Source organism: Vogesella facilis (genome assembly GCF_042648525.1).
Lineage (GTDB): Bacteria > Pseudomonadota > Gammaproteobacteria > Burkholderiales > Chromobacteriaceae > Vogesella > Vogesella facilis.
Window position 1 is genome coordinate 1 of record NZ_JBHRXN010000010.1, and the last position, 55,295, is coordinate 55,295.

57 protein-coding genes (1 of these 57 running past the window's edge) are annotated in these 55,295 nt (G+C 66.5%); 21 read left to right on the forward strand and 36 right to left on the reverse strand.

Annotated features, from left to right (window positions below):
- Positions 1-206 precede the first annotated feature (206 nt).
- Together ACFOLG_RS04075 and ACFOLG_RS04080 are read right to left on the reverse strand one after the other, a co-directional pair.
- Positions 207-1,148, reverse strand: coding sequence for a carbonic anhydrase (locus ACFOLG_RS04075; RefSeq protein ID WP_386088676.1), 942 nt, complete (start codon positions 1,146-1,148; stop codon positions 207-209).
- 62 nt (positions 1,149-1,210) lie between these two features.
- Positions 1,211-2,098 carry a DMT family transporter gene (locus ACFOLG_RS04080; protein WP_386088678.1) on the reverse strand — a complete coding sequence of 296 codons (888 nt, stop codon included), beginning with the start codon at positions 2,096-2,098 and terminating at the stop codon, positions 1,211-1,213.
- A 49-nt stretch (positions 2,099-2,147) separates the two neighbouring features.
- On the opposite strand from ACFOLG_RS04080, the gene ACFOLG_RS04085 reads away from it, so the two are divergent.
- Positions 2,148-3,302: an NAD(P)/FAD-dependent oxidoreductase gene (locus ACFOLG_RS04085; RefSeq protein WP_386089314.1), complete on the forward strand. Its 1,155-nt coding sequence runs from the start codon at positions 2,148-2,150 to the stop codon at positions 3,300-3,302.
- Here the strand turns inward: ACFOLG_RS04085 and ACFOLG_RS04090 are convergent.
- From ACFOLG_RS04090 to ACFOLG_RS04100, 3 genes are read right to left on the reverse strand one after another with little or no spacing between them, the layout of a single operon-like run.
- Positions 3,291-3,839, reverse strand: a complete 549-nt coding sequence (locus tag ACFOLG_RS04090) for a hypothetical protein (protein ID WP_386088680.1) — start codon at positions 3,837-3,839, stop codon at positions 3,291-3,293. The two genes, ACFOLG_RS04085 and ACFOLG_RS04090, sit on opposite strands and share 12 nt — an antisense overlap.
- Positions 3,836-4,597: a substrate-binding periplasmic protein gene (locus ACFOLG_RS04095; protein ID WP_386088682.1), complete on the reverse strand. Its 762-nt coding sequence runs from the start codon at positions 4,595-4,597 to the stop codon at positions 3,836-3,838. The genes ACFOLG_RS04090 and ACFOLG_RS04095 overlap by 4 nt, the downstream gene beginning before the upstream one ends.
- Positions 4,594-5,394, reverse strand: coding sequence for an MOSC domain-containing protein (locus tag ACFOLG_RS04100; protein ID WP_386088684.1), 801 nt, complete (start codon positions 5,392-5,394; stop codon positions 4,594-4,596). The genes ACFOLG_RS04095 and ACFOLG_RS04100 overlap by 4 nt, the downstream gene beginning before the upstream one ends.
- A 225-nt stretch (positions 5,395-5,619) precedes the next feature.
- Here ACFOLG_RS04100 and ACFOLG_RS04105 point away from each other — a divergent pair, with 225 nt between their 5' ends.
- Positions 5,620-6,900, forward strand: a complete 1,281-nt coding sequence (locus ACFOLG_RS04105) for a methyl-accepting chemotaxis protein (RefSeq protein ID WP_386088686.1) — start codon at positions 5,620-5,622, stop codon at positions 6,898-6,900.
- A gap of 76 nt (positions 6,901-6,976) precedes the next feature.
- Here ACFOLG_RS04105 and ACFOLG_RS04110 read toward each other — a convergent pair whose 3' ends face one another.
- A complete protein-coding gene (locus ACFOLG_RS04110; RefSeq protein WP_386088688.1) occupies positions 6,977-7,942 on the reverse strand; it encodes a bile acid:sodium symporter family protein in 966 nt (321 codons plus the stop codon).
- Between ACFOLG_RS04110 and ACFOLG_RS04115 the strand changes: the two genes are divergently transcribed.
- The 3 genes from ACFOLG_RS04115 (at position 7,941) to ACFOLG_RS04125 (ending at position 9,342) form a co-directional block, all read left to right on the forward strand.
- A complete protein-coding gene (locus ACFOLG_RS04115) occupies positions 7,941-8,108 on the forward strand; it encodes a hypothetical protein (RefSeq protein WP_386088690.1) in 168 nt (55 codons plus the stop codon). The genes ACFOLG_RS04110 and ACFOLG_RS04115 overlap by 2 nt on opposite strands.
- A 12-nt stretch (positions 8,109-8,120) precedes the next feature.
- Positions 8,121-9,017: a LysR family transcriptional regulator gene (locus ACFOLG_RS04120; RefSeq protein WP_386088692.1), complete on the forward strand. Its 897-nt coding sequence runs from the start codon at positions 8,121-8,123 to the stop codon at positions 9,015-9,017.
- Positions 9,018-9,105: 88 nt separating this feature from the next.
- Positions 9,106-9,342 (forward strand): hypothetical protein, encoded by a 237-nt coding sequence (locus ACFOLG_RS04125; protein ID WP_386088694.1) that lies wholly within the window; start codon positions 9,106-9,108, stop codon positions 9,340-9,342.
- 129 nt (positions 9,343-9,471) lie between these two features.
- Here ACFOLG_RS04125 and ACFOLG_RS04130 read toward each other — a convergent pair whose 3' ends face one another.
- Positions 9,472-10,260 carry an AraC family transcriptional regulator gene (locus tag ACFOLG_RS04130; RefSeq protein WP_386088696.1) on the reverse strand — a complete coding sequence of 263 codons (789 nt, stop codon included), beginning with the start codon at positions 10,258-10,260 and terminating at the stop codon, positions 9,472-9,474.
- 93 nt (positions 10,261-10,353) lie between these two features.
- On the opposite strand from ACFOLG_RS04130, the gene ACFOLG_RS04135 reads away from it, so the two are divergent.
- Positions 10,354-11,550, forward strand: coding sequence for an MFS transporter (locus ACFOLG_RS04135; protein ID WP_386088697.1), 1,197 nt, complete (start codon positions 10,354-10,356; stop codon positions 11,548-11,550).
- A 264-nt stretch (positions 11,551-11,814) separates the two neighbouring features.
- On the forward strand, positions 11,815-12,015 hold the full coding sequence (locus ACFOLG_RS04140; protein WP_386088698.1) for a DUF1059 domain-containing protein: 201 nt from the start codon (positions 11,815-11,817) through the stop codon (positions 12,013-12,015).
- A gap of 156 nt (positions 12,016-12,171) precedes the next feature.
- On the opposite strand, the gene ACFOLG_RS04145 is transcribed toward ACFOLG_RS04140, so the two are convergent.
- From ACFOLG_RS04145 to ACFOLG_RS04180, 8 genes are all read right to left on the reverse strand, one after another.
- On the reverse strand, positions 12,172-12,543 hold the full coding sequence (locus ACFOLG_RS04145; RefSeq protein WP_386088700.1) for a hypothetical protein: 372 nt from the start codon (positions 12,541-12,543) through the stop codon (positions 12,172-12,174).
- A gap of 548 nt (positions 12,544-13,091) precedes the next feature.
- Entirely contained in the window at positions 13,092-13,349 is a 258-nt protein-coding gene (locus ACFOLG_RS04150; protein WP_386088702.1) for a hypothetical protein, read from the reverse strand.
- 201 nt (positions 13,350-13,550) lie between these two features.
- Complete coding sequence (hutH, locus tag ACFOLG_RS04155) at positions 13,551-15,086, reverse strand: histidine ammonia-lyase (RefSeq protein ID WP_386088707.1); 1,536 nt, start codon at positions 15,084-15,086, stop codon at positions 13,551-13,553.
- Between the two features lie 178 nt (positions 15,087-15,264).
- Positions 15,265-16,953 (reverse strand): urocanate hydratase, encoded by a 1,689-nt coding sequence (gene hutU / locus ACFOLG_RS04160; RefSeq protein ID WP_386088709.1) that lies wholly within the window; start codon positions 16,951-16,953, stop codon positions 15,265-15,267.
- A gap of 87 nt (positions 16,954-17,040) precedes the next feature.
- A complete protein-coding gene (hutG, locus tag ACFOLG_RS04165; RefSeq protein ID WP_386088711.1) occupies positions 17,041-17,961 on the reverse strand; it encodes a formimidoylglutamase in 921 nt (306 codons plus the stop codon).
- 15 nt (positions 17,962-17,976) lie between these two features.
- On the reverse strand, positions 17,977-19,209 hold the full coding sequence (gene hutI / locus ACFOLG_RS04170; RefSeq protein ID WP_386088714.1) for an imidazolonepropionase: 1,233 nt from the start codon (positions 19,207-19,209) through the stop codon (positions 17,977-17,979).
- Between the two features lie 214 nt (positions 19,210-19,423).
- Complete coding sequence (hutC, locus tag ACFOLG_RS04175; RefSeq protein WP_386088716.1) at positions 19,424-20,152, reverse strand: histidine utilization repressor; 729 nt, start codon at positions 20,150-20,152, stop codon at positions 19,424-19,426.
- A gap of 72 nt (positions 20,153-20,224) precedes the next feature.
- Complete coding sequence (locus tag ACFOLG_RS04180) at positions 20,225-20,926, reverse strand: dienelactone hydrolase family protein (protein ID WP_386088718.1); 702 nt, start codon at positions 20,924-20,926, stop codon at positions 20,225-20,227.
- A 250-nt stretch (positions 20,927-21,176) separates the two neighbouring features.
- On the opposite strand from ACFOLG_RS04180, the gene ACFOLG_RS04185 reads away from it, so the two are divergent.
- From ACFOLG_RS04185 to ggt, 3 genes are all read left to right on the forward strand, one after another.
- Positions 21,177-22,055: a D-hexose-6-phosphate mutarotase gene (locus ACFOLG_RS04185; RefSeq protein WP_386088720.1), complete on the forward strand. Its 879-nt coding sequence runs from the start codon at positions 21,177-21,179 to the stop codon at positions 22,053-22,055.
- A 37-nt stretch (positions 22,056-22,092) separates the two neighbouring features.
- Positions 22,093-22,710, forward strand: coding sequence for a hypothetical protein (locus ACFOLG_RS04190; RefSeq protein WP_386088722.1), 618 nt, complete (start codon positions 22,093-22,095; stop codon positions 22,708-22,710).
- Between the two features lie 538 nt (positions 22,711-23,248).
- Positions 23,249-25,009, forward strand: coding sequence for a gamma-glutamyltransferase (gene ggt, locus ACFOLG_RS04195; protein WP_386088724.1), 1,761 nt, complete (start codon positions 23,249-23,251; stop codon positions 25,007-25,009).
- Positions 25,010-25,253: 244 nt separating this feature from the next.
- Here ggt and waaA read toward each other — a convergent pair whose 3' ends face one another.
- Positions 25,254-26,510, reverse strand: a complete 1,257-nt coding sequence (gene waaA, locus ACFOLG_RS04200; protein WP_386088727.1) for a lipid IV(A) 3-deoxy-D-manno-octulosonic acid transferase — start codon at positions 26,508-26,510, stop codon at positions 25,254-25,256.
- Entirely contained in the window at positions 26,507-27,466 is a 960-nt protein-coding gene (gene waaC, locus ACFOLG_RS04205; protein WP_386088729.1) for a lipopolysaccharide heptosyltransferase I, read from the reverse strand. The genes waaA and waaC overlap by 4 nt, the downstream gene beginning before the upstream one ends.
- Before the next feature lie 174 nt (positions 27,467-27,640).
- Here waaC and ACFOLG_RS04210 point away from each other — a divergent pair, with 174 nt between their 5' ends.
- The 4 genes from ACFOLG_RS04210 (at position 27,641) to ACFOLG_RS04225 (ending at position 29,908) form a co-directional block, all read left to right on the forward strand.
- On the forward strand, positions 27,641-27,952 hold the full coding sequence (locus ACFOLG_RS04210; RefSeq protein ID WP_386088731.1) for a hypothetical protein: 312 nt from the start codon (positions 27,641-27,643) through the stop codon (positions 27,950-27,952).
- Between the two features lie 21 nt (positions 27,953-27,973).
- Positions 27,974-28,753: a glycosyltransferase family 2 protein gene (locus ACFOLG_RS04215; RefSeq protein WP_386088734.1), complete on the forward strand. Its 780-nt coding sequence runs from the start codon at positions 27,974-27,976 to the stop codon at positions 28,751-28,753.
- A gap of 147 nt (positions 28,754-28,900) precedes the next feature.
- On the forward strand, positions 28,901-29,569 hold the full coding sequence (locus ACFOLG_RS04220) for an LD-carboxypeptidase (protein WP_386088736.1): 669 nt from the start codon (positions 28,901-28,903) through the stop codon (positions 29,567-29,569).
- 18 nt (positions 29,570-29,587) lie between these two features.
- Positions 29,588-29,908 (forward strand): hypothetical protein, encoded by a 321-nt coding sequence (locus ACFOLG_RS04225; protein ID WP_386089316.1) that lies wholly within the window; start codon positions 29,588-29,590, stop codon positions 29,906-29,908.
- Here ACFOLG_RS04225 and ACFOLG_RS04230 read toward each other — a convergent pair whose 3' ends face one another.
- Both ACFOLG_RS04230 and ACFOLG_RS04235 read right to left on the reverse strand, forming a co-directional pair.
- Complete coding sequence (locus tag ACFOLG_RS04230; RefSeq protein ID WP_386088738.1) at positions 29,909-30,511, reverse strand: DUF1294 domain-containing protein; 603 nt, start codon at positions 30,509-30,511, stop codon at positions 29,909-29,911.
- Positions 30,512-30,612: 101 nt separating this feature from the next.
- A complete protein-coding gene (locus ACFOLG_RS04235) occupies positions 30,613-31,341 on the reverse strand; it encodes a 16S rRNA (uracil(1498)-N(3))-methyltransferase (RefSeq protein WP_386088740.1) in 729 nt (242 codons plus the stop codon).
- A 148-nt stretch (positions 31,342-31,489) separates the two neighbouring features.
- Between ACFOLG_RS04235 and ACFOLG_RS04240 the strand changes: the two genes are divergently transcribed.
- Positions 31,490-32,281 (forward strand): inositol monophosphatase family protein, encoded by a 792-nt coding sequence (locus ACFOLG_RS04240; protein WP_386088741.1) that lies wholly within the window; start codon positions 31,490-31,492, stop codon positions 32,279-32,281.
- Positions 32,282-32,373: 92 nt separating this feature from the next.
- Here the strand turns inward: ACFOLG_RS04240 and ACFOLG_RS04245 are convergent, their stop codons facing one another.
- From ACFOLG_RS04245 to rarD, 8 genes are all read right to left on the reverse strand, one after another.
- On the reverse strand, positions 32,374-33,072 hold the full coding sequence (locus ACFOLG_RS04245) for an alpha/beta hydrolase (protein WP_386088743.1): 699 nt from the start codon (positions 33,070-33,072) through the stop codon (positions 32,374-32,376).
- Between the two features lie 212 nt (positions 33,073-33,284).
- Positions 33,285-35,171, reverse strand: a complete 1,887-nt coding sequence (locus ACFOLG_RS04250) for an SEL1-like repeat protein (RefSeq protein ID WP_386088745.1) — start codon at positions 35,169-35,171, stop codon at positions 33,285-33,287.
- A gap of 138 nt (positions 35,172-35,309) precedes the next feature.
- The gene (locus ACFOLG_RS04255; RefSeq protein WP_386088747.1) at positions 35,310-36,572 is read right to left on the reverse strand and encodes a tetratricopeptide repeat protein; all 1,263 of its coding nucleotides are present in this window, start codon (positions 36,570-36,572) and stop codon (positions 35,310-35,312) included.
- A 138-nt stretch (positions 36,573-36,710) separates the two neighbouring features.
- A complete protein-coding gene (locus ACFOLG_RS04260) occupies positions 36,711-37,601 on the reverse strand; it encodes a DMT family transporter (RefSeq protein WP_386088750.1) in 891 nt (296 codons plus the stop codon).
- A gap of 2 nt (positions 37,602-37,603) precedes the next feature.
- Entirely contained in the window at positions 37,604-38,023 is a 420-nt protein-coding gene (locus ACFOLG_RS04265) for a GFA family protein (RefSeq protein ID WP_386088752.1), read from the reverse strand.
- Entirely contained in the window at positions 38,016-38,672 is a 657-nt protein-coding gene (locus tag ACFOLG_RS04270) for an alanyl-tRNA editing protein (RefSeq protein WP_386088753.1), read from the reverse strand. Before ACFOLG_RS04270 ends, ACFOLG_RS04265 begins: the two co-directional genes overlap by 8 nt.
- On the reverse strand, positions 38,669-39,118 hold the full coding sequence (locus tag ACFOLG_RS04275) for a GNAT family N-acetyltransferase (protein ID WP_386088756.1): 450 nt from the start codon (positions 39,116-39,118) through the stop codon (positions 38,669-38,671). Before ACFOLG_RS04275 ends, ACFOLG_RS04270 begins: the two co-directional genes overlap by 4 nt.
- 188 nt (positions 39,119-39,306) lie before the next feature.
- Positions 39,307-40,215 (reverse strand): EamA family transporter RarD, encoded by a 909-nt coding sequence (gene rarD / locus ACFOLG_RS04280; RefSeq protein ID WP_386088758.1) that lies wholly within the window; start codon positions 40,213-40,215, stop codon positions 39,307-39,309.
- 332 nt (positions 40,216-40,547) lie between these two features.
- Here rarD and ACFOLG_RS04285 point away from each other — a divergent pair, with 332 nt between their 5' ends.
- The 3 genes from ACFOLG_RS04285 to ACFOLG_RS04295 all read left to right on the forward strand — a co-directional run bounded on the left by ACFOLG_RS04285 (position 40,548) and on the right by ACFOLG_RS04295 (position 45,172).
- Positions 40,548-44,042 (forward strand): indolepyruvate ferredoxin oxidoreductase family protein, encoded by a 3,495-nt coding sequence (locus ACFOLG_RS04285; protein ID WP_386088760.1) that lies wholly within the window; start codon positions 40,548-40,550, stop codon positions 44,040-44,042.
- Between the two features lie 199 nt (positions 44,043-44,241).
- Positions 44,242-44,667 carry a DUF488 domain-containing protein gene (locus tag ACFOLG_RS04290; protein ID WP_386088763.1) on the forward strand — a complete coding sequence of 142 codons (426 nt, stop codon included), beginning with the start codon at positions 44,242-44,244 and terminating at the stop codon, positions 44,665-44,667.
- A 10-nt stretch (positions 44,668-44,677) separates the two neighbouring features.
- Positions 44,678-45,172 carry a MarR family winged helix-turn-helix transcriptional regulator gene (locus tag ACFOLG_RS04295; protein ID WP_386088766.1) on the forward strand — a complete coding sequence of 165 codons (495 nt, stop codon included), beginning with the start codon at positions 44,678-44,680 and terminating at the stop codon, positions 45,170-45,172.
- A gap of 155 nt (positions 45,173-45,327) precedes the next feature.
- Here ACFOLG_RS04295 and ACFOLG_RS04300 read toward each other — a convergent pair whose 3' ends face one another.
- Positions 45,328-45,555, reverse strand: a complete 228-nt coding sequence (locus ACFOLG_RS04300; protein ID WP_386088769.1) for a hypothetical protein — start codon at positions 45,553-45,555, stop codon at positions 45,328-45,330.
- Between the two features lie 218 nt (positions 45,556-45,773).
- Here ACFOLG_RS04300 and ACFOLG_RS04305 point away from each other — a divergent pair, with 218 nt between their 5' ends.
- Positions 45,774-46,337, forward strand: coding sequence for a YIP1 family protein (locus tag ACFOLG_RS04305; RefSeq protein WP_386088772.1), 564 nt, complete (start codon positions 45,774-45,776; stop codon positions 46,335-46,337).
- A gap of 147 nt (positions 46,338-46,484) precedes the next feature.
- On the opposite strand, the gene ACFOLG_RS04310 is transcribed toward ACFOLG_RS04305, so the two are convergent.
- From ACFOLG_RS04310 to ACFOLG_RS04325, 4 genes are all read right to left on the reverse strand, one after another.
- Positions 46,485-47,990 (reverse strand): tripartite tricarboxylate transporter permease, encoded by a 1,506-nt coding sequence (locus ACFOLG_RS04310; protein ID WP_386088774.1) that lies wholly within the window; start codon positions 47,988-47,990, stop codon positions 46,485-46,487.
- Positions 47,991-48,506 carry a tripartite tricarboxylate transporter TctB family protein gene (locus ACFOLG_RS04315; protein ID WP_386088776.1) on the reverse strand — a complete coding sequence of 172 codons (516 nt, stop codon included), beginning with the start codon at positions 48,504-48,506 and terminating at the stop codon, positions 47,991-47,993.
- A 3-nt stretch (positions 48,507-48,509) separates the two neighbouring features.
- On the reverse strand, positions 48,510-49,463 hold the full coding sequence (locus ACFOLG_RS04320) for a Bug family tripartite tricarboxylate transporter substrate binding protein (RefSeq protein WP_386088779.1): 954 nt from the start codon (positions 49,461-49,463) through the stop codon (positions 48,510-48,512).
- Between the two features lie 96 nt (positions 49,464-49,559).
- Positions 49,560-50,609 (reverse strand): ABC transporter substrate-binding protein, encoded by a 1,050-nt coding sequence (locus ACFOLG_RS04325; RefSeq protein WP_386088781.1) that lies wholly within the window; start codon positions 50,607-50,609, stop codon positions 49,560-49,562.
- Between the two features lie 231 nt (positions 50,610-50,840).
- Between ACFOLG_RS04325 and ACFOLG_RS04330 the strand changes: the two genes are divergently transcribed.
- Complete coding sequence (locus ACFOLG_RS04330; RefSeq protein ID WP_386088784.1) at positions 50,841-51,509, forward strand: response regulator; 669 nt, start codon at positions 50,841-50,843, stop codon at positions 51,507-51,509.
- Positions 51,506-52,900: a sensor histidine kinase gene (locus tag ACFOLG_RS04335; protein WP_386088786.1), complete on the forward strand. Its 1,395-nt coding sequence runs from the start codon at positions 51,506-51,508 to the stop codon at positions 52,898-52,900. The genes ACFOLG_RS04330 and ACFOLG_RS04335 overlap by 4 nt, the downstream gene beginning before the upstream one ends.
- A 25-nt stretch (positions 52,901-52,925) precedes the next feature.
- Here the strand turns inward: ACFOLG_RS04335 and ACFOLG_RS04340 are convergent, their stop codons facing one another.
- From ACFOLG_RS04340 to ACFOLG_RS04355, 4 genes are all read right to left on the reverse strand, one after another.
- On the reverse strand, positions 52,926-53,285 hold the full coding sequence (locus ACFOLG_RS04340) for a group I truncated hemoglobin (protein ID WP_386088787.1): 360 nt from the start codon (positions 53,283-53,285) through the stop codon (positions 52,926-52,928).
- 198 nt (positions 53,286-53,483) lie between these two features.
- A complete protein-coding gene (gene pyrI / locus ACFOLG_RS04345) occupies positions 53,484-53,951 on the reverse strand; it encodes an aspartate carbamoyltransferase regulatory subunit (protein WP_349584887.1) in 468 nt (155 codons plus the stop codon).
- Between the two features lie 11 nt (positions 53,952-53,962).
- Positions 53,963-54,883, reverse strand: a complete 921-nt coding sequence (gene pyrB, locus ACFOLG_RS04350; RefSeq protein ID WP_386088788.1) for an aspartate carbamoyltransferase — start codon at positions 54,881-54,883, stop codon at positions 53,963-53,965.
- Positions 54,884-55,189: 306 nt separating this feature from the next.
- Positions 55,190-55,295: the final stretch of a methyl-accepting chemotaxis protein gene (locus tag ACFOLG_RS04355; protein WP_386088790.1), read on the reverse strand. It continues 1,973 nt past the right edge of the window; 106 of the gene's 2,079 nt are visible here — the last part of the coding sequence; its start codon lies off the right edge, out of view — the gene reads right to left on this strand; the stop codon is at positions 55,190-55,192.

Genomic DNA, 55,295 nt, shown 5'->3' on the forward strand with positions numbered 1-55,295 from the left:
CACCTATCGGTTATTTGGTTTGTTAAAGAGCGGGCTGACTTCGTTTCGTTGCGTCGTCAGCAGAGGAGGCGAACTATACCCAGCCGGCCGTTTAGCGTCAACCACTTTGTTGCAGTTTTTTGCATAAAGTATTCAAGTCATTGTTTTTATTGCAATGCAAAATGCCCCGCTCCTGCGGGGCATTGCGCTGGCGATACGCCAAGCCGTTAATGGCTGGCGCTGGGGGCGGCCATACCGGTGGCGGCAGAGAAGAAATTGCCGGCCTTGCTGAGTGCGGCCAACCTTGCCGGGTCGGTTTCACCATTGATATTGGTGATGATGAGTTTGCCGCGCCCCTGCTTATAGTCGTTGCGGAAGTCGTAGAAGGCGCCGATGACCGCCAGCTTGCCGGACTCCACCTCGCCACCGAACTTGAGCAAAGCCGTGTCGACCTGGTTGTTGACGTTGAGCAGCACGCCGTCGTTGACCGCAATGCCCTTGGGGATGTTGATGGTGAGCAGTTCTTTCTGGATCGGCCGCTCCAGGCTGGAGAAGTCGCCGCTGGCGGCCTGCACCGCCCCGCACACCGCGTGACCGATGAACATCAGCAGCGGCGTGTGCAGGTGACGCACGCCGTATTCGACCGAGCCTTCGGCGGTGACCAGCTGGTTGCCGATATTGCGCACCAGGAACAGGTCGTTCACCGCATCGTCGTGGAAGGCGTTGGTCTGCACCCGCGAATCGGAACAGGTCACCACCGTGGCGCGCGGCGTCTGCTTGCTGGCAAAGCGCTCGAAATAGGCGCCGGACTTGTTCTGCATATAACGCTGGTTGGCCGCCAGCATCGCCTGCACCAGCCCGCGCACCTTGCCTGTTTCGCCAAGCTCGTCATGCCCGTCGTGCGGGCTGCTGACGGTGGCTTTGCGCTTGGCAGCAGGACGATGCGCTGCCGGCTTGTTCAGCGGACGGCTGCCCACCACCAGCGACTTGTTGTTGACCGACGCGCTGTGATCCGCCGGCTTCAGCGGTTGGATCGATGGCAGCAGTTGTTCCGGCTCGGCCGCTTTGACTGCCGGCCTGGCGGCGGGCGCTTCGTTGGCCAGCGCGGGCGCCGCGGCGAGCAGCAGGCTGATAATCAATGGACGGTAGTGACGCAATGGCGTGCGCATGAACTTCCCTTGCAAAAGATAATGGCGGCGGTGTTAACACTATCGGCCGCCGCCAGGAAAACTCAATCCCTGCCCGCCGCGCGTTGCGGCCAACCTGGCAGCTGGCTGAGCAGCACCCCGCCCAGCACCAGCAGGCAGGCCAGCCACTGCGGGCCGGTAAGGCGCTCGCCCAGGTACAGCCAGGCCATCGCCAGGGTAAATACCGGGATCAGGTTGATGAAGGCGCCGGCCAGTGCCACCGACACCTTGCCGACCGCCCAGGTATACATGCCGTAGGCGCCGAGGGTGATGAAGGCGCCCAGGTACAGCACCCACAGCATCGCGTCCAGCGGGTAGTGCTGCGGCCAATGGCCCCATGGCGTCAGCAGGATGCCGCCAAACCAGAACGTACCCAGCACGGTCTGGGTGGCGGTCAGCGTCAGCGCGGAATAGCGCGGCGACAGCTTCTTGGCGATCAGCACATAGCCGCTGGCGCAGACCATGGCGAGAAACTCCAGCGCATTGCCCAGCACCGGGTTGGGCGCACTGGCATCGGCCTCGCTGCCGCTGGTCAGCCACACCACCCCGGCCAGCGACAGCGCCAGCCCCAGCCACACCGGCAGCCGCTGGCGATCGCGCAGCAGAAAGTGCGCGCCGACCGCCACCAGCAGCGGCAGCGTGGCGGTGATCATGCTGGCCTGCGAGGCGCTGGTATGCAGCAGCGCATTGGCCTCGAACAGGAAGTACAGGCACGGCTCGCTCAGCCCCATCAGCAGCAGCCACAGCCAGTCGCCCTTGTGATAGCGCCAGCGGCTGCCGCGGCGCAGCAGGAACGGCAGCATGCACACGGTGGCGATCACCATGCGGCAGAACAGTACGAATACCGGGTCGAACACCGCAAACACGGTTTTCAGCGCAATGAAGGAACTGGCCCACAGCAACATGGCCAGGCACAAGGCAAGGTAAGGCAAAATAACGACTCCATAATGGCACAGCGTTCCGCATGGTGAACGAAGCCACCTGGAGCGTCAAAAAACACCCTGTTCCGCCGCCACATGGCGGCACGAGGAGACAAGCTGGATGGATACCCTGGATTGCGTGGTAATCGGTGCCGGCGTCATCGGCCTGGCCTGCGCGCGGGCGCTGGCGCTGGCCGGGCGCCAGGTGGTGATCGTGGAGCGGGAAAACGCCTGCGGCCAACATTGCAGCAGCCGCAACAGCGAGGTGATCCATGCCGGGCTGTACTACCCGCCGGGCAGCCGCAAGGCAGCGCTGTGCGTAGCCGGCAAGGTGCTGCTGTACCGCTACTGCCGCGAGCGCGCCATCCCGCACCGCCAGCTTGGCAAACTGCTGCTGGCGCTCGATGCGGCGGACGTACCCAGGTTGGCCGCAGTACAGCAACGCGCCGCCGCCAACGGCGTGCGCGGGCTGGAGTGGCTGGACCGTGCCGCGCTGGCCGAGCGCGAGCCGGCGGTGCAGGCTCATGCCGCCCTGCTGTCCGCCAGCACCGGCATCATCGACAGCCACGCCCTGCTGCAGGCGCTGCTGGCCGATGCCGAGCAGCATGGCGCGCAGCTGGTGCTGGCCAGCAGTGTGCAGGCCGGCGAAGTCGGCACCGCCGGCATCGTGCTGCAGCTGGACGATGGCTACCGCGTGCTGGCGCGGCAGGTGATCAACGCCGCCGGGCCGTGGGCGCCGGCGCTGGCCGCCAGCCTGCGCGGCGTTCCACGTGAAACCATTCCCCGCGCCTACTACGCGCGCGGCGTGTATTTCGCGCTCAGCGGGCACAACCCGTTCTCGCAGCTGATCTATCCGCTGCCGGAGCCGGGCGGGCTGGGCACGCATCTGACGCTGGATTTGGCCGGCCAGGCGCGCTTCGGCCCGGACGTGGAATGGATAGATGCGGTGGATTACCGCGTGGAGGCCGGCCGCGCGCAACAGTTCTATCGCAGTATCCGCCGCTGGTGGCCGGCGCTGCCCGACGGCGCGCTGACCCCGGGCTACAGCGGCGTGCGCCCCAAGATCGCCGGCCCCGGCGCGGCGGAGGCCGATTTCCTGCTGCAGGGCGAGCGCGAACACGGCGTGCGCGGGCTGATCAACCTCTACGGCATCGAGTCGCCGGGGCTGACCGCCAGCCTGGCCATTGCCGAGCAGGTGGCCGCGCTATGCCGTTAACGCCAGTGTCGCCACCGCGCGCAGCGTGCGCTGCCGGATCAAGCCGCTGACCGGGCGGATCAGATACCAGTACGGCAAAAAGCGGTAATAGCTGCGGCGGTCCGGGCAGTGCACCCGCGTCTCGGTATGCAGCCACACCCGCTCCGCCGCCAGCGGCTGCACGCGGAAACTCAACACCAGCCTGGGCACCGACGTCAGCGCGGCAAATTCGGCGCCATCCGCCAGCGGCTGCAGGCCGTAGTCGCCACGCCAGAACTCGCCGGCCAGCCCCCAGGCGATTTCCTGCGCCGTGCATTCCAGCAGCGTGAACTCGTGCAGGCCGAACGGCGCGCGCTGCGCCAGCGCATTGCCGTGTCCCAGCCGTGCGGCCAACCTGGCCGGCAGCTCACGCCAGCGGATAAAGCGCTGCACCCACGGATCCTGCCAGCCCGGCAGCAGCTGCACGCCGCGCAGCACCTGGGCGGCGGAGGCGGCGATCTGGCGCTGATGGTGCTCGGCAAACTGGTAGGCCGGCAGGTATTGATCGCTCAGCGTCACGGTTGCGGCTGGCTGTGATAGCGGCGGAACACCGCCTCGTAACGGCCGTCCTGCTTCAGCCGGCGCAGGCCGTTGTCGAAATGCTGGCGCAGCAGCGGGTCGCGCCACAGCACGGTGGCCTCCTTCGGCATCAGCAGCGGGTACAGCGTCACCGGCAGTTGCGCCTGGCGCCCCAGCTTGCGGCGGTACCATTCAAAGATCAGCCGGTCAATCAGGATCACATCGCTGCGCCCCAGGTACAGCGCACGCACCTGGCTGCCCTGGTCGGCCTGCTCGCTGTAGCGGCCTTTGGCCTGCGCCAGCAGGCGGTCGTAGCCGGCCGGCAGATCCGGCTCCGCCCCCTCCCACGCCATCACCCGCAAATCCTGCATGTCCTGCGGCTGCGCCAGCTCCAGCCGCCGCCGCTGCAGCGCCACCACCACGTTGTCGAAGGTATGCAGCGCCCGGCCGAGCGTGCCCGGCAGCTGGTAATGCCGCTGCAGCGCCGGGGTAACGTCGTACAGCGCGTCCACCTCGCCGCGGCGGTAGGCCGTGAGGCGGCGGCCGAACGGGTAGAACACCGGCTGCAGCGCGATGCCTTCGGCGTGCAGCGCATCGCGCAGCAACTCCACCGCGATGCCGGGGCGCCGCTCCACGTTCACCCACGGCGGAATGCTTTCATAGAACGCCACCCGAACCACGTTGTTGGCCGCCGCCGGCGCGGCGGACAGGCACAACAGCGAGCACAGCCACAGGCGCTTGATACCGGCCCGCGTCAATCGAACGCCACCTCGCTGGCCAGCACCTCCACCGCGTCGCCCAGCCGCAGCTGGCCGCTGCCACGCGCCACCAGGTTGACGCCGAAGCACACCCCCTCCGGCATGCGGCGGTAGCCCAGCAGCGTGCTCAGCGGCTGCTTGTCCGCGTGCGGCTGTGCCGTGTGCGGATCGATGGTGGTGAAGATGCAGCGGGTGCAGCGGCTGACCACCTCGAACTCCACCGTGCCGATGCGCAGCCGCTGCCATTCATCCTCTTCGAACGGGAACGCGCCCTGCACCACCAGGTTGGGACGGAAGTGGCGCATCGACACCGGCGCCGCCAGCCGCTGGTTGAGATCGTCCAGCGACGCCTCGCCGATCAGCAGGAACGGCGCGCCATCGGCAAACGACAGCGGCTGATCGCTATCCTGAAAGCGCCGCGTGCTGTCGCCCAGCCACAGCAGATGCACCGCCTCGCCCAGGTAGGCGCTGAACCAGGCGTCGGCCGCGGCATCGCCGCGCAGCGCGGTGAACTCCGCCTTCCACACCTGCGCGCGGTGCCGCTGGTCAAAGCGCTGGCTGCGGGTAGTGAACGCCCCCGCCCCCGGCGCCTGGAACTGCCAGTCGCCGTCCGGCAGCTGCTGCGCCTCCACCAGCACCAGGCGGTGATGGCTGCGCGCGGTGATCTGGCTGCCATCTGGGCGCACCAGCAGCCACACCCGGTCATGCACCAGGCCCTGCGGCGACACCTCGGCCTGCGACACGGCAATGCCACGGCAGGATTTGAGCGGATGGATATAAAGCTGGCTGAGTTGCATGCGGTGGCCCTTGGCAATGCGCTACGCGGAATAAAGCGCGTTTATAGCCGATCTGGATATCGAAAGGAACAGCGCGGCGGCGAATCCGGGCGCCGGCCACCCGCAAATAGTGCTGACAGCCGGCGGCGGCCTTCTACACTTGATTCACAGTGCCTATTCCACCTGCAACCTCACACGGCGGAGCCTGCAATGTTCAATACCAAGCTGAAGCACCAGATCTAGGACTTGCAGCTGCAGCTGCAAAACAGCCAGGCCATCATCCACCCGCTGGACCGTTCCATGGCCTGGGTGCAGTTCGATCTGGCGCACAAGGTCACCAATGCCAACCAGAACTTTCTCGCCATCATGGGCTTCGACAGCCTGGCGCAGATCCAGGGCAAGCCGCACAGCCAGTTCTGCGATCCGCAGTATGCCGTCAGCGCGGACTACGCCCGCTTCTGGGAGCACCTGGCGCGCGGCGAGTTTTTCCGTGGCCGCATCAGGCGGCGGAATGCCCGCGGCGAAACCGTGTGGCTGGAGGCCAGCTACACCCCGGTGCTGGACCCGCAGGGCCATGTCACCGGCTACCTGAAACTGGCGAGCGACATCACCGCGCGCGAGCAGGCCAGCCTGCAAAGCCGCGCCATCCTGCAGGCGATCAACCGCGCCATGGCCACCATCGAGTTCACGGTGGACGGCCGCATCATCACCGCCAACGACAACTTCCTGACGGTGATGGGCTACCGGCTGGAGCAACTGCGCGGCCAGCATCACCGCATGCTGTGCGACGAGCAGTTTGCCAACAGCGCCGACTACCTGCAGCTGTGGCAACGCCTGCAGCGCGGCGAATTCTTCGCCGGCCAGATCAGCCGCAAGCACCACGACGGCCACACCATCTGGCTGGAAGCCAGCTACAACCCGGTGCTGGATGAAGACGGCAAGGTGATCAACATCATCAAGTTTGCCACCGACATCACCAGCCAAATCGAGCAGGTACAGCAGGAGCACGACAGCGCGCTGTTCGCCTACAGCTCCTCGCAGCAGACGCTGGACTGGTCCGACAGCGGCGTCGCCAGCATCCGGCAAAGCGTGCAGGAAATCCAGCACATGGCCAGCAGCATCGAATCCGGCAGCCTCGACGTGCAGGCGCTGGGCAACCGCTCGCAGCAGATCACCACCATCGTGCAAACCATCAAGGACATCGCCGAGCAAACCAACCTGCTGGCGCTGAATGCCGCCATCGAGGCGGCGCGTGCCGGCGAAACCGGCCGCGGCTTCGCCGTGGTGGCGGACGAGGTGCGCAAGCTGGCCGAGCGCACCGCCAGCTCCACCGCCGAGATCGCCAGAATGGTGGATGACATCCAGCAGCAAACCGACACCGTGGTCAAAGGCATGGACCAGCTGCTGGGGCATGCGAAGAACAGCGTGTCGCTGGCCAGCGATACCGGCAGCACCATGACGCAGATTCGTCAGGGCGCGCAGGAAGTGGTCGAGGCCATCGGCCGCTTTACCCACCTGAAAAACTGACCCCGCCCGGCCACACGCCACGGCTCGCCGCGGCGCGAGCCGGGCATGCGGCCAACCTTGCCGCCGCGCCTGCCGTTTACCCGCCCGCGCGGCGGCGGTAGCGCTGCGCCAGCAGCGCGCACACCATCAGCTGCAGCTGGTGGAACAGCATCAACGGCAGCACGATGGCGCCGATGGCATGGCCGGCGAACAGCACCTTGGCCATCGGCACGCCGCTGGCCAGGCTCTTCTTGGAGCCGCAGAACACGATGGTGATCTCGTCCGCCCGGTCGAAACCCAGCTGGCGGCTGGCCAGCCGCGTCAGCCCCAGTGCCAGCGCCAGCAGCAGCGCGCAGGCCAGCAGCAGGCCACCCAGCGCCGGCAGCGGCGTCGCCTGCCACAGCCCGCCGATCACCGCCGCGCTGAAGGCGGTGTACACCACCAGCAGGATCGAGCCCTGGTCCACCAGCTTCAGTTTGCTCTTGTAACGATCCACCCAACGCCCCAGCCACGGTCGCAGCAGCTGGCCGGCCACGAACGGCAGCAGCAGCTGGTAGACGATGCCCATTGCCGAGCCGGCGCCGCGGCCAACCTCGCCGCCCAGCAGCAGCCAGCCCACCAGCAACGGCGTCAGCGCGATGCCCAGCAGGTTGGAGGCGGTGGCGCTGCAGATCGCCGCCGGCACATTACCGTCCGCCACCGACACGAAGGCGATCGACGACTGCACCGTGGACGGCAGCAGGCACAAATACAGCAGCCCCAAATACAGCTCGGGAGTGGTCAGGCCGGAAAGCAGCGGCCGCAGCGCCACCCCCAGCAGCGGGAACAACACAAAGGTGGCCGCCAGCACGGTAAGGTGCAGCCGCCAGTGGGTGATGCCGGCCACTACCGCCTGCCGCGACAGCTTGGCGCCGTGCAGGAAGAACAGCAGGCCGATGGCGACATCGGTCAGCCATTCCAGCAGCTGGGCAGCGTTGCCGCGGCACGGCAGCAGGCTGGCCAGCAGCACGCTGCCAAGCAGGCCGAGGGTGAAATTGTCGGGGAGGAAACGTGGGCGCGGCATGCTGCTCCTGTCTGTTGCCGGTCTGTGCCGGCGCCTCGCCACCGGCAGTGGCACAGCACTGCGCGGCGCGGCGCTTGATGATGCGGCCAACCTTGCAGCCAGCCGCCAAGCCGGTATTTCACCGCGCCGCGATCTACAATACAAATTCATTTATCTCATTGATTGATTCATTTCTGCGATGAATATCACCCTGCGCCAGCTGCGCGCCTTCCTGGCGGTAAGCCAGCACGGCGGCTTCGGCCGCGCCGGCGAGCGCGTCGGCCTCACCCAGTCGGCGATCAGCCGCAGCATCCGCGAGCTGGAGGAACAGCTGGGGGTCAAGCTACTGGACCGCACCACCCGCGAGGTGCTGCTCACCGCCAGCGGCCAGCGCCTCACTGCCCAGCTCAGCCGCGTGCTGGACGAGCTGGACGGCGTGCTGGCCGAGGCGCGCCAGGCCGGCGAGCAGGCCAAGGGCACGGTGCGGGTGGCCAGCAGCCCGACGCTGTCCGCCAGCCTGATGCCGACCTGCCTGGCCGCCTGCGGCCAACGTTATCCCCAACTGCAGCTGCAGATTCTGGACCAGGTGCAGCGGCTGAACCTCGCCAGCGTGCTGGCCGGCGAAGTGGATTTCGGCCTGGTGGTGGAGCCGCGTACGCAGCCGGGGCTGGAAGGCGAAGCGGTGCTCAGCGACCCGTTCTGCCTGGTGCTGCGCGACGATCACCCGCTGGCGGCGCAGCCCAGCGTGCAGTGGCGGCAGCTGCAGGATGCGCCGCTGGTGCTGCTGGACGGCAACAGCGGCAGCCGGCCACTGATCGAGGCGGCGCTGGCGGCACAGGGGGTGACGGCGCAAGTGGTGCAGCAGCTGGGCCACTCCAGCGCGGTGTTCCGCGTGGTGGAGGCCGGCATCGGCATCAGCGTGTCGCCGCGGTTGGCGCTGCCGCTGCCGGCCGGCAGCCGGCTCACCGTGCGGCCGCTGCTGCCGGAGATCCGCCGCGACGTGATGCTGGTGCGCCGCGCCGGGCGTTCGTTGTCGCCGCTGGCGGAAAAGCTGTGGCAGCTGATGCGCGAGGTGCTGGCGGCGCAGCAGCCGTAGCCGGCCGCAGCAACACCGCCGGCAGTTACAATCCACTCCCCAGCACCGCCCAGCCCTGCCGGCTGGCAACAATCGACAGGAGTCCGCCATGTGGTTTGCAGACCGCCCGCCGCTGCAGTGGCAGCCGTACACCCTGCCCGACGGCAGCACCCTGGAGGTGCCGGAGCTGATCGTGCGCAGCGACGACGCCGGCCAGCCCGGCTGGCAGCTGCGCTTTGGCGACTGGACCTTCTTTGCCGACGGCGCCGCTAGCGACGGACCAGCCCAGGCGCTGGCGCTGGCCATCGCCGAGATGGAAGAACGCATCGCCTACCGCGGCAAGTAAGCAGCACGCGGCAAGCGGGCGCCGGCGCGTAGCTGGCTGGCCGGGAGCGACAAATCATCCCCGCCGCTGCTGACTACCGCGTACAACCGGTTTGCCGTGGAACAGTGGCAGCGGCCAGCCACGCCGTCGCTAGTCCTCGGCCTCGCCGCCGAAGAACACGCTGGGCACCACGCCGAACTGGCGGCGGAACATGGCGCTGAAGGCGCTGGGGCTGGCATAGCCGGCATCCAGCGCCACATCCAGCACCCGCGCGCCGGCGGCCAGTTGCGCCAGCGCATGCATCAGCCGCGCCTGCCGCCGCCAGGCGCCGAAATTCATGCCGGTGGCGCGCAGGAAGCGCCGCTGCAGCGTGCGCACATCCACCCCCAGCCACGCCGCCCAGTCTTCGCTGCTGCGGCTGTCGTCCGGCTGCGCCTGCAGCGCCGTGCACAGCGGTGCCAGCAGCTCATCGTCCGGCGTCGGCAGCGCCAGCGGCAGGGTTTCCAGCACTTCCACTTCTTCCAGCAGCAGTGCCAGCAGCCGCGCGGCGCGGGTGCCGGGCAACACCGGCGGCGGGCAGCGCACCGCCGCCAGCAGCAGCTCGCGCCACAGCGGCGTCACCGCCAGCACGCAGCACTGCTGCGGCATGCCGGCCAGCGCCGCCGGCTGCACATAGACGCTGCGCATCTGCGCCGGGCTGAGCATGTGCACCTCGTGCCAGTGGCCGGGCGGAATATAGATGGCGCGCGTCGGCGGCACGATCCACTGCCCGCGCGCGGTGAGCACCCGCATCACCCCGGCGATGCCGTACACCAGCTGCGCGGTGGAATGAATGTGGCGCACGGTGGCGTGGCCGGCCGGGTAATCCTGCGCCTTGCCTATCATCAGCGTGTCGCTGCTGAGCTGCGGCGGCTCGATCAGCTCGATGTCTGCACTCATGCCGTTTTCTCGATAGTTGTTGCCATGTTCGCGTGAGACAGGCACAAGCGGCCATTCTAGGATGCTGCTATCCCCAGCCACAAGGAGCGCAGCATGCAAGCCACCCTGTCCACCGCCGCCACGCCGGCCAGCAACCCGCGCTGGCGGGTGATCGGCGCCGTCAGCGTCGCGCATTTTCTCAATGACCTGATGCAGTCGCTGATCCTGGCCATTTACCCGCTGCTGAAAGGCAACTACGCGCTGAGCTTCGCCGAGATCGGCCTGATGACCCTGACCTACCAGTGCACCGCCTCGCTGCTGCAGCCGCTGGTGGGCATCTTCACCGACCGCAAGCCGCAACCCCACGCCATGGTGCTGGGCATGGCCGCCACGCTGTGCGGCCTGCTGTTGTTGTCGCAGGCCAGCCAGTTCGGCTGGCTGCTGCTGGCCGCCGCGCTGGTGGGCACCGGCTCGTCCATCTTCCACCCCGAATCGTCGCGCGTGGTGCGGCTGGCCGCCGCCGGGCGCAAGGGCCTGGCGCAGTCGCTGTTCCAGGTGGGCGGCAACGGCGGCACCGCCGCCGGCCCGCTGCTGGCGATGCTGATCATCCTGCCCAACGGCCAGCACAGCCTGGCCTGGTTCGCCAGCCTCACCCTGCTGGCCATGCTGGTGCTGTGGCAGGTGGGCAACTGGTACCGCGCCGAGCTGGGCCACGCCGCCCGCCGCGCCGCGCCGCCGGCGGCCAACCCGCTATCGCCGCGCCAGACCCGCAACACGCTGGCGGTACTGATGGCACTGGTGGTGACCAAGTACACCTATATGGCCTGCCTGCACAGCTACTTCACCTTCTACCTGATCGAACGCTTCGCGCTGCCCACCGCCACCGCGCAGCTGTACCTGTTCGCCTTCCTGCTGGCGGTGGCCAGCGGCACGGTGCTGGGCGGCCCGCTGGGCGACCGCATCGGCCGCCGCCGGGTGATCTGGTTCTCCATCTTCGGCAGCGCGCCGTTCGCCCTGGCCCTGCCCCATGTCGGCCAGCACGCCACGCTGGCGCTGGTGGTGCTGATCGGGCTGATCCTGTCCTCGGCGTTTTCCGCCATCCTGGTGTATGCACAGGAACTGCTGCCGCAGCGGGTGGGCATGATCTCCGGCCTGTTCTTCGGCCTTGCCTTCGGCGTGGCCGGCCTGGGCGCGGCACTGATCGGCCAGCTGGCCGACCACTTCGGCCTGCAGGCGGTATACCAGTGGTGCGCATGGATACCGCTCACCGGCATCGTCGCCGCGCTGCTGCCGGAGCTGCGCAAGCGCTGATGGCGGTTTGCTGCTGGCAATGAAAAAGGTTGGCCGCAAGGAGTATCTTGCGGCCAACCTTTTTGTCGCTGGTGCCACGGCCGATACACATACCGCCCACATCCGCCAGCCGCATTGCCCGCGCCGATACGGCCGGCACGTATAAGCCACTGACTGGCAAGGGTAAATGCTATAACTCAGGTGCCAATAAGCAACAATCCATCACAGTACAGGGGTGTCGCCAGCCACACGGCGCACACGTCCCCAAGGGGTGAAGGATCCATCATGGCCAGGAAATACATCGACTGCCGCGACCACCCCGGCGCCTCGAAGTGCACGGTTTCCATCGCCGCCGACGACGACGAGGAACTGCTGAATGCCGCGGTACAGCACGCAGTCACCATGCACGGCTACCAGGACAGCCCGCAGCTGCGCGAACAATTGCGGCAGATGTTCAAGGAAGAACATGCCGCGGCAGCACACTGAACGCTGCCTGCGCGGCGCTCCATAACGAACGGCTCCCGCGGGAGCCGTTGGCTTTTGTTGCCTTGTCTGGCCAGCAGACCATGCTGCCGCCTTGCGGCCAACGTCCATACCTCATTTCGCGGTAAACGTTGGGCTTCGCTCAACCCAATCTACCTGCTATTTCAGATAGCCAAGGGCTTTCCATCGATTAATGAATGGCATTGCTACAGCATCATGATCTTCAAACTCAAAATGGATGTCACTCTCATGACAGAAATCCCATTTCATCGCAAGTAATGAAATCACCAGATCACTATCGCCGAAATTACCAAGCTCCTTTTCTTCCAATTGACAGATAAATTCGGGAAGTGTTTCCAGGTCAATCTGCTCTTCCTGCCATGGCTGGTCATCATAGTAATACAGCCCCCATGAATAACCCAACAGCACTCCACATTTCTTTACTCCCATTCCTCTGAAGTATTCAATCATGAAATGCAACTCCTGCCATAGCACGTCACGGGTTAATACTGTCGTTACGATTTTCATCATGTAGCTGCTCTAGTAATTTCCAGCAAAATTACCTGGGTAAATATGGATGACTTTATTCTATATCCAATATCACTCTATGCAACGAAGGAAAAGCCTGAAACACCATTCAACTACCATCACGGCATGCGACCAACTTTCACTCGCCATTTCACGGTAACCGTTGGTCTTCGCTACTCTCAACCCAACCTACGTGCTAATTGGTGGGCACGCTTCGCTTTGTCCACCCTACGTGTCAGCAGCGTCGTACCGACTTGCCCCAATCCCGTTGGCGCGAGCCGGGCAAAATGGTGCGTCCCAGGTTTTAAGACGCCGATTTGTCTGAGTCCCGAGCCGTTAGCGAGGGGCGAGTTCGGCGACGCCTGGGACGTGCCTTTTTGCACGGGGTTTCGAGCAGCCGTCGGGGCGCCTTTTCTTTGGGTACTTTCTTTTGGCGAAGCAAAAGAAAGTACCCCGTAAGCCGGGCGGAACCGGCACTTTGAATCAGCATCCGCGCAGCGGATACAAAACCGGACGCGGTAAACGTTGGGCTTCGCTACGCTCAACCCAACCTACTGTCCTTCAGTCCAATCTACCTGCTGTTGGCTCCACTCAATGCTCCAGCCCGCCTCGGCAAAAAAACAGATCAAAGTCGTTTCATCTTCAACCCAGGTATCAAACCAGCCTCCCCGGTTCGGGCCATCAGACCCCTTCCAGTTCTCGAACACCAGAAAGCCACCAGTATTGATGCTGTCGTCAACAATGCACACTAGGTGCTCACTATGTTGGCTATTCAAAACCTTGCCAATGACACCTACAGGAATCTTCATGACACCTTCTTTTGAAACCAGCCGTACTTCGACAGAACTGATTTATCGGGTTAGCCAGCAAGGTAGATCGAACGGATCAATCAGCCCAATAACCCGTTTATCATACTTCGCCGCCAAGACAAAAGGGCAAGCCTCGCGGCTTGCCCTTGTTCACATCCTGCGGCCAACGTTGGCCGCAGTCCTTCCCCGATTGTTATCCGCTTACAGCGACGGCAGCAGGCCGTCGATGGCGTAGCGGTTGTACTCGGCGCGCTGGATCAGCGCGGCAGCCTTCTGGATGTCCGGCGCGAAGTAGCGGTCCTTGTCGTAGAACGGCACTTCGGCGCGCAGGGTGGCCTTGGCGGCTTCCAGCGCTTCGGCGGCCTTGTTCGGGGCGCGGAAATCCACGCCCTGGCAGGCAGCCAGCAGTTCCACCGCCAGGATACCGGCGGTGTTGTCGGCCATGTCGCGCAGGCGGCGGCCGGCGAAGGTGGCCATGGACACGTGGTCTTCCTGGTTGGCGGAGGTCGGCAGGCTGTCAACGGAGGCCGGATGCGCCAGCGACTTGTTCTCGGAGGCCAGCGCCGCGCCGGTTACCTGGGCGATCATGAAGCCGGAGTTCACCCCGCCGTTGTTCACCAGGAACGGCGGCAGCTTGGACAGGTTGCTGTCGATCAGCAGCGCCATGCGGCGTTCGGACAGCGAGCCGATTTCGGCAATCGCCAGCGCCAGGTTGTCGGCGGCGAAAGCCACCGGCTCGGCGTGGAAGTTGCCGCCGGACAGGATGTCGTTGTCGGCAGCAAACACCAGCGGGTTGTCGGATACCGAGTTGGCTTCCACCAGCAGCACTTCCGATGCCTGGCGGATCTGGGTCAGGCAGGCGCCCATTACCTGCGGCTGGCAGCGCAGGCTGTACGGGTCTTGCACCTTGCCGCAGTCGGCGTGGGAATCGGCAATCTGGCTGCCTTTGCCCAGCAGGGAGCGGTATTGCGCGGCGGCGTCGATCTGGCCCTGGTGGCCGCGAACCTGGTGGATGCGGTCATCGAACGGGGTGCGGCTGCCCTGGGCGGCTTCCACCGACATGGCGCCGGCCACGGAAGCGGCTACGTATAGGTCTTCGGCGGCGAACATGCCTTCCAGCGCGAAGGCGGTAGATGCCTGGGTGCCGTTCAGCAGCGCCAGACCTTCCTTCGGTGCCAGGGTGATCGGCTCCAGGCCGGCGGCACGCATGGCTTCGGCGCCGTGTACGCGCTGGCCGCCCACGAAGGCTTCGCCTTCGCCGATCAGCACTGCGCTCATGTGCGACAGCGGGGCCAGGTCGCCGGAGGCGCCGACGGAACCCTTCTGCGGAATCACCGGGTAGATGCCCTTGTTGAACAGGGTGATCATCGCTTCCAGCACCAGGCGGCGGATGCCGGAGAAGCCGCGCGACAGCGAGTTGATCTTCAGCGCCAGTACCAGGCGCACGGTGGAATCCTTCATCGGCTCGCCGATGCCGGCGGCGTGCGACAGCACGATGGAGCGCTGCAGCAGTTCCAGCTCGTCCGGGGCGATCTTGGTGTTGGCCAGCAGGCCGAAACCGGTGTTGATGCCGTATACGGTGCGGTTTTCCGCCAGCACGCGCGCCACGGTGGCGGCGGAGGCGTCGATGGCGGCGTGGGCAGCCGGGTCCAGCTTGATCTGCACGGAGGCGTCACGGGCGATCAGGCGCAGTTGGGCCAGCGACAGCTTGCCCGGGGTAATGGTGATGGTGGTCATGCTGGTTCCTTCGAGTGGCCGCGACGGGGGCCCCAAGCCGGGGCTGGCGGCGGAAGCCACAGCAGCACGCGGCGCGGGTCCGTGCGTGCTGTGTATTCCGTTGCCAGCGGCTGGCGCTGGTCGCGGCAAAAAATTCAGTGGCAGCCTGCGGCCAACGTTGGCCGCAGGCTGGCCGGGTTTACTTGATCATCGGCAGCTTGAGGCCGAAACGCTTGGCGGCGGCAATGGCCTGCTCGTAACCGGCGTCGGCATGGCGCATCACGCCGGAGCCGCAGTCGTTCACCAGCACGCGAGCCAGGCGCTCGGCGGCGGCGTCGCTGCCGTCAGCCACGATCACCATGCCGGAGTGCTGCGAGTAGCCCATGCCCACGCCGCCACCGTGGTGCAGCGATACCCAGCTGGCGCCGCCGGCGGTGTTCAGCAGCGCGTTCAAGAGCGGCCAGTCGGATACGGCGTCGGTGCCGTCCTTCATGGCTTCGGTTTCGCGGTTCGGGCTGGCTACCGAGCCGGTGTCCAGGTGGTCGCGGCCGATCACGATCGGGGCCTTCAGTTCACCGTTCTTCACCATCTCGTTGAAGGCCAGGCCAGCCAGGTGGCGCTCGCCCAGACCCAGCCAGCAGATACGCGCCGGCAGGCCCTGGAAGCTGATGCGCTCGCGCGCCATGTCCAGCCAGCGGTGGGTGTGCTTGTTGTCCGGGAACAGTTCCTTGATCTTGGCATCGGTCTTGTAGATGTCTTCCGGGTCGCCGGACAGCGCTACCCAGCGGAACGGGCCCTTGCCTTCGCAGAACAGCGGGCGGATGTAGGCCGGTACGAAGCCCGGGAAGTCGAAGGCGTTAGTCACGCCCTTGTCGAACGCCACCTGGCGGATGTTGTTGCCGTAGTCGACGGTCGGGATGCCCATGGCCTGGAAGTCCAGCATCGCCTGTACGTGCACCGCGCAACCGTGGGCGGCTTCGTCGGTGAGGCGGGCGTGCAGTTCCGGCTTGGTCTGCGCGTCTTTCCACTGCTCCACGCTCCAGCCGATCGGCAGGTAGCCGTTGATCAGGTCGTGGGCGGAAGTCTGGTCGGTTACCAGGTCCGGCTTGATGCCGCCGGCCTTGGCGCGTTTCACCAGCTCCGGCAGGATTTCGGCGGCGTTGCCCAGCAGCGCGATGGACACGGCTTCCTTGCGCGCGGTGTGGTACTTGATCAGTTCCAGCGCGTCGTCGATGTCCTTGGCCTGCTTGTCCACGTAGCGGGTGCGCAGGCGGAAGTCGATGCTGCTCTGCTGGCATTCGATGTTCAGCGAGCAGGCACCGGCCAGGGTCGCGGCCAGCGGCTGGGCGCCGCCCATGCCGCCGAGGCCGGCGGTGAGGATCCACTTGCCCGACAGATCGTTGTTGTAGTGCTGGCGGCCGGCTTCAACGAAGGTTTCGAAGGTGCCCTGCACGATGCCTTGCGAGCCGATGTAGATCCAGCTGCCGGCGGTCATCTGGCCGTACATGAACAGGCCCTTGCGGTCCAGTTCGTTGAAGTGTTCCCAGTTGCCCCACTTCGGCACCAGGTTGGAGTTGGCGATCAGCACGCGCGGGGCGTTGGCGTGGGTCTTGAACACGCCTACCGGCTTGCCGGATTGCACCAGCAGGGTTTCGTCTTCGTTCAGCTCTTTCAGGCTGGCCAGAATCTGGTCGTAGCACTCCCAGTTACGCGCCGCGCGACCGATACCACCGTACACCACCAGCGCCTGCGGGTTCTCGGCGACGTCCGGGTCGAGGTTGTTCTGGATCATGCGGTAGGCCGCTTCGGCGATCCAGTTCTTGCAGTTCAGTTCGGCGCCACGGGGGGCATGGATTACGCGGGTGGCGTCAAAACGCGGGTCAGTCATGGGAGTGCTCCTAAATGGGTTGTGCTCTTGTCAGGTGTTGTTCACTGCTCGGTCCGCCCCGGCCTTCCATCCGGCGGCGGTAATGCTTCAGCGCCGCAACTGGCGCGTGATCGACCACGCCAGCCGCGCCGCCGCCTTGGCGCCGTGGCTGTCCTGATCGAATGTCGGGTTGAATTCCACCAGGTCGGCGCCGATCAGCTTGCCGCTCCTGGCGATGCGGCTCACCAGCGCTTCCACCACGCTGATGTCCACGCCGTAGCCGGCCGGGGCCGATACCGCCGGCATCTGTGCCGCCGGCAGTACGTCCAGGTCGATGGTCAGGTACACCGCATCCACGCTGTCGACGAACTCGGCCAGCTGGTGGCGGGCGTCGGCCAGCTGCCAGGCGGTCATGTCGCTGTCCAGTCGCCATTCGGCGCCAAGGTTGGCCGCAGACTGGAACAGCGCGCGGGTGTTGGCGGTTTCCGCCACGCCCAGGCACAGGTAGCGGAAGCTGTGGCCGCGCTTGGCGCATTCGGCGGCGATCTGTGCGAACGGGGTGCCGCTGGTGGCCTCCTCGGCCTGGCGCAGGTCGAAGTGGGCATCGAAGTTGACAATGCCGATGCGCTTGCCGTTGCTGGCATTGGCCAGCCCCAGCCAGTGGCCATAGGCGGTTTCGTGGCCGCCACCCAGCACCAGCGGCAGATGGCCGGCCTGCACGATGGCGGTTACCGCTGCGGCCAACCTTTGATGCGCGGCATCCAGGTCGCCGTCGTCGCAGACTACGGTGCCGGCGTCGTACAGCGGCAGCGTCGGGTGCCAGGCCAGGTTGGCCAGTGCGCGGCGCAAGGCCAGCGGGCCAGCCACGGCGCCGGTGCGGCCCTGGTTGCGGCGCACGCCTTCGTCGCAGGCAAAGCCGAGAATGGCGATGCCCGGTGCCACGCCGGCAGCCAGCGGCTGTACCGCCTGGTGCCAGCGGCGGGCCAGCTCGCCCTCGGCGGCGTCCACGCGCCCGGTCCACATGCTCATGTCGATAGTCATTGCTTAACCCTCGTGCTGCACCACGCCACGGAACACGCGGCGGGTGAGCGGATTGGTGCCGAGGCCGTATACGATCTCGGCAGGATGTTCGATGTCCCACAGCAGCAGGTCGGCAACATAGCCGGCAGCCAGGCGGCCGTGAGTGGCCGCGCGGCCCAGTGCCTGCGCAGCGTGGCGGGTGGTGCCCAGCAGCGCTTCTTCCGGTGTCAGGCCGAACAGCACGCAAGCCTGGTTCATCGCCAGCCGGATGGAGGCAAACGGACTGGTGCCCGGGTTCAGGTCGGTGGATACCGCCATGGCCACACCGGCCGCGCGCAGTTTGTCCACCGGCGGTTTCTGCGTTTCGCGCAGGAAGTAGTAGGCGCCGGGCAGCAGCACCGCCACGGTGCCGGACTTGGCCAGCGCAGCCACGCCGGCGTCGTCCAGGAATTCGATATGGTCGGCGGACAGGCCGCCGAACTCGGCCACCAGCTCGGCGCCATGCAGGTTGGACAGCTGTTCGACGTGGCCTTTCACCTGCAGGCCGTGGGCGCGGGCGGTCTCGAATACCTGGCGAGTCTGCGCCGGGCTGAAGCCCACGCCTTCGCAGAACACGTCCACCGCCTCGGCCAGGTCTTCCTGCGCTGCGGCGGGGATGATCACCTCGCACACGTGGCGGATATAGCCATCGGCGTCGCCGGCGAATTCCGGCGGCAGCGCGTGGGCGGACAGCAGCGTGGTGGAGACTTCCACCGGCAGCGCGGCTTCCAGCCGGCGCGCGGCGCGCAGCTGCTTGAGTTCGTCGGCCAGGGTCAGGCCGTAGCCGGACTTCATCTCGATGGTGGTAACGCCTTCCTTCATCAGCGCCTTCAGTCGCGGCAGGCTCACCAGCGCCAGCTCGTCCTCGTCCAGGCCACGGGTGGCGCGCACGGTGGAGATGATGCCGCCGCCTTCGGCCGCGATCTGCTGGTAGGGCACGCCGGTCAGGCGCTTTTCCCATTCCGCGGCGCGGTTGCCGCCGTATACCAGGTGGGTGTGGCAGTCGATGAAGCCGGGGGTGATCCAGCCGCCCTTGGCGTCGATGAAGTCGCCGTCGCCGAAGGCGCGCAGCGCGGCGTCCTGCGGCAGCACGGCGTGGATCATGCCGTCACGCAGCCACAGCGCATGGCCGTCCAGCGCGCCGTAGGGCGCGGTAACGGCGGCATCGCAGGTGGCGAGGCGGGCGTTGATCCACAGGGTGTCTTGGTGCTGGCTCATGGTGCGGTCCGGTGTTGCGCGATTAATTGTATATACATTTAGTTGATCGCCAGCAGCGCGTCAAGGATTTTCTTCCGCCGGGCAGTGGCAGGCGTGGCCACGACAACAACAGCAAGTGGCGGAAAAGCCTTTAAAAAACAACAGGCCACGCATTGGCGTGGCCTGTTTTACAGTGTTGCGTAAATGTATATACATTTAGCCAGCAGCGCTGCCCTCAGCGCTTGCGTACCCGCGTCTGCGAGCGCAGCTTGTACTTGGCGCCCGGGTGCAGCAGGCGGGCGAAACTCACCAGATGCTTGCCGGACCAGGTACGGCGCAGTACGCGCAGGCACGGGTCGCTGCCGTCCACCCCCAGCAGCCGGCATTCGTCGCTGGCCGGCAGCACCGCCTCCACCGTGTGTTCCACGTCGGACAGCGGGCAGGTGCGCATCAGGTAGGCGTTGGGGGTTTCACGGCTGAAATCCTGCCGCAGGTAATCCGGCGCCCACTGCGGGTTGACGTAGCGTTCCTCGATCTGGATCGGGCTGTCGTTCTCGAAATGCACGATCAGCGAGTGGAACACCGCCGCGCTCACCGCCAGCCCCAGCCGCAGCGCCACTTCCTCGCTGGCAGCCTCCTCGCGCACGAAGTGCACCGCCGCACGGTACTGGTGGCCGCGGGTGGCGATTTCCTCGGCGATATTGTTCACGTCCAGCAGCGGCGATTCCGCCTTGCGCTCGGCGACATAGGTGCCGTCGCCGGCGTAGCGCAGCAGCACGCCGGCCTCGGCCAGGTCGCGGATCGCCTTGTTCACCGTCATGCGCGAGACGCCGAACTGCCGCGCCAGCTCCACCTCGGGCGGAATCTTAGCGCCGGGGGCGAAGCTGCGGCTCTTGATGCCGTCGAGGATGTAGTCGCGGATGCGCAGGTAGTGCGGCTTGGAGGCGGTCTTGGGCGTGCTCATGCCGGCATTGTAAGGGAAAGCGTGGCAACAGGTTGGCCGCACCACGGCGGCCAACGGTGGGGAACCGACAGCTCAGCCCAGCTGTTCGGCCAGGAACTGCAGCGTGCGGCCATGTGCCAGCGCGGCGGCACGCTGGTTGTACATCTTGGGGCGACCCCAGCAGTTGAAGCCGTGCTCCACGCCGGGGTAGTCGCAGAACTGCGCATTGGCCTTGCCGGCGAACGCCTGCTTCACCTGCGCCACCAGCTCCGGGGTGATGTGCGCGTCCTGCTGCGCGTAGTGGAACAGGATCGGCATGGTGATCTGCTCGGCCAGCTCCAGGTTGCGGTGGATGCCGCCGCCGTAGTAGCACACCGCGGCATCGGCCTGGCTCAGCGCCGCGGCACGGAACGCCAGCTGGCCGCCCAGACAATAACCCAGCGTGGCCACCTTGCCGCTGACCTGCGGCATGGCGCGCAGCGCATCAACTGCCGCCGCTACGTCGCTGGCGGCCAGCGCGGTGTCCACCTGCTGGTAGTAGCCGAAGGCCTGCTGGCTGCCGGCATCGTCGTAGGCCAGATCCACCCGCGGTGCCAGGCGCCAGAACACGTCCGGCGCCAGCACCACGTAGCCGTCCAGCGCGTACTGCTCGGCCAGCGCGCGGATATGCTCGTTCACGCCCCAGATTTCCTGCACCAGCACGATGCCGGGGCCGTGGCCGGCTGGCGGCAACGCCAGGTAGCCGGAAAAGGTGTCACCTTGCGCGGTGGGCAGATCGATCCAGCGAGAATTCACGGTTGATGCTCCTATACAGGTTGGCCGCAGGCGGGTGCTACTGGCAATGTGGCGGCAACTGCTGCATTGTAGCCGGCAGCAATAGATAAAGGTGCCGGCGGCGGCCGAACGACGGCGCCGCAGAATGGTCTGAACCAGGCAGCCGGTATTCAGCGCCGCGAACCGAAGCGCCCGCCCTGCAAAGCGGGGTGGCGCGCAGCGCAGTGTTCAGATGCACCGCATGACAAAAAGTGCCAGCAAGGATGTCATCATGTCCCACCCAGTCCACCCCGATCTGCTCCCGCCGGGCGTCCGCGCCATCGACATTGCCCCCGGCCTGCCCGGCCTCGCCTTCCAGCACCCGGCGTTCAGCGCCACCCTGAGCCTGTACGGCGGCCAGCTGCTGGATTTCACCCCCACTGGCGGCCAGCCGCTGTTGTACCTGTCGCCGCAGAGCCGTTTTGAAGACGGCAAGGCGATACGCGGCGGCGTGCCGCTGTGCTGGCCGTGGTTCGGCGCCCACCCGCAGGATGCCGGCCAGCCGCAGCACGGCGTGGCGCGCACCGCGCCGTGGACGGTGAGCGCGGTGGCGCGCAGCGACGACGGGTTTCACGTGAAACTGGCCGGGCCGCGCCCTGAATTGCATGGCAGCACGCTGGAAGCCAGCCTCACCCTGCAGCTGGGCCCCGGCGTGGACATCGCGCTCACCAGCCGCAACCTGGGCAACGAGCCGGCCAGCGTCAGCGCCGCGCTGCACAGCTACCTGGCGGTGAGCGATCTGCGCGACATCCACCTCTCCGGGCTGGAAGGCGCCGGCTACCACGACAAGCTGCGCGCCGAACATGCCACCCTGCCGGCGCAGCCGTGGCGATTTACCGCCGCCACCGATGCCATCGTCGCCGCCGCCGGCCCGTGCCAGCTGCACGACCCCGGCTGGCAGCGGCGCATCGCCATCAGCAGCAGTGGCTCGGCCAGCACCGTGGTGTGGACGCCGTGGCAGCAGGGTGCGGCCAACATGGCCGACCTGCCGGACGACGGCTGGCAGCGCTTCCTGTGCGTGGAGGCGGCCAATGCCGGCAGCGACGCCCGCCTGCTGGCGCCGGGCGCCAGCCACACGCTGCGGCAGCAGCTGCAGTTACTGGCGCTATAATCGCCGCCTTGAACCCGCTTTATCGAGATCTGCAGCAATGATGATGCAACCCGACCGGCTGGACCGGTTCTTTCCCATCACCTACCCCAACGGCGCCACCGTCAGCCGTTTCGCCAAGCCCTGCCCGCACTGCCAGCAGCTGGTGAAGGCCAACGCCATGCAAGGGGTGGCGATGCTGCTGCAGGACAAGGTGTTCGTACTGGCCGACGGCGAGTGCCCGCACTGCCAGCACCGCTTCGTGGTGAAGTGCGTGATCGATGCCTACAAGCGGGTGTTCCCGGTGCAGCTGCCGGTGTTCCTGTACCGCTGGCTGCTGCGCTGGGGCGCGCGGCGCCAGCTCAAGCTGTTCCGCCAGCAGCCGCAGTGGCAGCGCGCACGCCAGCTGGTGGAAGCGCTGGACCCGGAGCAGGTGAAAGAGGCGGTAAGCCAGCTCACCAGCCGCCTGCTGGCCGACAGCGAGTCGGTGGAGAAATCCGCCGACATCGTCGGCCGCTTCCAGAACCTGCCCATCCATGCCTGGCTGCGCCACGATGGCCGCACGCTGGTGTTCGACCGCGCCGCGGCCGACAGCGACGCACAGTTCCAGCTGCAAAGCGGCGAGGTGCTGTTCGACAGCCGGCTGATCTACAAGGAAGTCGGCCCGCAACAGGCCTGAGGCCGCCAGCTCCCTGGCGCCAGACATGCTGGCGCGCCCCCACGCCAACCCTGCCCGCCCACGCCGGCAGGGTTGTTTTGCGTCCGCCCGACGGCCACTGCCGGACCGACCGGCGCACCTGACAGGCCGGCTGCCCAGCCGCGCCGGCCGCCTTGTTCACCGCGTGCAAGGCAGCACGCCGCAGTCGCTGCGCCTCTTGCGCCACGATACTGGCAACGACTTTCCCGCGCCGCCGGCCAGCGGCGCATGCCGCCTGCGCGTTCGGTTTTTCGTGCACGCCACCAGCCCGGCTTACAGAAAACCGAACCGCCGGCAGCTTTGTTAAAAAAATATTTCTTTGAAATTAATTGCTTATCGCAAATTATGGAAAGGACATGGCGGGCACGAATCGTGCAGGCTGGATGAGGTTGCACGAGAAGCAGGCCGCAGAGCCTGCCCGCCTACCGGGCGCAAGCCGACTGTCGTCGCCGCGCCCGCCACCCCGCGGCCCGGCGGCTGGGATGCCCGGGCCGTTGCAGTCAACAAAGGAGAATCATCCATGCAGTCTTCCCGTATCCGTCGCCCGTTCGCGCTCGGTGCCGTGGCCCTGGGCCTGGCGCTGGCGTTTTCCCCGCTCGTGTCGCAGGCCGAAGCGCCGGTCGCCGCGCCGGTGGTCAAGTACGACTACGATCAGGACATCTTCCACCCGGTGTATGCCAAGCACGGCATGGTGGCCGCCGAGCACGAGCTGGCCAGCCGCATCGGCGTGGAAGTGCTGAAGCGCGGCGGCAACGCCGTCGATGCCGCCGTAGCGGTCGGCTTCGCGCTGGCGGTGGTGCTGCCCAACGCCGGCAACCTCGGCGGCGGTGGCTTCATGATGCTGCACGACAGCAAGAGCGGCCAGGACGTGGCGCTCGACTTCCGCGAGATCGCCCCGGCCAAGGCCAGCCGCGACATGTATCTGGACGCCAAGGGCAACGTGGCCGACGGCCGCTCGACCTACACCCACCTGGCGGTCGGCGTGCCGGGCACGGTGGCCGGCATGGAGCACGCGCTGCAGCGCTGGGGCACGCTGAAGCTGGCCGAGCTGATCGCGCCGGCGATCAAGCTGGCCGAGGACGGCTTCGTGGTCAGCCCGACCATGGCCAAGATGCTGGAGGTGGAGAAGGACAACCTCGGCAAGTGGGACAGCACGCGCGCCATCTTCTTCAAGAACGGTCGCCCGCTGCAGCTGGGCGACAAGCTGGTGCAGAAGGACCTGGCCAAGTCGCTGCGGCTGATCGCCAAGCATGGCAGCAAGGTGTTCTACCAGGGCGAGATCGGCGACAAGATCGTGGCCGAGATGGCGCAGCACGGCGGCCTGATCGGCAAGGACGATCTGAAGAACTACAAGGTCGAGGAACGCGCGCCGGTGAGCGGCGACTACCGCGGCTACAAGGTGGTGTCGATGCCGCCGCCGAGTTCGGGCGGCACCCACATCATCCAGATCCTCAACATGCTGGAGCGCTACCCGCTGGCGCAGTACGGCGTGAACAGCGCGCAGACCATTCACCAGATGGCCGAGGCGATGAAGCTGGCCTACGCCGACCGCGCCGAGTACCTGGGCGACCCGGGCTTCGTCAAGGTGCCGGTGAAGGGGCTGACCTCGAAGCAGTACGCCAACGAGCTGGCGCAGAAGATCGACCCGGTCAAGGTGCTGCCGGCCGCCGCCATCAAGCCGGGCAAGCCGCAGCCGTATGAGAGCGACCAGACCACGCACTACTCTATCGTCGACGCCAAGGGCAACGCGGTGGCGGTGACCTACACGCTGAACCTGAACTTCGGCAGCGGCATCGTCGCCAAGGGCACCGGCATCCTGCTCAACGACGAGATGGACGACTTCTCGGCCAAGCCGGGCGTGCCGAACGCCTACGGCCTGATCGGCGGCGAGGCCAACGCCATCCAGCCGGGCAAGCGTCCGCTGTCGTCGATGTCGCCGACGCTGGTGCTGAAGAACGGCAAGCCGTGGCTGGTGACCGGCAGCCCGGGCGGCGCGCGCATCATCACCACCACGCTGCAGACCATCGTCAACGCCATCGACTTCGGCATGAACCCGGCCGAAGCGGCCTCGACGCCGCGCGTGCATCACCAGTGGCTGCCGGACGAGCTGCGCGTGGAGAAAGGCCTGAGCCCGGACACGCTGGCGATCCTGCAACAGCAGGGCTACAAGGTGGCGGTGAAGCCGACCATGGGCCGCACCCAGACCATCCAGCTGCGCGACGACGGCCTGTATGGCTACTCCGACCCGCGTAACCCGGATGGCGCCACGCTGGGCTACTGAGCACGCCGCAGCGCGGCATAGCGCTGCCGCTCGCCGCAGCGGCGCGTAACGCCATCGCCACAGCCCTGTCAGCCGACGCTGGCAGGGCTGTTTGCTGTGCGGAGCGAAATACTGTGGGTATGCCGTCCGGTAGCGCGGCGGGCAGCACCGGCCTGCCTGGACGGTCTTGAAGGTTTAGCGCGCGGCACGGCTGCCGCTTGCTTGACCGGCGGCAGCCGGCGCGGACTTGCCGCCTTGCCCCCGGCTAGCCCGCCAGCTGGCCGGCGATCAGCTGCAGCATGCGCTGGCTGGCGCCGCGGTGCTGCGCGGTGAACGCCAGCCCGGCCGCGCGCATCGCCTGGCGGGCCGGCGCATCCTGCAGCAGCACCAACGCCGCCGCCACCAGCGCGGCGGCATCGCTGACCTGGCGCGCCGCGCCGGCGGCCAGCGCCAGGCTGGCAGCCTCGGCGAAGTTGTAGGTGGATGGGCCGAGCAGCACCGGCAGGCCGACGCTGGCCGGCTCGATCAGGTTCTGCGCGCCGAAATCCAGCAGCGAGCCACCGACGAAGGCCACATCGGCGGCGGCATAGTAGGCGAACAGCTCGCCCATGCTGTCGCCCAGCCAGACATCGGTCGTGGCGGCCAGCGGCAGCCCGTCGCTGCGCCGCTGCACGGCGAAGCCCATATCTGCGGCCAACGTTGCCACGTTATCGAAGCGCTCCGGATGGCGCGGCACGATCAGCAGCAGTGCATCGCCGCGCGGCGCCGCCTGCCACGCCTGCAGGATCAACGCCTCCTCGCCGTCGCGGGTGCTGGCGCACACCCACACCGGGCGCTGGCCGATGCGCTGGCGGAAGGCCTGCCCCAAGGCCAGCTGCTCCGCCGGCGGGGTGAAATCGTACTTGCTGTTGCCACACACGCGAACGTTGGCCGCACCCAGCTGCCGCAGCCGTTCGGCATCGGCCTCGCTCTGTGCCGCCACCGCGCTCAGCGCGCGCAGCGCCGGGCGGATCAACGGCCCGATGCGGCGATAGCCGCGCAGCGATTTTTCCGATAGCCGCGCATTGAGCAGGAACAGCGGCACGCCGGCGTCGCGGCAGGCGTGCAGCAGATTGGGCCACAGCTCGGTTTCCATCAGCACGCCGAAACGCGGCCGCAGCGCGGCGATGAAGCGGCGCACGCTGCCGGCGCGGTCATACGGCAGGTAGCGGATTTCCGCCTCCGGGTACAGCTCCAGCGCAGTGGCGCGGCCGGTGGGCGTCATCTGGGTGATCACCAGCCGCGCGGCCGGATACTGCTGGCGCAGCAGTTTTACCAGCGGCAGCGCGGCGCGGGTCTCGCCCACCGATACCGCGTGCAGCCAGATCACCTCGCCGCCGGTACTGCGCGGCAGATCGCGGCCGAAGCGTTCATCCCAGTGCTCGAGATAGGCCGGTGCCTGCCGTGCGCGCTTCCTTAGATAGCGTTTCAGCAGCGGCGTGAGCAGCGGCCACAGCGCGCGGTAGGCAAGGCGCGCGATCACGCCGCGCCCCGGCAGCGCGCCAGCACCGCCAGCACCGCGTCCACCGCCGGAATCACCCCGGCATGGCCGATGTTGGCCGCACGCGCGGTTTCCACCACCCCGGTCAGCGCCGGGTCGGTATCGGTGTAGATCGCCACCAGCGGCACATCCAGCGCATTGGCCAGGTGGGTGAGGCCGGTATCCACCCCCACCACCGCCGCGGCATGGCCGAGCATGGCGGCGGCGTCACGCAGCCGCATTTTCGGCGCCACCAGCGCGCCGGGAATGGCGGCGGCCAAGCTTTGCGCGCGCTGCTGTTCCTGCGCATTGCCCCACGGAATCACCGTCGCCAGGCCCTGTGCCTGCAGCGCATGCGCCAGCGCCTGCCAGTGCGCCTCCGGCCACAGCTTGCTGTCGCGGCTGGTGGCGTGCAGCAGCACCCAGTACGGCGCGCTCGGCAGCCAGTCGGGGCGCGCCCCGGCGCGGATGCCGAACACCGGCGCGCCGCTGTACTGATAGCCAAAGGCGGCGGCGAACAGCTGGCGATTGCGTTCGATGGCCGACAGCTGGCGGCTGACCGGGTAGCGGCGCTGGTAGAAGCGGCTGGCCAGCGGCTCGCGGATGCTGGCGGCGTCGTAGCCGGCCAGCGGGCCGTTGGCCAGCTTGCCCGGCAGCGCGCTTTTCAGCAGGCCCTGCGCGTCCAGCACCAGATCCCAGCGCGTGGCGCCGAGGGTGCGACGCAGGCCGGCGATCTCGCACCAGGTGCGGCGTTGCAGCAGGTGTTTGCGCCAGCGGCGCCAGGCAATGGCAATGGTGCGCGTGACCTGCGGGTGCAGGCCGGGGATATCCACAAAGGCTTCTTCTGCCAGCCAGCTGACCGCGACATCCGGGCGGGCGCGCGCCAGGTCGGACAGTGCCGGAAAGGTGTGGATCAGGTCTCCCATCGAGGAAGTGCGCAATAACAGGAGGTTTTGCATGCGCCGGATTGTACGAGCGGGCCTGTGGTTAACCAAGTAAAATCGCCCCGCAGCATTTGTGGATAAGCCGCTGTGGATAAGAAACGCGATATTTACCCACAACTGCTCAGCACACTGCCGGTAGTAGTAACCCACCGCTCATCAACAAGCTAAGCTACTGTCAGGTCAAGGTTTTTGACTGTTATCCACATTTTTTGCCGTCTTTATCTTTATCTTCAATATAAATACGGGAAAAAAGAGAACAGCAGGATGACAGCAACGGCGGCAGTGCAAAAAACAGTGCTGCACAGCCCGGGTGGAACACTGCACGCTCAGCATGTGGACAACTGCGTTCTGCAGAAAAAGCGTAAAACTATCCACAACTGCTGCACCAGCCATCCCTGCGTGGCAACACAGCTTGCAGGCGGCAGTAACATCCTGAAAACAAAACTGAAAAACGGTTTATCCACAGACAGCGGCAGCCTTCATCTGTCTTCATCTTTTTAAAAATTGGACAACATTAGAAATATGTCTGAACCGCTAAGCCTGGTGCTCATTACCAAAAACGCAGAGGCACTACTGGAGAAGTGTCTGCAAAGCTGTGCTTTTGCCGACGAGATCGTGGTGGTGGATTCCGGTAGCAGCGACAGTACATTGGCAATAGCTTCTGCCTATAAGGCCAAAGTTATCCACCAGGACTGGCTGGGTTTTGGTCCGCAGAAGCAGTTTGCGGTGGCGCAGGCCAGCCACGATTGGGTGTTGTGCCTGGATGCGGATGAATGGCTGTCGGAAAAACTGGCCAGTGAAATCAAGCACTTGCTGGCAGACCAGCAGCGGCTGGCCGCTAGCGGCGCCTGGCGCTTCGCGCGCAGCAACAAGTTCATGGGCCGCTTCCTGCAGTTTGGCGAGGGCTACCCGGATTACAGCCTGCGGCTGTTCGACCGCCGCCGCGCCGGCTGGTCGGACGACCTGGTGCATGAATATGTGCACAGCCACGGCCTGGTCGGCACCGTGGCCGGCGACCTGATGCATGAATCGGGCGAGGACATCGCGCTGTACCTGAGCAAGCAGAACCGCTACACCAGCTTGCAGGCGGAAAGCCTGTATCAACGCGGGAAAACCGCGGGGATTGGCAAGCTGCTGTTCAGCCCGCTGCTGCGCTTCGTGAAGTTCTACCTGGCAAGACAGGGTTTTCGCGATGGCCTGCCCGGTTTTGTCCACATCAGCATTGGTTGCTTTAACAGCTACAGCAAATACGCCAAGCTGATTGAGCTGCAGCGCTTGGCCAAACAGGCCGCGGAACGCTGAGCAACGCCGGCAGCGGCAGCCTGGGCGCCGCCGCCACACTTATCCACAGGCGGTGACCACCGCCGGCGGCGGATGGGCTGATTCCGCCTTTTTTACCCGCTGCCGCCGACAGGCCGCTGCGGCCAACCTTTATCCACAGCGGCGAGCATGACGATACGTTTTCCTGCCCCATTGCAGCCCGGTGACCGCATCGCCGTCTGCGCGGTGTCCTCCGGCGTTCCCGCGCTGCTGCAGGGCCGGCTGGATGCCTCGCTGCAGGCACTGCGCGCCGCCGGTTTCCAGGTACTGGAAGGCGCCACGCTGCGCCGGCAACAGCACGGCGCCAGCGGCAGCGCTGCCGAACGGCTGGCGGATCTGCAGCGTTTCCTGTACGACCCGACCATCCGCGCCATCCTGCCGCCGTGGGGTGGCGAGCTGGCGATGCAGCTCTTGCCCGGCATCGATTTTTCCCGCCTGGCCGGCTTGGCGCCCAAGTGGCTGTGCGGTTTTTCCGATATTTCGACGCTGGCAGTGCCGCTGACGCTGCGTGCCGGCTGGGCCACGCTGCATTCTCCCAATGTGTTCGACCTGAGTGAGCCGGCACGGCAACAGGAAATGCAGGCGCTGTGGCATAGCTGGCGCTACGGCTTGCCGCCGCAGCAAAGGGCCGCCAAGCGCTTTTGGCGTTTTGGTGACCCTTTGGTGACGGAAAGCAGCCGCGTGCGCGTACTGGGCGCTACAAGCGCCGTAATGGCGGGGCGGCTGATCGGCGGCTGCCTGGATGTGCTGTCGCGGCTGGTGGGCACGCCGTATTTCGATCTGACGGCTTTCAAGTAACAGCCGGCGCTGCTGTATCTGGAAAATTGCGAGCTAGCGCCCTGCGAGCTGATGCGGGCGCTGCTCGGCATGCGGCTGGCTGGCGTGTTCGATGGTCTGGCCGGGCTGGTGTTGGGGCGCAGCAGCGGGCCGGATGCGATGGCTGACGGCGAGCTGGATTACCAGGCTGCGGTGCAGCAGGCATTGGCCGGGCTGGCCTGCCCGGTGGTGCTGGATGCCGATATCGGCCATGTGCCGCCGCAGTGGTGCCTGTTGAATGGCGCCTGGGCGCGGCTGGAGGTCAGTGAGGGGACGGCGTTGTTGCAGCAGTGCCACCCGCTACCGCGGGCGGCAGGGTAATCAGCGGCCGATGCTGTATTGCAGCCAGCACAACAGGCCAAGGTTGGCCGCAATGGTGGCCTTGTAGCGCCATTGGAAGCCCGGCTTGCTGGATTTGTGGCGCAGCCGCTGTTGCGCCAGCAAGGCGCCGGGCCAGCCGCCCAGCAGCGCCAGCAGGTGCAGGGTATTTTCGCGGATGCGCCAGCGCTGTTGCTGCGCGGCGCGTTTGTCGTGGGCGTAGACGGCGTAGGTCAGCAGGCTCTGCAGCAGGTAGAACACGGCGACGCCGGCCGGCAGGTAGCCCAGCACGCTGACGCCGCCCAGCAGCACGGCAAACAGCAACAGTAGCGCCGGTACGCCGCGCTGGCGCCGTGGCGGCGGTGCCGGCCGCAGCCGCGAGCGGCCGGGCAGGCGGACTTCCTGCTGGCGGATGTCCAGCGCGGTGAGGCGGCCCTGCGGATCCCGGCTCACGCAGTAGCTCAGCACATCGCCGTTGCGGGGCGTATGGTGCAGGCGGCTGAAGGCGCGCCGTTGCACATAGGCAGGCTTGCTGCCGTCCATCGGGCTGACAAAGCCGATGCCCAGATCGTCATGCCAGTTATGTAGCCTGCCCTGTAAGCGCATGTTTGTAAGGGGTTACTGTTGAACACCACGGTATTTTCTATACAAACAGCATTTATGACAAATGTTTTGATGGCGCCGGCCGCTGTCGCGCGGCCGGGCGTTTACACGCTGTAGTCGCCCCACACCGTCTGCATGGCGCCGACAGCGGCCAGCGCGGCGGTTTCGGTGCGCAGGATGCGCGGACCGAGTTTCAGCGGCGTGCAGCCGGCGGCGATGGCGCTGCTCTCCTCGCCAGCGGACAGCCCGCCTTCCGGCCCGGCCAGCAGCCATGCCGCGGTGGGCTGGCTGGCAATATCGGCCAGCCGGCGGCTGCCCAGCGGCGACAGCAGCAAATGGGCATCGGCCGGCGGCAAGACGGCCAACCATTGCTTCAGCGTGAGGATGGGGCGCACCTCGGGTATCACATTGCGCCCGCTCTGCTCGCAGGCGGCGATCACGATCTCCTGCCAGCGCTGTACGCGCTTGTCGGCACGCTCGCCGGCCAGCTTGACGATGCTGCGCTCGGTGGCCAGCGGCTGGAACGCGCTGACCCCCATTTCCACCCCCTTCTGCAGCGTGAACTCCATGCGGTCGCCGCTGGAGATGGCCTGCGCCAGCCCCAGCCACAGCGGCGACTCGCGGCTGATGTCGTCGAAACGCGCGATGCTGCAACTGGCGTCGCGCTTGCCGATACTGTCGAGGGTGGCCTGATATTCGCCACCGCGGCCGTTGAACAGGGTGATGGCGTCGCCCTCGCGCAGGCGCAGCACCTGGATGTGGCGCACCACCTCGGCCGGCAGCGCGTACTGTTCTGCCGTGGTCAACACAGCGTCGATGAAAAACCTTGGCATTGCGTGTTGCCCGTAACTGTCGATGACGGTATTTTGCTTGTTTTGCTGCAGATGCAACAACCACGGCGTGCAGCAGGGCCCGCATCCGGGCCGCCAGCGCTGCCGCGGCTACCCGCCGCGGCATCACACCACACAGCGGGAGAAGGCTTTGCAGGTAGTCGATGAGGTAATCAAGGTCGTACGCGCGGTCGCCCACAGCGAGGTGATGCCGCGCTTCCTGCGCGTGGGCAAGACGCGCAAGGAAGACGGCTCGCTGTTTACCGAAGCGGACCTGGCCTGCCAGTCGGCATTGCAGCAACAGCTGCCGCAGATCCTGCCGCACCCGGTGCTGGGCGAAGAAATGAGCATCGAGGAGCAGGACGCGCTGTGGGCGGCCAACCCGCACGGCCTGTGGGTAGTGGATCCGATCGACGGCACCACCAACTTCGTCAACGGCCTGCCGTATTTCGCCATCTCGGTGGCGCTGGTGATCGATGGCAAGAGCGAGCTGGGGGTGATCTACAACCCGGTGTCCGATGAAGTGTTCTACGCCCGCCGCGGCCACGGCGCCTTCCTCAACGGCCAACGCCTGCCGCTGAAATCGATGGCCAACAGCATGGGCGACGCTATCGCCGCGGTGGAAATCAAATACCTGCGTTCCGGCAAACTGGCGGCGCGCATGGGCAGCGTGGCGCCGTTCGGCAGCCAGCGCAGCATGGGCTCCAGCACCCTGGACTGGTGCTTCCTCGCCGCCGGCCGCTACGACCTGTACCTGCACGGCGGCCAGCGGCTGTGGGACTACGCCGCCGGCGCGGTGATCCTGGAAGAAGCTGGCGGCCGCATCGCCAGCCTGTATACCGACGACTACTGGGCCGACACGGTGTGGAAGCGCTCGGCCATCGCCGCGCTGGATCCGGCGCTGTTCGCGCAGTGGCACCGCTGGGTGCGTGCCAACCAGTAACACGCAGCCTCCCCGATAAATTTGCGGCCAACCCGGCAACAGGTTGGCCGCAAGTATTTTGGCGGCTACTTGGGGGCAGTCCTGCCGCCGGCTCAGTCGCCGGCCAGCCAGCTGCCGGCCGCCAGCCAGGCGGCAAAATCGTGCGCCATGTCGGCGCCGAGCTGGTGTCCGCCCGGGTAGCGCCGCAGCTGGTGCTGCACGCCAAGATCGCTCAGCCAGGCCGTGGCGCGTTCGGCCCAGGCGATTGGCAGCTTGTCGTCCAGCTCGCCGTGGCCGATGAACGCCGATAGCCGCGCCAAGTCCGTTTTTTCGCCGATGATGGGCGCAATTTCCGGAAGGATACGCCCGCTGAGCAGGCCAAAACCGGCCACCTGTCGCGGCGCGGTCAGCGCCACGCCGGCGCTCATGATGCCGCCCTGGCTGAAGCCGGCCAGCACGGTATGCGCCGCATCGATGCCGTACTGCGCCTGCAGGCTGGCGCACAGGTGCAGCAATTGCTGGCGGCTGTTTTCCGCCTGTTGCGCATCGATACGCGGGCCATCCGCGCCGAAGCTGACCTGGAACCAGCCATACTGCTGCGGGCCGAACACCAGCGGCGCGCGCAGCAGCACCAGCTGCAGCCGCGGATCCAGCAAGGGCTGCAGGCCGGCGAGATTCAGCTCGTTGCCGCCCACGCCGTGCAGCAGCAACAACAGCGCCTTGGCCGGCTGCTGGCTGGCGCGCGGCAAGGCGCGGTAGATCAGGCCGGAAGCGGCGTCTTCGATGGCGGGTGGCAGGCTGCTGGCGGTCATGGGCGGTCCTTGGCAATAGGTGGGAATCAGGCATTGTGCGCCGCGCAGGCTGGTGGATAAACCGGCTGCCGGTAAAGGGATTGTTGCCGCTGGTGACACAATGTGGCGGTTTGGCTGTGCCGGCACTGCCCGGGGCTGGTCGTGCCGGCAAGCGTGCGGCCAATCCCAGGCAAGGTTGGCCGCAGCCAGCGGGTAGATCAATCCGGAGTTCCTCAGTAGGGCCGTTTGCCTGCCTTGCCCAGCCAGACGTCGGCTTCCCGCTCATCCTGCGCTACACCGTTGCCTTCCAGGTACATCATGCCCAGGCTGAACTGCGCCTCGCGCAGATCCTGCTCGGCAGCCTTGCGATACCAGTGCACTGCCTGTTCAGCATTCATATCGATGCCTTGCCCGTAGCGATACATATTGCCCAGGTTGTTCTGTGCCAGTGCATAACCCTGGTTGGCAGCCAATTGGTACCAGTGCACGGCCTGGGCCCAGTCATAGGGTACGCCGCGCCCTTCGGCATAGAGCTTGCCCAGATTGTTGCGGGCAATGCTGTCGCCCTGCTCCGCCGCCTTGCGGTACCAGCTGGCAGCCTGCGCGGCATCGCGCGGCAATCCCTTGCCGGCATCGTACATCTGCCCCATCACGCGTTGTGCCCTGGCATCCCCGCGCTGGGCGGCCTGTTGCATGCTGTTTGCCGCTAGCAGATCCTGCCGGCTGAGGCCCACATTATTTTCGAACAGGCGCAGCAACTTGAAGCTGGCATCGTCATCGCCTTGTGCAGCAGCCTGCCGGAACCAGCTTTCGGCAGCAGCAAAATCCATGGCTACGCCACGACCCTGCTGCAGCATTTCCCCCAGATTGGTCTGGGCCGATGGCAGGCCCTGTTCGGCAGCCTTGCGGTACCACATCACTGCCTCGGTAGCATTCTGTTCCACGCCCAGGCCGTACTGGTACAGCGCGCCCAGGCTGTCCTGGGCCTTGGCCAGACCCTGCGCGGCTGCCTTGCGCAACCACACTGCCGCATCGCTGAAACTCTGCGTTACACCCTGGCCGTTCTTGTATTGCATACCCAGCTTGTACTGGGCCGCTGCCAGGCCCTGTTCCGCCGCCCGGCGGTACCAGCCGGCGGCCTGATGGATATCGCTTGGCAGCCCCTTGCCGGATTCGTGCATCAGGCCGGTCAGATACTGGGCGTTGGCATCGCCTTGCTCTGCGGCTTGCCGGTACTGACTGGCTGCCAGGATGGTTTCCCTGCTGAGGCCGGGCAGACCGAGAAACAGTCTCTGCAGATTGCGCTTGGCCTCCGCATGGCCTTGTGCCGCGGCTTTGCGGTACAAGTCTTCTGCGGCGGCCAAATCCATCTTCAGCAGTTTTCCGTACTGGTAAAACGTGGCGAGTTCATTCTGTGCGTCCGCCTGTCCCTGGTCGGCCGCCTTGCGGTACCAGTCCAGCGCCTGGGCGATATCAGTCGGCACGCCCTGCCCGTACAGGTACAGCCTACCCAGGCAGTATTGCCCGTCTGCGTCCCCTTGCTGGGCCGCCTTGCGCAGCCAGGCCAGACCTTCGCCATCGCTTTGCGGCTTTGCCTGGCCTTGCAGGATCGCCAGGCCGAGTATGCGCATCGCCCTGGCATCGTTGTTCCCGGCGGCGTTGCGTAGCCAGTCCTGTGCGCCGGCGGCATCTTGTGGGGTGCCCGCGCCTTTGAGACTGAGCAGGGCGGTGATGAGCAGGGATTCCTGCTGCCCCTGCTCGGCGGCTCTGCGGAACCAGACCAGCGCGGTGGCCTCATCTTTTGGCATGCCCTGGCCATGCAGGTACAGCACGGCCAGATTGTGCTGTGCCGCTGCCAGACCATGTTCGGCGGCCTTGCGATACCATCTAGCGGCCCTGGCAAAATCCTGGGCCACTTCATTGCCTTTTTCATAGCGCAGCCCCAGCCGGAACTGGGCCGCGACATCGCCGTGCTCGGCGGCGCTTTCGTCACCGTTCAGGCTGATGGCAGGCGCGGTCTGGGGGGTATTTTCGGGGAGTGACTTAAGCACGCGCGCCTGCGTGGTTGCAGGCAGCAGCAAGGTGGACAGCAGAACGGCAAGCGGAATGAGCGGTTTCATGCGGCGGAGTCCGGAGTGGGGGCACAAATATTGTGCGGCTCAGGATAGCAAAATATTCCCATGGTATTGAAAGGCTTATGACACAGGTCGCCACGGCATGGCTCTGGCCGGGACTGTCATTGCAACATGCCTGCGGGCTTACTGCAGTTTGAGTTGTGCGAAGCTGTTCCCCTGCGCGGCTGCCTTGCGGAACCAGTGTTGCGCCTGCTGCGGGTCTTTGGTCACCCCGTTGCCTTCCAGGTACACCATGCCCAGTTTGAACTGGGCTTCCGCCAGCCCTTGCTCGGCAGCCTGGCGGTACAGGCTCAGCGCCTGCGCCATGTCCTTGTCCATGCCTCTGCCCCATTCGTACATGCGACCCAGATTGAGTTGTGCCTGTGCCAGGCCCTGCGCAACAGCTTTCCGGTACCAGGCGGCGGCAATGGCGGCATCAATCGGGATGCCGCGACCGTTGTCATACAGCTCGGCCAGCGCGTTCTGGGCGCGGGCATCCCCTTGTTCCGCTGCCTTGGCATACCACAGCCGCGCCTGCTGCAAGTCGCGCAGCACGCCCCATCCCTGCTGGTACAGCACGCCCAGATGGTACTGGGCAATCATGTCTCCCTGCTGCGCCGCCTTGCGATACCAGATGGCTGCCTGGTCGGTGTTTGACGGCATGCCCTTGCCGGCATCATGCATCAGCCCGATCTTGCGCTGGGCGACTGCATCGCCCCGTGCCGCCGCCTGGAGATATTGTTTGGCCGACAGGATGTCTTCCTTGCTCAAGCCGTAATCGTTGGCGAACTGCAATTCCAGTGCTTTTGCGGCCAGGGAGTCGCCACCATCTGCGGCCTGTTGCAACCAGTAGGCGGCAGCGGTCGGGTCCACGCCGCTGCCATGATCATTCTGGTACATCCGGGCCAGAGCCGACTGGGCCGCGGTAGATCCCTGTTCGGCCGCCTTGCGGTACCAGAGCATGGCTTGTTGCTCGTCTGCCGCAGCGCCAAACCCATGCTGCAGCATGTAGCCCATGGCATGTTGTGCCTGCGGGAGATCCTGCTCGGCGGCCCTGCGGAACCAGACCAGCGCGGTGGCCTCGTCTTTTGGCACGCCCTGGCCATTCAGATACAGCACGGCCAGGTTGTGCTGTGCCGCTGCCAGACCATGTTCGGCGGCCTTGCGATACCAGCGGATGGCCCTGGCATAGTCCTGGGCCACCTCATTGCCTTTTTCGTAGCGCAGCCCCAGCCGGAACTGGGCCGCGACATCGCCGTGCTCGGCGGCGGTTTCATCTCCGCTCAGGCTGATGGCCGGCGCAGTCTGGGGGGTATTTTCGGGGAGCGACTTAAGCACGCGTGCCTGTGTGGCAGCAGGCAGCAGCAAGGAGATCAGCAATATGGCCAGCGTGGTACGGGTTTTCATGCGCAGGGTCCGGAAGCAAGGCGGCTAGGAATAAGCGGACAGCATACGATAACCACGGCTCCGGCCGGCAGGATGCATGACAAAAAAATGCGGCCAACCTTTTCCCAAAGGTTGGCCGCAAGCAGTTGTAGCAATGCCTCAGCGCAGCACGATCAGCATGCTGCCGGCCACGCTGGCGGCGGCGCCCAGCCAGGCCAGGGCCGGCGGGCGCTGGCCCATTACCGCCCACAGCATCGGCAGGATCAGCACCGGGGTCATCGCCGTCAGTATGCCCACGGTGGCGACGTTGCCGCCTTTCAGCGCCAGCATCACCAGCGTCATGCCCACGCCCTGGCCAACCAGGCCGTTGAGCACGGTCTGGCCGAACAAGCGCGGCGCCAGCGGGCTTTGCAGCCGCGCATGGCGGTTGCCGCTGGCCCACAGCAGCCAGTGCGCGGCGCAGCTGACGGCGATGCGCAGACCGTTGGCGGCAATCGGGTCGATGCCGGCGGCCATCACCGGTTTGGCGAGGAAGGTGCCCAGCGCCTGACACAGCGCCGCGGTGAGCGCCAGCGCCACGCCCAGCTTGAGGCCGTGGCTGTGTTCCCAGTGGTGCTGCTGGCTGTCGCGGCGGCCGAAGGCGATGGCGCACAGCACGCCGGCGAACACCAGCAGGCTGCCGGCTGCTGCCGCCAGACTCAGCCGTTCGCTGAGCAGCAGCACGCCCAGGCTGACCGAGAATACCGAATGGGTGGCGAACAGCAGGCCGGTGCGGCGCGGGCCGATGCGGTTCATGGCGGCGAACATCAGCGTGTCGCCGAGGAAGATGCCGGTAAGGCCGGAGGCGGCCAGTAACGCCAGCTGGCTGGCGTTGAGCAGCTGCCAGCCGCCGCTGGCCAGCGCGATGCCGCCCAGCAGCAGGGTGAGCAGGCTCAGGCGGACGCGGGTGAAGCCGAAGGAGCCCAGCTGCCGCGACGGCGTGGCGCCGATGATGGAGCTGAGTGCCCAGCAGGTGGCGGCGCCCAGCGCTGCCAGATCGTAGAACAGCATGGTTATTTTGTACTCGCTGAAGGTTGCCACTCGGGATACGCCGGCACGTCGGTGTACGCCAGCCAGGCAAGGTCATGGCTGCACCAGATATGCGCGCTCGGCCGTTGTGCTGGTGTGTCGTCCAGCGTGGCCACACGCAGGATCACATGTGGCTGCACGGGTCTTTCTGCCAGCAACTGGCTGCCGCAGACGCGGCAGAAGTAACGTAGCTTGCCGGGAGAGGATTCGTAACGGCTGAGCAGCTCCTGCCCTTGCAGCCAGCGGAAATGCTGGCGCAGCACACCTGCGGTACTGGCAAAGGCGGCGGCATGTGCCTTGCGGCAGGTGTGGCAGTGGCAATGCTGGATCGGCATGTCCAGCTGGTCTACCTGGTAGCGCACGCCGCCGCACAGGCAGCTGCCGTGCAAGGCTTGCTCAGTCATGCGCGTCTTCCTCCAGCAGGGTGATCTCCACCCGCTCCTTGCCCTTGCCCACGTTCCTGCGCTTCAGCGCGATGCGGCCAACCTCGCCGGTGTGCCTGAGGTGGGTGCCGCCGCACGGCACGCGGCAGTAGCCGGGCACTTCCCAGTAGCGGCGCTCGGTCGCCGCATCGGCAAAGGCGCTGACGATGGCGCTGTCGGCGTCGATCAGCGCCTGCACCCTGGTGGCGATGGCGGCCAGCTGCGGGGTGATGGGCTGCGGCAGCGCAAAGTCGATGCGCGCCTTGTGTTCGCCGATATGGGCGCCGATTTTTTCCACGCCGTCGAAGTCGCGGTAGATGGTTTCCAGCGTCAGCTCGGCGGCGAAGTGCAGCCGCATCAGCCGGTAGCGGCGCGGCCAGTCGATGTGCACGCTGACCGCGTCGCCGGCGTGCAGGCCGTGGTCGGTGGCCAGGGTGTAGACGATGTCCTGCCCCTGCTTTTCCGCCAGCAGCACCGGCTGGCCGGCGATGCTGCCGCTGTCGCTTTCCTGGCCGCCGCTCGCGGCGTAGAAGATGCTGGCCTGCAGGGTGATGCGCGGCCCGTCGACGCTGGCGACGCGGGTGAGCAGCGTGCACAGGTAGGGGTCGTCCCAGAAGACCTTGTGCGTCATGGCTGGCCCCGTTCGCGCGCCAGCCGCTGGTAGATGTCCGGTTCCACCCGTTCCATGATGCGTTCCGGCGCGCTCAGCGCGGCAAAGCCGTACTGCGCGTACAGGCCGTGGGCGTCGGCAGTGGCCAGCATGAAGCGGCGCAGGTTCTGCAGCTGCGGGTGGGCGTCGATATGGGCCATCAGCGCCTTGCCCACGCCCTGGCCGCGCACGCTGTCCAGCACGAACACATCGCCGAGGTAGGCGAAGGTGGCGTAGTCGCTGATCACCCGCGCGAACGCCACCTGGCGGCCGTGCTGGTCGTAGCCGCCGATGCACAGCGCGCCGTCCAGCGAGCGTTCGAAGATGTCGCGCGGCAGGCCGCGCGCCCAGTAGGATTCGCCGCTCAGGTAGCGGTACACCATGTCGCGGTCCAGCCGCTGCTTGTCGCTATCGAATTCGATGCTCATGTCTGCCTCTCCTTGCAGTCTGTAACGCTACTGCCGGCCCGCGGTGGCGGCAAGTTACAGCGGCAGAACACTGTGTGATGGCGCTGTATCAATGGCAATGCGGCCAACCCGTTGCCAGGTTGGCCGCATCGTGTGTGCTGGTGAACGCTTGCTGCCGCAGTGTTGTCACACCCGGAGCAAGGTCGCGCTTACGCCTGCTGTAGCCGGCGCTCCTTCCAGTAGCTCAGCAGGCCGTGGCCGGAATACAGCGCCAGCGCCAGCCAGATCAGGCCGAAGCCCAGCGCGCGCGCCTGGCCGAACGGTTCGCCGAACAGCCACACCCCCAGCCCGAGCTGGATCGACGGCCCCAGGTACTGGATCAGGCCGACGGTGGCCAGCTTCAGCCGCCGCGCGCCGCTGGCGAACAGCAGCAGCGGAATGGCGGTGACCACGCCGGCGCCGGCCAGCAGCGCATCGATGGCCACGCCCTGCTGGCCGAAGGCGGCGCTGCCCTGCCACTGGAACCACAGCAGCGCGGCGGCGGCCACCGGAGTGAGCAGGAAGGTTTCCAGCGCCAGCCCTTCCAGCGATGGCAGCGGCGCTTTCTTGCGCAGCAGGCCGTACAGGCCGAAGGTGGCGGCCAGGCCCAGCGCGATCCACGGCAAGGCGCCGGCGCTGAGGGTGATCCAGCCCACCCCCAGCGTGGCCAGCGCTACCGCGGCGGCCTGGGTGCGGGTCAGCCGTTCGGCCAGGAACAGCCGCCCCAGCAGCACGTTGACCAGCGGGTTGATGAAGTAGCCGAGGCTGGCCTCCACCACGTGGCCGGCATTCACCGCCCAGATATAGATCAGCCAGTTGCCGGACAGCAGCAGCGACGACAGCGCGAAGATGCCGACCCGGCGCGGCTCGCGCACCGCGGCGCCCAGCCACGCCCAGTTGCGCTGCCACAGCAGCACGATGGCGACGAACAGCGCCGACCACACGATGCGGTGGCACAGGATCTGCAGCGCCGGCACCTGGTGCAGCGGTTTCCAGTACAGCGGGAACAGGCCCCAGATGAAGAAGGCACCGATGGCGTACAGCACGCCGCGGCTGGTTTCGTGTTGCGGGTTCGACATGATGATGACCAACGTTGGCCGCATGGGCTTGTGGCCCGGCGGCAGGGATAGAGCCTGCACTGTAACCATCCGCCGCGCCAGTCTCAATCGCTGTATCGGAAACGGACTGTTCAGCTCGCCTTTGCTGCAATGGCACATAAGCCGCAGTTGGCCGCCCCGGTGCCGGCAAAAAACGACAAACACTTTGACGTTTACGTTTACGTCAATTAATGTCCGCAGCAGCCGACGCGCAGACGTCACGCCACCTATAAAGACAGAGAGCTAGCCAGATCGGGACCGCTCACAAGGCCCACCCGACCCGTTGCCACAAGCACAAACATGGAGGAGAAACCATGTCGATTCGCCACGTCGAACTGGAAGACAAATACACCGCCGCCACCGGCGAGGTGTTGCTCAACGGCATCCAGGCGCTGGTGCGCCTGCCGATGATGCAGCAGGAGCGCGACCGCGCCGCCGGCCTGAACACCGCCGGCTACGTTACCGGCTACCGCGGCTCGCCGCTGGGCAACGTCGACCAGAACATGCAGAAGGCGGAAAAGCACCTGACGGCGCACAACGTGGTGTTCCACCCGGGCCTGAACGAGGACCTGGCCGCCACCGCGGTGTGGGGCACGCAGCAGGTGAACATGTTCGACGGCGCCAAGTACGACGGCGTGTACGCCATGTGGTACGGCAAGGGCCCGGGCGTGGACCGCTCCGGCGACGTGATCAAGCACGGCAACGTGGCCGGCACCAGCAAGCACGGCGGCGTGCTGCTGATCTGCGGCGACGACCACGCCGCCAAATCCTCCACTTTCCCGCACCAGTCCGACCACATCCTGGCCGCCAGCATGATTCCGGTGCTGTCGCCGTCCGGGGTGCAGGAGGTGATCGATCTCGGCCTGCACGGCTGGGCGATGAGCCGTTATTCCGGTTGCTGGGTGTCGATCAAGGCGATTACCGACACCATCGAAAGCTCGGCGGTGGTGGATATCAGCCCGCAACGGGTGCAGCCGGTGATTCCGGACGACTTCCCGCTGCCGGAAGACGGCTTGTCAATCCGCTGGCCGGACACCCCGCTGGCGCAGGAAAAGCGCGTGCTGCACCACCGCCTGTACGCGGCGCTGGCCTATGCGCGCGTCAACAAGCTCAACCACATCACGCTGGATTCGCCCAAGCCGCGCCTGGGCATCATCACCTGTGGCAAATCGTACCTGGACGTGATGCAGGCGCTGGACGACCTGGGCATCGACGAAGCTTTGGCCGCCGACATCGGCCTGCGCATCTTCAAGGTGGGCATGGTGTGGCCGCTGGAGCCGGAAGGTGTGCGCCACTTTGCCGAAGGGCTGGACGAGATCCTGGTGGTGGAAGAAAAACGCCAGATCATCGAGTACCAGCTGAAGGAGCAGCTGTACAACTGGCGCGACGACGTGCGCCCGCGCGTGGTGGGCAAGTTCGCCGAAAAAGGCGAATGGGCGCTGCCGCACGGCGACTGGCTGCTGCCAGCCGCCGGCGAGCTGACCCCGGCGATGATCGCCCGCGCCATCGCCAAGCGGCTGGCCAATATCTACGACAGCCCGGTGATCCACGACCGGCTGAAGTTCTACGAAGAGAAAGAAGCGCAGCTGGTGCAGCCGCGCGAAGCGATCAACCGCATCCCGCATTACTGCTCCGGCTGTCCGCACAACACCAGCACCAAGGTGCCGGAAGGCAGCCGCGCGGTGGCCGGCATCGGCTGCCACTACATGGCGCACTGGATCGAGGGCGACAGCACCAAGACCTTCACCCAGATGGGCGGCGAAGGCATCACCTGGCTGGGCCAGGCGCCGTTCACCACCACCAAGCACATCTTCACCAACCTCGGTGACGGCACCTACTTCCACTCCGGCCTGCTGGCGATCCGCGCCGCGGTGGCCGGAAAAGTAAATATTACTTACAAGATCCTGTACAACGACGCGGTGGCGATGACCGGCGGCCAGCATGTCGACGGCTACCTGGACGTGCCGATGATCACCCGCCAGGTGGCGGCCGAGGGCGTGAGCCGCATCGTGATCACCAGCGACGACCCGGACAAGTACCGCACCGCGCACGGCCTGCAGGAAGGGCTGGCACCGGGGGTGGAAGTGTTCCACCGCCGCGAGCTGGACCGCATCCAGCGCGAGTTGCGCGACATCGAGGGCGTCACCATTCTGATCCACGACCAGACCTGTGCCGCCGAGAAGCGCCGCCGCCGCAAGCGCGGTGAATTCCCGGACCCGGATCGCCGCGTGTTCATCAACGAGCGGGTGTGCGAAGGCTGCGGCGACTGCAGCAAGAAATCCGGCTGCCTGTCGGTGCTGCCGGTGGAAACCGCGCTCGGCCGCAAGCGCAAGATCGACCAGAGCAGCTGCAACAAGGACTTCAGCTGCGTGGAAGGCTTCTGCCCCAGCTTCGTGTCGGTGTCCGGCGCCAAGCTGAAGAAATCCGGCAGCGGCAAGAGTAGCCTGGACGGCATGGGCACGCTGCCGATGCCGCAGCTGCCGGCTTCGCACGAGCCGTACGGCATCATGGTCACCGGCATCGGTGGTACCGGCGTGGTCACCATCGGCCAGGTGCTGGGCATGGCCGCCCACCTCGACAACAAGGGCGTGACGGTACTGGACATGGCCGGCCTGGCGCAGAAAGGCGGCTCGGTGTGGTCGCACGTGCGCATCGCCGACAGCCAGGAAAAACTGCACGCGGTGCGTATCGCCGCCGGCGATGCCAACCTGGTGCTGGGTTGCGATCTGGTGGTGACCGCGGCGGAAGAAGCGGTCGCCAAGATGCGCGAAGGCTTCAGCCACGTGGTGGTGAACAGCTACGAATCGCCGACCAGCGCCTTCCTGAAGAACCCGGATGCGCGCTTCCCGGCGCGGGCGATGAAGGACGCCATCATCGAATCGGTGGGTGCGGCCAACTATGCCGAGGTCAACGCCACCCGCATCGCCACCGCGCTGTCCGGTGACGCTATCGCTGCCAACATGTTCATGCTCGGCTATGCCTGGCAGCAGGGCCTGGTGCCGGTATCGCTGGAAGCCATCATGCACGCCATTGAGCTGAACGGCGCCGCTGTGAAGTTCAACCAGGACGCCTTTACCTGGGGCCGTCATGCTGCGCACGACCTGCTCAAGGTGGAGACGCTGGTGGCACCGTCGGCGGTGGTGCAATTCGTTCCACGTGAAACCGTGGACGGCGTGCTGCATCACCGCAGCAAGGAACTGCTGGCCTACCAGAACGACAAGCTGGCGGCGCGTTACAAGGCGCTGGTGGCAACCGTGCAGGCGGCCGAGGAACAGGCCAAGCCCGGCAGCAGCGCGCTGGCGCTGGCGGTGGCGAAGAACTACTACCACCTGCTGGCCTACAAGGACGAGTACGAAGTGGCGCGGCTGTACAGCGACGGCGAGTTCCAGCGCGAGCTGGCGGCGCAGTTCGACGGCGAGCTGAAGCTGACCTTCCATTTCGGCGCCAGCTGGATGACCGGCCACCAGCCGAAGAAGATCAACCTCGGCCCGTGGGCACTGAAGGCGATGGGTATCATCGCCCGCTGCAAGGGCCTGCGCGGCACCGCGCTGGACCCGTTCGGCTGGCAGGCCGACCGCAAGCTGGAGCGCGCGCTGATCGGCGAGTTCGAGCAGCTGGTGGCCGAGCTGAGCGGCAAGCTGACTGCGGCCAACCTGGCCACCGCCACCGAGATGATCAAGCAGTACGAAGGCGTTCGCGGCTTCGGCCACGTCAAGGATGCCGGCCTGAAACAGGCACGGCAGAAACTGGCGGAGCTGCGCAAGGGGTTCGATGCGCCGCCGACCACCCGCAAGGGCGCGGCAGCGTAACGGGCATTGTTAGAGGGTGTTGAGCGGGCCAGCTGGCCCGCTTTTTTTATGCCCGCGGCGGCTGGCCGCCACCGCACGCCGGGCACCGCGCGGCAAGTGCGGCAAAGGTGTGCTGGATCAAGGTTTTGGCCGATATATCGTTTTACGATATATTTGAGTAGCGGCCGTGGCCGGCTGCCAGACCAAGAAGGAGCACATCATGACGCCACGCATTCGCCTGCTGGCCGCTGCCGACTACCGCCAGCGCGCCGACAATGTTTTTCTGGTCACCGCCAGCTGGCCGGTGGGGCTGCCGCGGCGCAGCATCACCCGCGCGCACTGGCTGCCGCGGCTGGCGCCGGCCGAGGGGCTGATGACCTGGCTGCAGCGCGACGTTGGCCGCTGGCCGTATTTCTGCGACAGCTACTGGGCCGATCTGGCCGCCAACCCGGCGCGCTGGCAGCCGCTGCTGCAGGCGGCGCAGCAATACGGCGAGCTGGTGTTGCTGCACGATACCTCGGCCGACGACCCCAACCCGGCGCAGGCGCTGGCCGAGTTCCTGGCCGCGCGGCTGGCGGCGCAGCAATGGCAGGCCGCTGGCAGCTTGCGCGCCTCGCCGGTGTGCTACGCCGAGCAGTTTGACTAGGTCGAGCGGCATGGCGAAGTGTGATACGGTGGCGCTCTTTGCCCGCCGCCACTGCGCCATGACCCAGCCTGCCCCGCTCAGCAAGGACGATTTCCAGCGACTCGCCGACTTCCGCTACCGGCTGCGGCGCTTTCTGCGTTTCAGCGAGGAAATGGCGCAGGAGCACGGCCTGACCCCGCAGCAGTACCAGGTGCTGCTGCAGCTGCGCGGCTACCCCGGCCGCGACTGGGCGACGGTGGCGGAACTGGCGGAACGGCTGCAGACCCAGCACCACAGCGTGGTGGGGCTGGTCAGCCGCTGCGAGACGCTGGGCCTGGTGCAGCGCACGCCGGGGCGCGACGACAAGCGCTGCGTGGAAGTCAGCCTGCTGCCGCGCGGCGAGCAGCTGGTGGAAGAAATGGCGCGCGCGCACCGCGACGAGCTGCTGGCGCTGCGCCAGCTCGGCGGTTTCGCCTCGCTGGAAATGCTGTTGCAGGCCACGCCGGACAACGATCCGGCGATCTGAAAGCTGCGGCCAACGTTGGCCGCAGCACGGTGGTTGAGCGGACGGCGCTGCCGCTCGCCGCGGGCGAAGATGCCGGGCCGGGGTGGCCGGCCGGTAGTGTGTAGGGATGGTTCGGAGCCGCGTCGCATCTGCGCTGACGCCGCCCGGCGCGGCGCTCAGCCGGGAAACAGGCTCAGGCGGCGGGCATCGTCCACCGCCTTCTCCATATTGTGGCTTTCGTCCTGCCACACCCACACCTTGTGCAGCGGATCGAACGCCTCCACCAGCCACAGGCCGCCGTGCTTGTCCTGCGCCACCAGCCGCGCGCGTGTCGGGCGCTGGTAGTTGAACATCACCGCTTCGCTGGTGCTGGCGGGCTTGGGTTTGGCAAAGTGGGCGAACATGGCGAGCTCCTGCGCGGTATCTGCTGCTGGTGTTGCAAAAGCCGTGCCTGCGGCAAGGCCGCCGGCACGTGCGGTGGCGGCCTGCCGCTGGTGCAGGCATGCGTCGTGGCGAGGCAGGCCGCACCGGCTTGGCGCAGCCGGCTTGTATTTGTATCGTAACGCGATATATTTACAGTACCACCTGCCGCTTGCCGGGCCTCCGCCCAGGGAGTACTGCCATGACCCCGCTTACCCCGCTCCGCATGTTGCTGTCGTCCCACCACGGCTGGGACGAACTGGCCAACCGCCACCCGGATATCGTGCACAGCTTTGTGCGGGTGGTGCTGCCCGCCTCCACCCTCGCCGCCGCCATGCTGCTGTATGCCGGCCACGTCAACGGCGCCCGCTATGCGGCCAACCTGTCGCTGCTGAACTGGGACGTGATGGTGGCGCTGTTCTGGCTGGCCTGCTGGGGCAGCGTGCACCTGATGGCCGGCTTTATCCGCCAGGCGGTGCATACCGCCGCGCGTCCGCCGTATGCCGACTGCTACCGCCTGGCCGGCCTGGCGGCGCTGCCGATCTGGCTGTCGTCGCTGACCCTGCTGCTGCCGTGGCCGCTGTTCAATGCCGCCATCGGCGTGCTGGGACTGCTGGCTTCCGGCCTGCTGCTGTACCACGGCCTGGACGCGCTGTTCGAGCACGACGACTCGGTGCGTACCGAGGCGCTGGCTTACACCGTGTTCAGCGTCGGCGCGCTGTTGTGGAGCGTGCTGGTGGCGCTGATCCTGCTGCCGTTGCTGTAGCGCGGCCGGGCGGGCAAAAAAAGACGCCAGCGACACTGCGGGCAGTGTGCTGGCGGGTGAGAAGTACAACATCGCTTGTACCGGGAGTACTCGGTTCTGGTGCGGCGCTACTGCGCCGCACCGGTGTCGAAGCTTGGCCGCAGCGTGCTAGCTGGCTTCCACCAGGCGCTGGCGACGCTTCAGCAGCGGCGGCACCACCAGGATGGCAACCGTCACCAGCAGGATGGCCAGCGAGATCGGATGGGTCAGGAACACCGTCAGGTCGCCCTGGTGGATGGACATGGCGCGGCGGAAGTGTTTTTCCGCCATCGGGCCGACGATCAGCCCCACCACCAGCGGCACCACCGGGAAGTCGTAGCGACGCATCAGGAAGCCGACCACGCCGACGATGTACAGCAGCATCAGGTCGAACCAGCTCTGGCGCAGCGCGTAGGCACCCATGGTGGCCAGCAGCACGATGCCACCGTACAGCAGCGGGCGCGGCACCTTCAGGAACTGCACCCACAGCCCCACCAGCGGCAGGTTCAGCACCAGCAGCATCACGTTGCCGATGTACAGCGAGGCGATCAGGCCCCACACCAGCTCCGGGTTGGTATCGAACAGCAGCGGGCCGGGCACGATGTTGTACTGCTGGAACGCCGACAGCATGATCGCCGCGGTGGCCGAGGTCGGGATGCCCAGCGTCAGCAGCGGTACCAGCGTGCCGGTGACGGCGGCGTTGTTGGCCGCTTCCGGGCCGGCCACGCCTTCGATGGCGCCCTTGCCGAATTCCTTCTGCGCCTCCGGGCTGGCCAGCTTGCGCTCGGCCGAGTAGGACAGGAAGGTCGGCATTTCGGTGCCGCCGGCCGGCAGGGTGCCGAACGGGAAGCCGATCAGCGTGCCGCGCAGCCACGGTTTCCACGAACGGCGCCAGTCGGACTTGTTCATCCAGAAGCTGCCGCTCATGGTTTCCAGCCCGGCTTTCATCTTGTTCTCGTAGGTGGCGGTGTACAGCGTCTCGCCGATGGCGAACAGGCCCATGGCGATCACCACGATGTCGATGCCGTCGATCAGCGGCAGCAGGCCGAAGGTGAAGCGGCTCTGGCCGGATTGCGGCTCGATGCCGATCAGGCCGATGCCCAGCCCCAGCAGCAGCGCGATGGCGCCCTTCAGCGGCGAGTTGCCCAGCACCGCGGACACCGCGGCGAAGGTCAGCATCATCAGCGAGAAGGTTTCCACCGGCCCCAGCTGCAGCGCGAAGCCGGCGATCACCGGCGCCAGCAGCGACAGCAGGATGGTGGACACGGTGCCGGCGAAGAACGAGCCAATGGCGGCGGTGGACAGCGCCGGGCCGGCGCGGCCGGCCTTGGCCATCTTGTTGCCTTCCAGCGCCGAGACGATGGAGCCGGCTTCACCCGGGGTGTTCAGCAGGATGGAGGTGGTGGAGCCGCCGAACATGGCGCCGTAGTACACCCCGGCCAGCATGATCAGCGCACCGGTTGGGTCTACGCTTTGCGTCACCGGCAGCAGCAGCGCCACGGTCACCGCCGGGCCGATGCCCGGCAACACGCCGATGGCGGTGCCGAGGGTACAGCCGATCAGCGCCCACAGCAGGTTGGCCGGCGTCAGCGCGGTGGCAAAGCCCAGACTGAACAGGGCATTCAAGGATTCCATTTACAGTACTCCTCCCGGCAGCAGGGCGGGCAGGTTCAGCCCCAGCCACTTGAACAGGTGAAACAGGCCGAGGGCCAGCGCAAACGACAGCACCAGATCCAGCGCCGGGCGGCGGGTTTCCAGCGCGCGGCAGATGCCGAAGCACAGCAGGGTGCCGGCCAGGGTGAAGCCGATCATGCCGATCAGCGCCATATGCGCGATCAGCGTGCCGCTGGCAATGGCGAACATGCGCCAGTCGGCCTCGCCGCGTTGTTCGGCTTCTTCCGCTTCCAGTTGCTCCGCATCGTCCTCCCCGTTACTGATCACCGTGTCCGGCCCGTTACGGTGGCGACGCTGCATCAGCAACGCGCCACCGGCAACGATAAGACCGGTAACAATCAGGGTGGGGAAGAAGCGCGGACCGATACCGGCATAGCCGGAATCATTCGGGATATCACCGATCTGCCAGGCCATGAAGATGCCCAGCATGATCACCCCGATGGCGAGCCACTGCTCGCCGGATACGCGCTTGATCATGGCTTAGTTACCCAGCTTCAGTTTCTTCACGGTGGCAGCGGTGCGCTTCACGTCTTCGTCCAGGAAAGCCTTGAAGCTGTCGCCGGTCTGCAGCATGTCCAGCCATTCCATCTTCTCGGCCTTGGTTTTCCAGGCCGGCGACTTCACTGCGCCTTCCACTGCCTTGATCAGCGCGGCCTTCTGCGCGGCGTTGATGCCCGGGGCGCCGAACACACCGCGCCAGTTGTACACCACCACGTCGGTGCCCTGCTCACGCAGCGTCGGCACCGGGATGTCCGGGTTGCGGGTGGCGGCGGAGATGCCCAGCGCGCGCACCTTGCCGGCCTTGATCAGGTCGGCCAGTTCACCGTAGCCGCTGATGTAGGCGGAGATCTGGTTGCCGAGGATGGCAGCCTTGCCCTCGCCACCGCCGGCGAACGGGATGTAGTTCAGCTTGTCCGGATCGACGCCGGCTTTTTCCGACATCAGGCTGGCCATGATGTGGTCGATGCCGCCGGCGGAGCCGCCGCCGATGCTGACACTACCCGGGTTGGCCTTGTAGGCGGCCATCAGGTCCTTGATCGATTTCAGCGGCGAGGCGGTCGGCACCACGATGACGTTGAACTCGCCCATCAGGCGCGCAATCGGCGTCACCATGCCGAAGTTCACCGGCGACTTGTTGGTTTCCAGCGCGCCCACGGTCACGGCACCGGCTACCAGCAGCGCGTTGGGGTTGCCCTTCTCGTTGTTGACGAACTGCGCCATGCCGATGGCACCACCAGCACCGGCCTTGTTCTCTACCACCACGCTCTTGGCGTAGCCGCTGGCCTGCAGCGCCTCGCCCATGGTACGGGCCACGGTGTCAAAGCCGCCGCCCGGGTTGGCCGGGGCCATGATCTTGAACTGGTCCACCTGGGCGTGGGCGGCAAACGGCGCCATGGCGATCAGGCAGGATGCAATCAGTGCTTTCAGTTTCATGTGTCTCTCCTGTGGTACTGCGAGTGTTGCGGTTGTGTTTGCCCTCTCTCGGGGCGGTATTGCAGCCGGTATCGCTTACCGGTCTGCGAATCTCTGTTACGGCTGCAGCGCCGCCGGCAGCTGCTCGCGCCAGCGCTTCAAAAACAGACTGCGCTTGGCGCTGTCCAGGTACACCAGCAGGCCGCTGCCGACCTGGATCGGCCGCAGCTTGGCGGCCTCGCGCGTCAGGTCGATATTGCCCAGCCGCCGCGGCAGATCGTCGCGTATCGGCGGCAGGCCGCTGCCTTGCGCCAGCACCTGCTGCCCGTCGCGCGACAACACGAAATCCATCCACAGCTTGGCCGCTGCCGGGTGCTGCGCCGCCTTGTGGATCAGCTGCAGGCGGCTGACCACCAGCGTGTAATCCTGCGGCAGCAGCCAGCCCACCTGCGGGTGCTGGCGGGCAAAGCTCCACGCGTACGGCCCCAGCACGTTGTAGGCGATGTCGGCCTCGCCGCGCTGCAGGCGCTTGAGCAGGGTCAGGCTGTTGCCGTCCTGGTAGCGCATGCTGCGGCCCAGCACCGCCGCCAGATCCCAGAACTCCGGGTTGTGCCGCGAGTCCTGGCTGAAAAAGAAGTAGCCGGCGCCGGAGCTTTCCACGTCGTAGCTGGCCACCCGCCAGTTGCCGGCGCGCAGTACCCGCCGCAGCGCGGTATGGCTGTCCGGCATGTCGCGCTCGGCGATGCGCTGGCGGTTGTAGGCCAGCACGATCGGCTCGAAGGTGGTGCCGTACACTTCGTCGCGCCACGACGCCCAGCCGGGCAGCGCCGCCTTCTGCGGCGAGCTGTAGCGCAGCGCCAGGCCCTCGTTCACCAGCTTGATCTGCAGGTCCATCGCCGAACTCCACAGCACGTCGCCGTGCTGCGTGCCGGACAGTGCGCGGCGGTAGATCTCGGCGCCGGACAGATCGCGGTACTCCATCTGCAGGTAGGGGTAGCGCTGCTGGAAGGCTCGCAGCAGCGGCGCCACCTGTTCCCGGTCGGTGGTGGAATCCACCACCAGCGCGCCTTCGCGGCGGGCGGTTTCTTCCAGCGCACTGCGCGGTGCGTCACCGGCCAGCGCCGGGCTGGCGGCCAACAGCAACAGCAGCGCGCGTAAACTGTTCATGCTTTTTTCCTTCTGCTTGGGGCTAGTCTGGCAAGGCAAGCTTTCATTTCCCTTTCATTGCCGTAATGTTGCACTGCACAGGTGCAAGAAAGCCGCACAGCTGTGGTGCGCCGGGCGGCAGGCCGCGGCGCGGGTGATACGATAAAAAAAGCGCCCTCCCCGCCAGCGGCCCCGACAGCAGGGCCGCAGCGCCACGGGCGCCACCACACACAACAACAAGAGACCGAGACCATGAGACTGTTGCTGGTCGAAGACAACCCCGACATCGCGCTGTGGCTGCAAAAAGCGCTGTCGGCATCCGGCCACGCGGTGGATGTCGCCGCCGACGGCGTGCAGGCCGACCAACTGCTGAGCTACGAGCCGTACGCGCTGGTGATCCTCGACATCGGCCTGCCGCGCATGGACGGCTTCGAGGTGCTCAAGCGCCTGCGCCGGCGCGGCAACAAGGTGCCGGTGCTGGTGCTGACCGCGCAGACCGGGGTGGACGCGCGCGTGCACGGCCTCGATCTGGGCGCCGACGACTACCTGGGCAAGCCGTTCGAACTGGCCGAGCTGGAGGCGCGGGTGCGCGCGTTGCTGCGCCGCTCGCAAGGCAAGGAAGACGGCGCGCTGCAGTGCGGCGAGCTGAGCTTCGAGCCGGCCAGCAAGCGCTACAGCGTGCGCGGCCAACCTTTGGCGCTGACACCGCGCGAAATGGCGGTGCTGGAAGTGCTGCTCTATCGCCAGGGCAAGCCGGTGAGCAAGGAGGCGCTGGCCGAGCAGGTGGTGCGGCTGGACCAAGATCTGAGCCCGGACGCGATGGAAATCTACGTGCACCGGCTGCGCAAGAAACTGGCCGACAGCGGCGTGGTGATCCTCACCCTGCGCGGGCTGGGCTATATGCTGGACGTGGCCACATGAGGCGCTCGCTGCGCCGCGAGCTGGTGCAGTGGGTGGTGATCCCGCTGCTGCCGCTGGCCGCCGCCACCGCCTGGCTGGCGCAGGACAACGCGCGCGAGGCGGCCAACGCCGCCTTCGACCGCACCTTGCAGGCCTCGGCGCGCAGCATCGCCGAGCGCATCACGCTGCAGAACGGCGAACTGGTGGTGGACCTGCCGGTGGCGGCGCTGGAAATGTTCGACCCGCACTTCCAGGACCGGGTGTTCTACCGCATCGGCTTTGCCGGCGGCTCCACCATCACCGGCGACGCCGAGCTGCCGCTGCCGGCGCAGCTGCCGGCGGCGGGCGAGGTGCGCTTCTACGATGCCGCCTTCCGCGACGAGGCGATCCGCAGCGTGGTGCTGGCGCTGCCGCTGTACTACGGCGGCGGCCAGCGCCTGCTGCTGGTGCAGGTGGGCGAAACCACCCTGTCGCGCCAGGCGCTGGCGCGGCGGCTGTTCCGCGAGCTGCTGGCGCAGCAGTGGCTGATCGGCGCGGTGGCGGCGCTGCTGGTGGCGGTGGGCATCAACCGCGCGCTGCGGCCGCTGCAGCGGGTGCGCAGCATCCTGCGCGAACGCGCCGGCGACCCGTCGCTGCAGCTGGATGTCGGCAGCGTGCAGCGCGAGCTGCAGCCGCTGGTGACCGCGCTCAACACCGCGCTGTCGGAGCTGGAACAGCAGCTGGCGGTGCAGCAGCGCTTCGTCGCCGATGCCGCGCACCAGCTGCGTACGCCGCTGACCTTGCTGAAAACCCAGGCCGAAGTGACGCTGCGCATGGCCGATCCTGCCGAGCAGCGCGCCGGGCTGGCGGCGCTGGTGCGTGCCACCGACCAGGTGATCCGCCTCGCCAACCAGCTGCTGGCGCTGTCGCGCGCCGAGCCGGGGCCGAACCGCCAGGACACCCGCGAGCTGGACCTGGCCGAGCTGGCGCGCACGGTGACGCTGGATTTCGTCACCGTGGCGCTGGGCAAGGCGCTGGACCTGGGCTACGAGGGCGACGAGCACGCCCGGCTGTGCGGCCAACCTTTGCTGCTGCGCGAGATGCTGTCCAACCTGGTGGACAACGCGGTGCGCTACACCCCGCCGGGCGGCGAGATCACCGTGTCGGCCTACGGCCGCGGCGACGAGGTGGAGCTGTGCGTGGCCGACAGCGGCCCGGGCATTCCGCTGGAAGAGCGCGCGCTGGTGTTCGAGCGCTTCTACCGCGGTCAGCAGGCCGGCGGCGATGGCTGCGGCCTCGGCCTCGCCATCGTGCGCGAGATCGTGCGCGGCCACGGCGGGCAGATCCGGCTGGAGGGCGGCAGCGGCGGCGGCCTGCGCATCGTCATCCGCCTGCCGCGCCAGGCGGTGGCGGCCGGCGCCCCCGGCCGCTGATGGCGGCAAGGTTGGCCGCGGCCGACTACACGCGGATCACCTCGCCCTTCAGCGCGTACAGAATCGCCACCACCTCGTTGCGGCTGTCGTCGTCCACGCCGTGTTTGTGCAGCGCCGCCACGATGTCGTCCATCACCGCCAGGTATTCCTGCTCGCTGATATTCATGCCCTGGTGCGCGCTGCGCATGTCCTTGCCCTGGTAGCTCTGCGGCCCGCCGCTGCCCATGCAGAAGAACTGGAACGCCATCTCTTTCAGGTGCGGCAGATCCTTGACGTGGCGGAAGCGCACATTCACCACCGGGTTCACCAGGTGGTTGGCGACCACATCGTCGACGATGCGGCGGATGCCGTCGGCGGCGCCGAGGCGTTCATACAGGCTGGACATGGCAGACTCCCGAGCAGAAGGCACGCCGCAGGCAGCGGCCATCGGCGCGTCGGGATGCGGCAGCAAGGACGGCCCGGCGGAGGGCCGGGCCGGCTAGTCTTACCTTAGTCCACGCTGGCGGGGAGTCAATGGCGGTGAGGCCGCCATGCAAAACGCCACCGCAAGCGGTGGCGTGGCAGGCAGGACAAGCTTGGCCGCTTAGCGCGCGTCCACCACGATGCTCTTGCTGAACACCTTCTCGCAGTACTTGCACTTCATCTTGGTGTCGTGCTCGGTGACGCGCACGCGGAAGTGGCTTTTTACCGGCTCCACGTGCGACACGCAGTTGGAGTTGGGGCAGGCAAAGATGCCGGTGACTTCGTCCGGGATCGCCAGCTTCTGCTTGCGCACCACTTCGAAATCCTCGATCACGCTGACGGTGCACTTGGGCGCCAGCAGCGCCAGCTCGTTGGCCTGCTCCTCGCTCAGTACCAGGTTTTCCACCTTGATCAGGTCTTTGCTGCCCATGTGGCCGCTGGACAGGTTCAGGCCGACGGTGACGCGTTCGCCGTATTCGGTGAGCTTGAACAGGTGCAGGATGCGCAGGCCCATGCCGGCCGGCACGTGGTCGATCACGGTGCCGTTCTTCAGGGCCTCGACGTTGCGGGCGTAGACTTTTTCGCTCATGGCTTTTCCTTTCACACCGTTTCGTTCAGTACCAGCGACAGCAGCGCCTGGCGCGCGAACACGCCGTTTTTCGCCTGTTCGAAATAGTAGGCGTGCGGGGTGCTGTCGACATCGGGGGTGATCTCGTCCACCCGCGGCAGCGGGTGCAGGATCTTCATGTTCGGGCGCGCATGGCGCAGCATGTCGGCGCGCAGCACGAACTGGCCCTGGATCTTCTTGTACTCGGCCTCGTCGAAGCGCTCGCGCTGCACCCGGGTCATGTACAGGATGTCGATGTGCGGGATCACCTCTTCGATGGTGGCGGCGATGGTGTAGCTGATGCCGCGTTCGTCCAGCTCCTCGCACAGGTAGTCCGGCATCGCCAGCGCCTCCGGGCCGACGAAGTAGAACTTGGCGCCGAACAGCGACAGCGCCTGCGCCAGCGAGTGCACGGTGCGGCCGTATTTCAGGTCGCCGATGAAGGCCACGGTGAGGTTGTCCAGCCGGCCCTGGGTCTCGCGCAGGGTGAACAGGTCGAGCAGGGTCTGCGACGGGTGCTGGTTGGCGCCGTCGCCGCCGTTGATGATCGGCACGGCGGAGAACTCGCTGGCCACGCGCGCGGCGCCTTCCTTCGGGTGGCGCATCACGATGGCGTCGGTGTAGCTGCTGATGATGCGCACGGTGTCGGCCAGCGTTTCACCCTTCTTGGTGGAGGTGCTGGCGGCGTCGGAAAAGCCGATCACGTTGCCGCCCAGGCGCTGCACTGCGGTTTCGAACGACAGCCGGGTGCGGGTGGACGGCTCGAAGAAGCAGGTGGCGATCAGGCGGTCCTTGAGCAGGTCGGCGCGCGGGCTGGCTTTCAGGCGCGCGGCGGTTTCCACCACCAGTTCCAGTTCTTCGCGGCTGAAGTCCGGAATGGAAATGATGTGCTTGCGGTAAAGCGGATTGGCCATGGGATATCGCTCCGGCAATGATGAAACTTAAAAAAAAGCGCCTGAACGGCTCAGGCGCTTTTTTCACAAGAACGGCAAGACCAGGCCACGCCTCGGCCGCGCTTGGCAACGCCGGCGGCGCGTGCGGCGGCGCACGGGGCTGGCTGGCAAGGGGTGGCGGTCATGGGCGGTCTCGCGAACAAAATCGCGGGATTATACGAAATTCGCCCGCCGCGCGGTAGGCCGCGGCGGTGGCTGCGGCCAACGTTGGCCGCAAAAAAAAAACGCCACCGGGCGGTGGCGTGGCGGGCCGGCGGCGCGGCGCGCTTACAGCCGGAAGTTGCCGACCAGGCTTTCCAGGTTGGCCGCCAGCTCGCGCAGCTGCTCCACTTCGCCGCGCACTTCGCTGGCGATGTGGCTGTTGCTCTGCGCC

Coding starts and splice junctions, on each gene's coding strand:
- pyrI (WP_349584887.1), bottom strand. CDS start 53,951: ATGAGCGAAAAAGTCTACGCCCGCAACGTCGAGGCCCTGAAGAACGGC.
- ACFOLG_RS04295 (WP_386088766.1), top strand. CDS start 44,678: ATGGCGAAGTGTGATACGGTGGCGCTCTTTGCCCGCCGCCACTGCGCC.
- ACFOLG_RS04310 (WP_386088774.1), bottom strand. CDS start 47,990: ATGGAATCCTTGAATGCCCTGTTCAGTCTGGGCTTTGCCACCGCGCTG.
- ACFOLG_RS04185 (WP_386088720.1), top strand. CDS start 21,177: ATGTCCCACCCAGTCCACCCCGATCTGCTCCCGCCGGGCGTCCGCGCC.
- ACFOLG_RS04275 (WP_386088756.1), bottom strand. CDS start 39,118: ATGAGCATCGAATTCGATAGCGACAAGCAGCGGCTGGACCGCGACATG.
- ACFOLG_RS04125 (WP_386088694.1), top strand. CDS start 9,106: ATGTGGTTTGCAGACCGCCCGCCGCTGCAGTGGCAGCCGTACACCCTG.
- ACFOLG_RS04300 (WP_386088769.1), bottom strand. CDS start 45,555: ATGTTCGCCCACTTTGCCAAACCCAAGCCCGCCAGCACCAGCGAAGCG.
- ACFOLG_RS04315 (WP_386088776.1), bottom strand. CDS start 48,506: ATGATCAAGCGCGTATCCGGCGAGCAGTGGCTCGCCATCGGGGTGATC.
- ACFOLG_RS04320 (WP_386088779.1), bottom strand. CDS start 49,463: ATGAAACTGAAAGCACTGATTGCATCCTGCCTGATCGCCATGGCGCCG.
- ggt (WP_386088724.1), top strand. CDS start 23,249: ATGCAGTCTTCCCGTATCCGTCGCCCGTTCGCGCTCGGTGCCGTGGCC.
- ACFOLG_RS04100 (WP_386088684.1), bottom strand. CDS start 5,394: ATGCAACTCAGCCAGCTTTATATCCATCCGCTCAAATCCTGCCGTGGC.
- ACFOLG_RS04255 (WP_386088747.1), bottom strand. CDS start 36,572: ATGAAAACCCGTACCACGCTGGCCATATTGCTGATCTCCTTGCTGCTG.
- hutC (WP_386088716.1), bottom strand. CDS start 20,152: ATGAGCACGCCCAAGACCGCCTCCAAGCCGCACTACCTGCGCATCCGC.
- ACFOLG_RS04215 (WP_386088734.1), top strand. CDS start 27,974: ATGTCTGAACCGCTAAGCCTGGTGCTCATTACCAAAAACGCAGAGGCA.
- ACFOLG_RS04340 (WP_386088787.1), bottom strand. CDS start 53,285: ATGTCCAGCCTGTATGAACGCCTCGGCGCCGCCGACGGCATCCGCCGC.
- ACFOLG_RS04250 (WP_386088745.1), bottom strand. CDS start 35,171: ATGAAACCGCTCATTCCGCTTGCCGTTCTGCTGTCCACCTTGCTGCTG.
- ACFOLG_RS04145 (WP_386088700.1), bottom strand. CDS start 12,543: ATGATGAAAATCGTAACGACAGTATTAACCCGTGACGTGCTATGGCAG.
- rarD (WP_386088758.1), bottom strand. CDS start 40,215: ATGTCGAACCCGCAACACGAAACCAGCCGCGGCGTGCTGTACGCCATC.
- hutU (WP_386088709.1), bottom strand. CDS start 16,953: ATGACTGACCCGCGTTTTGACGCCACCCGCGTAATCCATGCCCCCCGT.
- ACFOLG_RS04265 (WP_386088752.1), bottom strand. CDS start 38,023: ATGACTGAGCAAGCCTTGCACGGCAGCTGCCTGTGCGGCGGCGTGCGC.
- ACFOLG_RS04190 (WP_386088722.1), top strand. CDS start 22,093: ATGATGATGCAACCCGACCGGCTGGACCGGTTCTTTCCCATCACCTAC.
- hutH (WP_386088707.1), bottom strand. CDS start 15,086: ATGACCACCATCACCATTACCCCGGGCAAGCTGTCGCTGGCCCAACTG.
- ACFOLG_RS04130 (WP_386088696.1), bottom strand. CDS start 10,260: ATGAGTGCAGACATCGAGCTGATCGAGCCGCCGCAGCTCAGCAGCGAC.
- ACFOLG_RS04270 (WP_386088753.1), bottom strand. CDS start 38,672: ATGACGCACAAGGTCTTCTGGGACGACCCCTACCTGTGCACGCTGCTC.
- waaC (WP_386088729.1), bottom strand. CDS start 27,466: ATGCAAAACCTCCTGTTATTGCGCACTTCCTCGATGGGAGACCTGATC.
- hutI (WP_386088714.1), bottom strand. CDS start 19,209: ATGAGCCAGCACCAAGACACCCTGTGGATCAACGCCCGCCTCGCCACC.
- ACFOLG_RS04235 (WP_386088740.1), bottom strand. CDS start 31,341: ATGCCAAGGTTTTTCATCGACGCTGTGTTGACCACGGCAGAACAGTAC.
- ACFOLG_RS04135 (WP_386088697.1), top strand. CDS start 10,354: ATGCAAGCCACCCTGTCCACCGCCGCCACGCCGGCCAGCAACCCGCGC.
- ACFOLG_RS04075 (WP_386088676.1), bottom strand. CDS start 1,148: ATGCGCACGCCATTGCGTCACTACCGTCCATTGATTATCAGCCTGCTG.
- ACFOLG_RS04220 (WP_386088736.1), top strand. CDS start 28,901: ATGACGATACGTTTTCCTGCCCCATTGCAGCCCGGTGACCGCATCGCC.
- ACFOLG_RS04110 (WP_386088688.1), bottom strand. CDS start 7,942: ATGCCGCGCCCACGTTTCCTCCCCGACAATTTCACCCTCGGCCTGCTT.
- ACFOLG_RS04335 (WP_386088786.1), top strand. CDS start 51,506: ATGAGGCGCTCGCTGCGCCGCGAGCTGGTGCAGTGGGTGGTGATCCCG.
- ACFOLG_RS04150 (WP_386088702.1), bottom strand. CDS start 13,349: ATGAAGATTCCTGTAGGTGTCATTGGCAAGGTTTTGAATAGCCAACAT.
- ACFOLG_RS04290 (WP_386088763.1), top strand. CDS start 44,242: ATGACGCCACGCATTCGCCTGCTGGCCGCTGCCGACTACCGCCAGCGC.
- ACFOLG_RS04230 (WP_386088738.1), bottom strand. CDS start 30,511: ATGCGCTTACAGGGCAGGCTACATAACTGGCATGACGATCTGGGCATC.
- ACFOLG_RS04120 (WP_386088692.1), top strand. CDS start 8,121: ATGAATATCACCCTGCGCCAGCTGCGCGCCTTCCTGGCGGTAAGCCAG.
- ACFOLG_RS04285 (WP_386088760.1), top strand. CDS start 40,548: ATGTCGATTCGCCACGTCGAACTGGAAGACAAATACACCGCCGCCACC.
- ACFOLG_RS04305 (WP_386088772.1), top strand. CDS start 45,774: ATGACCCCGCTTACCCCGCTCCGCATGTTGCTGTCGTCCCACCACGGC.
- ACFOLG_RS04115 (WP_386088690.1), top strand. CDS start 7,941: ATGCTGCTCCTGTCTGTTGCCGGTCTGTGCCGGCGCCTCGCCACCGGC.
- ACFOLG_RS04330 (WP_386088784.1), top strand. CDS start 50,841: ATGAGACTGTTGCTGGTCGAAGACAACCCCGACATCGCGCTGTGGCTG.
- ACFOLG_RS04245 (WP_386088743.1), bottom strand. CDS start 33,072: ATGACCGCCAGCAGCCTGCCACCCGCCATCGAAGACGCCGCTTCCGGC.
- pyrB (WP_386088788.1), bottom strand. CDS start 54,883: ATGGCCAATCCGCTTTACCGCAAGCACATCATTTCCATTCCGGACTTC.
- ACFOLG_RS04260 (WP_386088750.1), bottom strand. CDS start 37,601: ATGCTGTTCTACGATCTGGCAGCGCTGGGCGCCGCCACCTGCTGGGCA.
- ACFOLG_RS04140 (WP_386088698.1), top strand. CDS start 11,815: ATGGCCAGGAAATACATCGACTGCCGCGACCACCCCGGCGCCTCGAAG.
- ACFOLG_RS04325 (WP_386088781.1), bottom strand. CDS start 50,609: ATGAACAGTTTACGCGCGCTGCTGTTGCTGTTGGCCGCCAGCCCGGCG.
- hutG (WP_386088711.1), bottom strand. CDS start 17,961: ATGAGCATGTGGACCGGGCGCGTGGACGCCGCCGAGGGCGAGCTGGCC.